A 56,631-nucleotide genomic window follows, 5' to 3' on the forward strand; every position below is an offset into this window, starting at 1 on the left:
CAGGCAGGGCTGTTCGTGGCCGACGCCCAGGACTTCCTCAAGGATGACGCCCTGCAGGCGGAAGTGTTTGGCTCCACCTCCCTGGTGGTGCAGTGTGCCGACCTCGATGAGGTCAAGGCCCTGGCCGAGGGTCTGGAAGGCCAGCTGACCGCCACCCTGCAGATGGACGATGGCGACGTCGACGCCGCCCGTGGTCTGCTGCCGATCCTCGAGCGTCGTGCTGGCCGAGTGATGGCCAACGGCTGGCCGACCGGTGTCGAGGTATGCCACGCCATGGTTCACGGTGGCCCTTACCCGGCGACCTCGGACTCGCGTACCACCTCCGTGGGCAGCGCTGCCATTCACCGCTTCCTGCGTCCGGTGTGCTACCAGAACCTGCCCGACAGCCTGCTGCCTGATGCGCTGAAAGACGGCAACCCGCTCAAGCTCAGTCGTCTGGTGGATGGCAAGCGCGAGTCCTGATGCGGATCTAGCTGGCACTATCCCTATCCCTCAAGAGGTAACCAAGGCCCGGTGATACTATCACCGGGCTTTTTCATGGCCTTGGCATAGGAGCCATCTTGTGAAGCGCCAGAAGTGTCTTATTCAGTGAGGTTGCCTGGGATGTCGTGCGCCAGATTGCGGCTCTTCTGGTGCCCCTTCTTATGGCAAGTGTGGCGTCAATTCATCGCGAGTGACCAATAGCGTGCCACTGGCATGTGCTGAGCGTCTAGATCAAGCGCCAAACACTCAGCAGCAGCAACCCCAGGCTGATGGTGACGATGCTCAATAGGGTGCTGAGCATGATGATATTGGCAGCGAGGCGTTCATTGGCACCCGCGCCGCGAGCCATCACATAGGCAACGGCGGCGGTAGGACTGCCCAGGAACAGGAACAGCATGCCAAGTTCGGTATCTCGATAGCCTGCTGCCAAGGCCAGGCCAACGCCGATGGCTGGCATCAGTACAAGTTTCCACAGGCTTGCGGACAGGGCCAGGGCTCCGCTTTCCCTGGCGGCCTTGATGCTCAGGCTTCCGCCAATGCAGATCAAGGCCAGCGGCAGCGACAGAGAAGCCAGGTAGTCGCCTGACGTCATCAGCCAGCTAGGCAGATCGACGTGCAGGTAGGTCAGCGGCAGAGCTGCGGCGATACCGATGATCAGCGGATTGGTGGCGACGTCCTTGAGGATATCGAGCGGACGTGAGCTGACGACGGGGCTGTAGACGGACAGCACGATAGCTGACATGACCAGGTTTACGATAATGATGCCGCCGGCCATGATGCTGCCCAGTGATAGCCCGGTGCTGCCGTACATGTTGGCCGACAGGGCAAGACCGACGATACCGCAGTTTCCGCGAAAGGCGCCTTGTACATAGACCCCGCGGTCCTCCCTGGGGCAGCGCCACAGGGCCCAGGCCCAGATGATAAAGAAGATGACCGCAGAGATGCCCAGATAAAACGCTACCAGCCCGAGCTTGAGGTCATCCCCCGGGGTGGCCCGCAACAGACTCAGGAACAGCAGTGTCGGCATGGTGACCCGAAATACCAGGCTTGACGCTGTGTTCACGAAGGACTGGTCGATCCAACCCAGGCGCCTGAGGACTGCGCCGATGAATACCATGGTAAAGACCGGCAGACTGACGCCGAGGGTGGTGGACAGTAGTGGCAGATCGATGACAGAACTCCTCGTCGACAAAGTGCTTTTAAATACTATGTATGATTAATTGTCTCGGGAAAAGAGGATATCGTCCGGAGTCTTCTGGAGGCCTTGCAGGGCAGGGGGGTCGTTAGGGCGTGTCGTTAGAGCGGGCTGATTGTTTGGGCGTCCCATGAGAGCGGGTCGCCAGGGCGAGCGTCAAGCCACTGGCAGGAGCCCGCCGAGGCATCCAGATAAGGTGCCTGGCAGGCCGGATCAATGCGCTTCAAGCGTCCTGGGTGTCAGTCGCTTTTTCGTCACTTTTTTCGCTGAGGTCATCATCCCGGGTGGTGACGGTGGTTACCGTCGCCACCGGGGTGGCTGCTGGCGGAGCCTGGGTGGTTCGCACGTCGACCCAGTGGAGCAGGGCAAGTTGTGCAAACAGCGCCGTGAAGCAGATCAGAAGGGGCTTGAACATGGGGCGTCAGTCCTGAGAAACCATATAAGGTAAATTTAACACGACTTTGGCCGCCATCGCTGCTGCTATCTCTAGCTCTCCTGGTCTCTCGGCTCTCTTAAACCTCTTCAGCCCTTGGGTGCCTTGGTCTTACGGGGCCGTTGGCCAGCCCCTGTTCGGCATGGTCAGCCCAGGCGCCTGCTGTAGCTGATCAGGCAAAGGCATTCAGGCACCAGGTGATGGCCGGAATGGCCACGATATCGATCAGTACCGCTCCGCATAAGGGAACGATGATGAAGGCCTTATGGGAAATGACGCGATAGTGATCGCAGACGGCGCTCATGTTGGCGACCGCGTTTGGGGTGGCCCCGAGGCCATGACCGATGAAGCCCGCTGTCAGCACGGCCGCGTCATAGTTGCGTCCAAGCAGGCGGAACAGGACAAAGATCGCCAGCATGACAATGGCCAGCGTCTGGACCAGAAGTATCAGCAGCAACGGGCCGCCCATCTCCTGCAGCTGCCAAATCTTCAGGTTCATCATCGCCATGGTCAGGAAAATGCCCAGTGCGACGTCCCCTACGCTGGATAGGGCATTGTCCGGGAGGCTGATCCATTGAAAGCGATCGTTGAGGTTACGCAGCAGGATCGCCACGAACATGGCGCCGACGTAGCTTGGCAAGATGATACCGAGCTGACTGGACAGCAGACCCTTGAACCAGACTCCCAGCACCATGACCGGTACGACCACGGCCAGCACGTTCAACAGGACACGGCCGTCAAGCTGTCCCTGGGTCGGGCGCTCAGCTTCGGCAAGACGCTCCAGGTCATGGACGTCTTCGCTGACCAGCGGCAGTTGGCGACGGTCAATGATCCAGCGGGCGATAGGGGCGCCGATCACGCCACCGACGATCATCCCGAAGGTCGCCGACACAATCGCCGCAGTGGCAGCGCCCTGTGCACCCAGGGCTTCGGCTTCGGGACCGAAGGCAGCGGCAGCACCGAACCCGCCCTCAAGCGAAGTGGCGCCGGCCATAAGCCCGATCAGAGGGTCCAGGCCGAGCAGGCTGGCCATGCCAATACCCACCCCATTTTGCATCAGCGCCAGTAGCCAGCAAGCCACCAGATAGACACCTAGCGCCTTGCCCCCCTTTTTCAGTAGCGCAAGGCTGCCGCCTAGTCCTACGGTGGTGAAAAAGGCAATCATCAGTGGGCTCTGCATGGCGGTATCGAGCTCGAAGGTGACGATCCCCATGTCACGCAGCAGCCACGCGAGAAGGGCGAAGCCAAAGCCACCGATGACCGGCGTGGGAACGCAAAAATGCTCTAGCCAGTTCAGACGACGCTTCAGCCCAGCGCCTGTGGCAAGTAACAGCAAGGCCAATGCTGTGGTGGCCACAGCATCGAGAGTAATGTGCATGAGTGTGCTCCAGCGGTTTTTGTGCTGCTTCGAGGCAGCGGAGTGAAGGCCGGTGGCGTTCCCTTGTCAGCGTCTGCCGGGGCGGCTGGCAGGACGTCCACCATGGCAGGGTGTTGTCTTGTCGTTTGTCGTTTCGGTATGGCGTCGTTGCGCCTTGCAGGATCGGCGCTGAGATCAGCGGGCCAGTCGCTCGATCAATCGCGCGGCGACTCGAGCGGTGCGGGAGTCGTTATCCAGGCTCGGGTTCATTTCGGCGACATCCACGACCGGCAGCTCAGTGCGGGACGACAGGTGATCGATGACGTCCTCGATGAAGGACAGTTCGATACCTCTGGCGGATGGCGCGCTGACGCCAGGAGCGACCCAGGCGGGAAGAGCGTCCAGACAAATGGTCAGATAGACCATGTCTACCTGGGACAGCAGTCGATCCAGTGCGTCCATGACGCTAGGGCTACTGATAGAACGGCAGTCCTCATCCAGGACCCAATCGACGCCCAGCGCCTCTGCACGATCAAACAGCGCCTGAGTGTTGCTCGCACGGCTCACTCCCAGGCAGGTATAGCGGAACTCGACGCCCTGCTCGGCACATAGCTCTGCGCACTGTCGAAACGGCGTACCGGAGCTGGCGACGCTGGACTGGCGCAAGTCGAGGTGTGCGTCCAGGTTGACGATGCCGATCCACGGGGGGGACTGACGCTGTTGGGCATGCTGCAGGAGTCCGGAAAAGCTGGCAAAGGCGATTTCGTGTCCTCCGCCGAGGCCAATGACCCGATGCCCTTGGTCCAGCAACTCCGTCACTTGATCAGCGAAGGCCCGCTGGGCATGTTCCAGTTCATCACCGTGGCAGCGGATGTCGCCCGCATCGTACACCGGAGTGTGGAGATGAAAGGCCAGGTTGGACAGCTGACGCCGGATGGCCAGGGGGCCCTCACTTGCTCCAGTGCGACCCTTGTTGCGGGCAACTCCCGCATCCGAGCAGAAGCCCACCAGCACTCGGCCAGGTGCTGAGGCCTCGGCGACGGGACGCACGACTTGATGCCAGCGTAGTGACTGGCCAATCTCTTCGCTGTCGATTCGCCCATGCCAGGACCATGGGGTCTGTGAACACTTGCTGCTACTCGTCACTCCAGTAGTTCTCCTAGTCGAAGCGCACTATTGCGGGCCTGGTCTGCCAACCAGGCGGTCTTATGGCGAACTCGAGCCTCTGGTGCCATCAGACTGACGACAGCCTTGAGCTTGCCGCGAGCGGAGAAGACTGGGGCGCTGGCACCCCAGATGCCTCCGTCGATCTCACCTAGGCTGGTGGCGACCCCCTGGGCACGTATCTGCTCGAGTCCTGTGAGTGCGTCGCTCTGTTCCTCTGGCGTTCGTAACGCCAGCGCCATGGCTCTTTCCTCGTCACTCATGAACGCAAGCAGTGCACGGGCACTGGCGCCTTTCAGCAGGGGCTGAACTTGGCCGCGGTGGTAGCAGCAGCGTAATGGCTGTGAGCTGTCGATCATGTCGACGCACAGCGCATGATCGCGCACGGGCACCAGCAGTGCCGACCCTTCCTCAGTGAGGTCGGTCAGCTCCATTAGCACGGGGCGCGCCCACTTGAGCAAGTCGTTGCTACGCTCAAAGCCTTGCTGCAGCCGCACAGCCTGCGGGCCTGGGGCATAGGTCCCACCTTCCCGCTCACTGACCATTCCCCAGGCCAGCAACTGACGCAGGTGACGATAAGCGGTGGACGTGGGTTGCTGAGTTTGAGCGGCTAGCGCCTTCACCGTCATGGCACCGCCTTGATTGGCGAGGCAGCAAAGCAGTGCCAGCATGCGGTCGGAAGGAGTCATGGCGTACCTCGTATTTTGATAAATGGTATATGGCAAAAGGATTACTTAAGAAACACTGTTATCAATTTATGAGAATGCCAAGCCCTAGACTTTAGTTTGACTTAGGGCGTGCAGCAGCGAGGCGAAACGCCTTCAAGGAGCAGCGACGCAGCGCAAGGAAGAGGAGCGCGAGGTGTCGCCACCGGTATTGGCAGATCTGGTGCAATGCCAGCGCTGCAGTGCACCACAGGTGCACATTTCACCTGCTTTGTCTGACATTTGCTGTGCCCTGATGCTAATTATTGCTTTGATTGGAAAAGGAAAATTTCCGGGTGGCACCGTAAATGCCTAATAAGAAATACATAATTCAAGACTCTGACCTTGCTCAGGAGGTAGTAGATGAACGCCCCAGCTGTGCGTGCTTTTTCTACGGAAGACCTTGAGTCGACCCCGCCAAGTCGAGAAAGTGTGATTTCCCTTCAAGGTGTGAGGAAGACATTTCACAGCTCTGACGGTGGCGCTGTCGAAGTGATCCGAGATATTACTCTGGATATAAAAAAGGAGGAGTTTGTCAGCATCGTGGGCCCGAGTGGGTGTGGGAAAAGCACGATGTTCAATATTATATCCAGCCTGCTTGAGCCCACGGATGGTGTCATTGAACTCAGTGGGCGAGACCCTCATTGTGGCGCACGAATCGGCTACATGCTGCAACGTGATCTTCTGTTTCCATGGCGAACTATCATCGATAACGTATGTCTTGGACTGGAAGTTCGCGGAGTGTCAAAGTCGCGTCGCTATGAAATGGCCAAGGATCACTTGTCTCGTTATGGTCTGGCGGACTTTGCTGATCAATATCCGGGTACGCTTTCTGGGGGGATGCGTCAGAGGGTGGCGTTGATCCGCACGCTCATTACCGAGCCTGACCTCATTCTTCTGGATGAACCCTTTTCGGCACTCGACTACCAGACGCGGCTTGTTCTGGAGGAAGAGATCGTATCGATTCTAAAGGAACACAAGAAAACCGTGGTCCTGATTACCCATGATATTGGCGAAGCTATCGCCATGTCGGACCGCGTCGCAGTGATGACCAAGCGCCCAACATCCGTAAAAAAGGTGTATGACGTTGGGTTGTCCCGTGAGCTTGGCTCGTGCCTCAAGGCTCGCAGTGATGTTCGATACCAGACCCTTTTCGATCAGATCTGGGAGGATTTGGACATCCAGGTCGCGGGAGGTGCCGCATGAGCGATGCTCAGACCTTTACCCATAGGATTCAGGCAGGTAGCAACAAAGACATCAGTGAAGCACCGAAGAGATCGGTGCTGCTGACGGACAATCTATGGCGTGGTGCAGGGATAGCTCTGCTCGTGGCGCTGTGGCAAGTGGGAGTCAGCGTTGGCTGGATCAATCCCTTCTTGATGGGGTCGCCATCCGGGATTGCCGAAGAAGCGCTTCGTCTGCTTCAGTCAGGTCAGCTACTGGACGATACCCTGGCGACCGTGTCTGCCACGATTGCGGGGTTCTTGCTGGGTAGCATGCTTGGCTCGATCTGTGGCTTGTTGCTCTGGTTCTCGCGTACCACTGCCCGAATCATTGACCCGTTTATGGTTGCGCTGAATGGGCTGCCTAAAATCGCCTTGGCCCCGATGATCATCATCTGGTTTGGCTCCGGCATGTTTTCAAAGATCATGCTGGCATTCGTAGCCACCTTTGTCGTGGCTCTGCTGTCCGCTTATCAGGGAACCCACCAGATTGATGGAAATATGATTAATCTGATGAGATCGCTAGGAGGTTCCCGGCGGGAAGTGTTCACGAAAGTCGTGGCTCCGGCAACGTTGCCGTGGATCATCTCTGCCTTCCGCTTGAATATTGGTTTTGCCCTAATCGCCGAGATTGGTGGTGAGTTTATCTCATCGGACCGTGGATTGGGTCGAATGATTTTTGTAGCGGGAAATCTCTTTAACCTCAACGTGGTCTGGGTAGGCGTTATCGTACTCATGATGGTCGCCATTGCTCTTTATGTGGTGGTGTCCAAAGTGGAAAAGCGGTTGCTTCCCTGGGACCACGCGAGGTGAGGTGTGATAACGACGCAGGTCGTTGATGCTGCAGTGATACTGTTGAAAAAATAACGACAAGGAATGAAATCAGTATGAATGCTTTCTTCTGCTCCAAGAAAATGATGGTGGGTCTCGGTCTTGTTGCTGGTATGTCCTCTTTCCAGGCACACGCTCAGGAGATGGACACAATCCTCATCAACGAAGCCTTCCACTCCCTACTCTACTTGCCGGTATATGTGGCCAAGCACGAAGGACTTTTCAATGAGTACAACATTGACGTGCCTGTCGTGCGCTCAGCCGGATCGGGGCCAGCGGCATTGGCATCGGTACTGGCGGGGGAGTCTCAGTTTTCTGTTCACGGTCCAGAGCATGTTGGCTTTGCCCAGGAACAGGGAGGGAGCGGCAAAGCCATCAGTGCGGTAGCCAACAGTGCACCGGTGTGGGTACTGGCAAGTCCCGACCTCGACTATAGCTCGCCCGCAGACTTGGCCGGCAAGGAGGTCGTGGTCGGGTTGGCGCCAGGTACGTCGAATACGCTCATCAAGCGTCTGATCGAAGATGCCGGGGTGGACGGCGAGGTCCAGATAACAGAAGTACAGAATGGCTCTGAGCTTGGGCCTGTGCTTTCCGGTCGTGGTGATATCGCTGTCGCATATCAACCGCAGGTGGAGCAGGGCATTTCCCAGGGACTGGAGATTATCCATGCCTTCACTGATGACTATCCCGAGTATGCGTTCTCGACCATCAATACCTCCCAGGAAATGATTGATGATAATCCAGATCTGGTCTTGCGCTTCGTCAATGCCATCAATGATTCGCTGGCCTTGATTCATACCGACGCTGACGTGGCCAAGGCCGTGGCCCGAGAGGAGTTCGGTGACCTTTCTGGCGAGGTGGTCGATGCTGCGGTACAGAGGATGATCGACAACAACGTCTATCCGGAAAGCGTGACGATTACCGAGGACGCGTTCAACAACGCTATCGAGATGCAGCAGTTTGTCGGCAACATCGAAGGGGAGATGTACTACGAAGACATCGTGGATGACTCTTTCGCGATCAAGGCCGTGAACTAGGACCAGCGTGTCGCAGCGCGGATCGCAAAAGCCCGCGCTGCGACCCGCGCTGAGTCAGAGGAGGGTGACATCATGCTGGCGGCCTTGTTGTTCTTCTGTGCAGTGGGTGGGGTTGCTGGGCTTGCCGCGGGACTCTTTGGCATCGGTGGAGGCGTCATCATCGTGCCTGCACTTGCCTCGGCCCTGGCGTTCAAGGGCGTTGATGAGGCTCTCATCATGCATCTCGCGATTGGCACATCGCTGGCCATCATCGTGGTGACTGGTGCCTCTTCAGCGTTTGGACACTGGAAAAAAGGAGCTGTATCGCGGGAGCTACTGGTGCTGATGCTACCTGGGCTGATGTGCGGTGCGGTACTTGGCGGTTTGGTCGCCGATCACTTGGATGGTCGTCAGCTGGAGCGCTTTTTCGGTGTGTTCATGCTCCTGCTTGCAGCGCACATGCTGCTTTCCAAGAGGGTAAGCGAGAAAGCCCACGTCTCGGGGAGGCCGGCAATGTTTGCTGCCGGCACCACCATCGGTACCTTCTCCGCACTGTTTGGCGTGGGTGGCGGTGTCCTGAGTGTGCCTTGGCTTGCCCGCAATGGCGCAGGGCTGACCCATGCGATTGGTACCTCGGCCGCCTGCGGGCTGCCCATTGCCCTCGTCGGCGCCTTGACCTTCATGATGACGGGTCTTGGCCATGCGGGCCTACCCGAAGGAAGTCTCGGCTATCTCTATTGGCCTGCCTTTGCAGGCGTTGCCATGTTCAGCGTGCCGGCCGCCAGGTGCGGCGCCAAGCTGGCGCATTACCTGTCGCCTGAGCGACTGCGAACGCTATTTGCCCTGGTCATGGTGGTGGTGGGGATCACCCTGGTGCTCTGACCATGCCTCAACGAGTGACTTACACTAAGGAATATCGGATGCCGACTGCACCGAAGAGCATTACCGCGTTTCACCAGAACCACCGGGGAGCTGCGGCGAGCGGACTGGACTGGTGGCATCAGTGCGTAGCGCAGATTGAGCGTGTCGAGCCCGAGGTAAGGGCCTGGGAGGCGCTGGCCACAGAACCTCCCCCACTCGACCCTACGCTGTCTGGCCGGCCTTTGTTCGGTGTCCCGGTAGGCATCAAGGACATCATTGATACGAGGGACCACCCTACGGCATGGGGCACGGGGGGGTATCTTCGTTCGTCTGAATCGCTGGTTGACGCGTCTCTGGTGTCGCTGCTCAAGCAGCAGGGTGCGCTGATCATGGGCAAGACAGTGTCTACCGAATTCGCGTATTTCACCCCGGGCAAGACACGCAATCCCCATGACACCTCGCGCACGCCAGGAGGGTCTTCCAGTGGCTCGGCAGCGGCGGTGGCCGCCGGTATGGTGCCCGTCGCGTTTGGTACACAGACAGCTGGCAGCATGATTCGACCTGCGAGTTATTGCGGTGTCTACGGCTTCAAGCCCACCTTCAACACGCTCAGCACCGCCGGTGTCCGCGGCTTCGCGCCATCTTTGGACACCATCGGCTGGTTCGCGCGTAGCGTCGAGGATGTCAGCACCGTGTTCTCGAGTTTGACGGGAGCGGACAGCATCCGCCCGGCGAGCAGCCTGAAGGGGCTGCGCCTCGGGGTGTTCAGTTTGCCCTCGGCCACGACCATGAGCACGGATGTTCAGCGGGTACTCGCTGAGGCAGAAGCCATGGCGAGGCACGCAGGGGCAGAGATCGTTCCTCTGGCGCTGGGCAGCGATATCGAATGCTTGGTGGAGGAGCAGAAGGTGGTGATGGCTTACGAGTCAGCCAGGACGCTGGCAAGTGAGTATGCCGCCTTTGCGGACCAGATGGGGCCCAAGCTGGTCGAATTGATCGAGGAAGGCCGAGCTATCGGCTGGTCGCGCTACCGTGATGCCATGCGCCGCGCGGCTGCGGCTCGCCAGTCATTGTCGCGGGTGTTGACGACTCAGGTCGACGGCATTTTGGCAGCCAGTGCTACAGGCGAAGCGCCGTTGGGCATCGACGCGACAGGGGACCCCCTTTACTGCCGCGCCTGGACGCTATTGGGCGTCCCTTGCCTGAACCTGCCCATCGGACAGGGTAGCCAGGGCATGCCGATCGGGGTGCAGTTGATCACGGACCGCTGGGCGGATGAGAAGCTGCTGGCCATGGCTGGTGCGTTGGTAGCGCAAGCCAGTGAGGGTCAGCCCCATGCGCTTGAGGGCATCGCGCCAGTCTGACGGTGGCTGACGAGGTCAACGGCTTTACCACAGCGGCCGTCTCTCTGGCGATCTCTCTGGCGGACATTGTCAGCGGGTACATGTCTGCCAGGCCGTTATCGCAACGGGAGAAAAACGCTTGCCCCGCGATGCGCCGAACGGATGATGCCTTGGGTCAGGTGCTGCAGATCCACAGGATGCGGGCGGGGGCGGGGCTTGTCGAGATGACGGCGTGTCCCATCTGGCTATCAAAGGACATGCTGTCTCCTGGTTTGAGGCGTGTCGGGGCGTAGTGTTCGGTCCACACCTCGACCTCGCCTTCCTGGACCACGATCTGTTCATGCCCGGCGTGGCGTTGAAGCTCACCAAACTCATCAATGCTGGTGTTCAACACCGTGGTCGAGAACACCAGAAAGTCCTTCGACACCATGTCGCTGCAAAGCAATTCAAAACGATAGTTGGGAGTCTCGACAATGTCTCCCTGGCCTGAGCGAGTCAGCGTACGCCAGCCACTGAGCGCACGGCGCTCGCGGTAGTAGAAGAGTTCGCCGACATCCACATTTAGTGCATTGGCCAGCTTGACGATGACTTCGTAGGTGGGCGAAAGCCTGCCGTTCTCGATCCGCGAGATGCTGGCGGCGGATGTGCCTGATACCTGGGCCATCTGAGCGATGGTCAGCTGGCGTTCGCCGCGCAGGGCTTTCAGGTTGTCACCGATGGATCCGGCCTTGCGCGCTTTCTCATGGGGCCGGGGTGGCGTGGAGGTCTCGCTCATGCAGGTCTCCGGCGGCTCCTGCCGTCCTTGATGATGGGGGAGGAGCGTTGATTGTTGGTCTTTTTCATTTATTTTGACTGAAAATTGCGTATATGCAATGCTCAATCACGATAGTGATGCTTAATACGCAGTGTCTGCCGATCGATAACAACGCCGGCTGGGCATTGCCTTGCGCTCCTGTACGCCTATAAGAAATCCAACGAGGATAACAATGTATAAGTTGAACCGACTGGCTGGCAGCGTGACTGTTGCCGCCGCCCTCGCGAGTGTCTCCCTGTCTGCGACTGCCGAACCGATGGAGTGGAAAATGGCCACCCCATGGGGTGGCGGGCCGTGGTTGGAGCGGGACGCCCAGACCTTCGCCGACTATGTCAATCAGCTGACGGCGGGTGATGTTTCCATCGAGGTGTTTCCTGGTGGCACCCTGGGTGGCGCGCTGCGGGTGACCAATACCGTCAAGGCCGGGGTCGCCGAGGTCAGCCATAATTACGTCAACTATGACTACGGCACAGATCCGACGGCGGCGTTGTTGGCCGGTCACTCCAGCGGCCTCACGCCGGAAGAATTCATGATGTGGATGTACGAGGGCGGCGGCGTGGAACTCTATGAAGAGTTTCGCCGTGATGTCTTCGATGTGGTGGCCTTCCCGTGCTCCATTCTTGGCACCGAGATCTTCCTTCACTCCAACAAGAAGGTCGAAACGCTGGAGGATTTTCAGGGCCTGCGCCTGCGCACGTCAGGGGCCTGGGCTGAGATCGCCTCACGCCTGGGTGCCTCGACGGTGGTCATGGCCGGCAGTGAGATCTACAACGCCCTGGATCGCGGCGTGATTGATGCTGCCGAGTGGGGCAGTCCGGAAATGAACAAGCCAACGGGCTTCCAGGATGTGGCTCAGTACGTGGTGCTGCCGGGCGTTCACCAGTCTGGTGGCTTCCTGGAATGTCAGGTGAACCAGGAGGCGTGGGACGCGCTGAGCGCCGAACAGCAGGAGCTGCTGCGTCTTGCCGGCAAGCTCAGTGTGTTTGACTCCTGGCTCGCGAGCTCCTATGCAGACCTGGAGGCCTACCAGGAACTGGTGGACGGTCCGAACGAGATCGTGCAGCTGGATCAAGACTTTATCGACGCCATCTACGCGGAGACCCGCAAGTGGGAAGATGAGTACGCCGAGAGCAACGAATGGTTTGCTCGAGTGCTTGAATCTCAGCGTGAGTTCAAGGCCAGCATGACCAACTGGCAGCAGTACCGTCTGCCGATCGGAGCCATGGCTCGGGACTGACATCGTTGCTGGCGGCCCGGAGGAGGGGATGGTCCCTTCCTCCGGGCCGTTTCCTGTTCTGACTTCCTACTTTTGGGCAATTCAAGATGACGCTTATTCACGCGATCGAGCGGCTGACGCGCTGGGCAGGAGGGCTAGGTGCTCTGCTGACCTTTCCGCTCATAGCGGCGTTGGTCTACGAGGTCTTCAGCCGCTATGTGTTGGGACAACCTACCCTGTGGGCCTTCGAGGTCAGCTACATGGTCATGGGGGCCATCTTCATGCTGGGCATGGCTGATACGCTGCGACAGGGGCAGCACGTCAGCGTTGATCTGATGACGCTGCGTTGGTCGAGGCGCACCAATGCCCTGGTGCAACTGATCGGCTATGCCGTGTTCTTGCCGGTTCTGGCCTGGCTGGTGTGGGAGCTTGGCCAATACGCTCACGAAGCGCTTTTATCCAATGAACGCTCAGGCAGGTCGGCCTGGAACCCGGTGATCTGGCCGGTGTTCCTGACCTGGTGGCTCGGCTTTCTGCTGCTGGCGCTGCAGGTCGTGGCCGAAGTGTTCAAGGCGATTGCTGCATGGAAAGGTCAGGCAACCGAGAGTGAGGGCGCCCAATGAGTGATTATCTTGCCCTGGTGATGTTTCCGGCGCTGATTGGCTTCATCATTGCCGGCTTCCCGATTGCCTTCTCGATGATTGTGGTAGCGACGCTGTTCGGGGTAATGCAGTTTGGCGATGCTGCTGCCTACCAGCTGTTGACCAAGATCGAGGACACGGCGTCCAACTCGATTCTCGCAGCGGTCCCGCTGTTTATCTTCATGGGTGCGATGCTCGAGCGTTCAGGCATCGCGGAGCGGCTGTTCACCGCCATTCATTTCTGGACCCGGCGCCTGCCTGGCGGACTCGGCGTGGGCGCGGTCATCATGGGCACGCTGTTTGCAGCAGCGAGTGGGGTAGTGGGCGCGACCGAGGCGGTGATCGGCCTGCTGGCCATCCCGGTGATGCTCAAGCATCAGTACAGCAAATCGCTGATGTCGGGCACCATCTGCGCCAGTGGCTCCCTGGGCACCGCGATCCCTCCCTCCATCACTGTGGTGGTACTGGGGCCTGTGGCCAGCGTGTCGGTGGGATCACTGTTCAGTGGGCTGATGTTTCCCGGATTCCTGATGGCGTTGCTGTTCCTGCTGTACATCGTGCTGGTGGCGTACCTCAAGCCAGAAATGGCGCCTCGCATGTCGGCAACAGAGGGTGAGAGCGCGACCCTGGGGGAGAAGCTCAAGGTCACCTTTGGCGCGCTGCTGCCGACGATGGCACTGATCGTGACTGTGCTTGGCACGATCCTGCTGGGTATCGCGACCCCCACCGAAGCGGCAGCCTGTGGCGCGCTGGGTTCGGTGGTGCTGGCGCTGGCCTATCGCAACCTGACCCTGGACGTGCTGTGGAACTCGGCCAAGCGGACCTTGAATATTTCGGCGATGATTCTACTGATCGTGCTGGGGGGCAATATGTTCGCCGGTGTGTTCTTCGCCGCCGGTGGCATGGCCACGGTGCAGTCGCTGCTGATGGATACCGGGCTGAGCCCCTGGATGATCCTCGGCATGATTCTGCTGATCGCCTTCCTGGCAGGGTTCGTGCTGGACATGATCTCAGTGGTACTGATCGTGATACCGGTGGCCATGCCGATCGTGCGGGCACTTGGGTTCGATGAGATATGGTTCTGTGTTGCCTTCCTGGTGGTCATGCAGACAAGTTACCTGACGCCGCCTCTGGCTCCTTCCATCTTTTATCTCAGGGCGATCACGCCACCCGAGGTTACGCTCAAGCATATGTACACCGGGGTCATTCCTTTTATCGTTGTACAGTTGATCGTGTTGGCGCTGGTTCTGGCCTTCCCTTCCTTGGCGCTGTGGTTGCCTGATCAGCTGAGTGGGCCGTCATGGAAGTAGGCCGATCATGTTCCAAGGAGAGTCGCTGATGCAGGACACTAACGCCGCCAGTTCAGAGGGGGCCTATCTGACGCGGGAGGCCATGATGTCGCTATGTCGCAGCGTGTTGGCCCAGCATGGCTTCAGCGCCGCCCAGGCCGAGGCCTTGGGGGCCACCCTGGTCGCGGCGCAATGGGACGCTTGCCAGTCCCATGGGCTTTACCGCTTGCTCGGCATCGCCGCGACGGTACGTGAAGGCGCGGCTGTCGCGGATGCACAGCCGCGTGTCGAGGACCTGGCCCCGGCGGTAGTCAGGGTGGATGCTGACGGTGGATTTTCGCCGGCAGCCTTCAACCTGGGTCTGCCGCCTCTGATCGACAAGGCCAGGCAGGGTGGCATCGCGGTAATGGCCATTCAGCGTTGCGTCCATGCCACCGCCCTGTGGGTAGAGCTCGAGCAACTGACCGAGGCAGGGCTGGTGGCCATTGCCTGCAACCCGACCCAGGCGTACATGGCTCCCCATGGAGGCAAGCGTCCCCTGTTCGGCACCAACCCGCTGGCGTTTGGCTGGCCGCGGCAGGGGCAGCCACCGCTGATCTTCGACTTTGCCACCAGTGCCATTGCCCGGGGTGACATTGAGCTTCACCGTCGCTCCGGCGATGCGATTCCGGAAGGCTGGGGCGTAGACCGACATGGCCAGCCATGTACCGATCCGGCGGAAGTGCTGGATCATGGTGCGATGCTGCCCTTCGGTGGCCACAAGGGGTCGGCGCTGGCACTGATGGTCGAGCTGATCGCCGGGCCGATGATTGGTGACTTGATGAGCCTTGAGTCAACGGATCACGACGATGGGCGTGGTGGGTTGCCCTTCCACGGGGAGTTGATCATCGCCATTGATCCGGCCCGAACAGGAGCGGGAGCCGCTGACATGGGCAGGGCAGAGCAACTGTTCGAGCAGATGTTAGGACAGGGGGCTCGGTTGCCCGCCCAGCGCCGCTATCAGGAGCGTGCACGCAGCGCCCAACGCGGTGCCTGGGTGTCCCAGGCACTGCTCGACGATATCCATGCCTTGATGAACTCTTGATGAACTAGGGCTTGTACGAAAAGTGCCTGCGCTTGGTGATACGGCGTTAAAAATCGGCTCAAAGTGCTCATTTACACCTAGTAAACTGCGCTTTCTCACCGATTTTTGCCTTGTCTAACCTTCGCTCGTCGACTTTTCGGACAAAGCCTAAGCCACCAGGCATGCGGTAGCCCGCATGCCTGCCCACCTTCCGACTGACACCTATGAATCTACTGGACAAGCGAGCGCTGTATCTGCACGAGGTCTGCAGTTGCGGGGGGATTCGCGCAGCGGCTGAGCATCTGCATGTCAATCCTTCTGTGATCAGCCGCCAGGTGCGAAGCCTCGAGCAGGAGTTAGGCATGGCCCTGCTGGAAAAGCAGGGCCGTCACGTGGTGCCGACAGAGGCCGGCAAGCTTGTGGAAGAGAGCTACCTGGCCCAGCGTCGGCTGCATTCGGAACTCGGTGATACGCTGTCCCGGCTGCGCAACCTTCAGCGTGGCAAGGTGGTGGTGTCGGTGGGAGATGGCTTCGTCGATAGCTTCATTCGCCATGTCATGCAGCGGGTGGCGGCGCAGTTTCCCGATGTGTTGATCGATATTCGCACGGGCATCTACTACCCCCGAGAACCACATGAAATGGTCGCCAATGATGAAGTCGACATTGCGGTCACCTATGGGCCGGTATCCGACCCCAGGCTTGTGGTGCACTCTTTCGAGCGAGGGGCGTTGTGCGCCCTGGTGGCTCCACAGCATGCGCTGGCGCAGTACGATGCTGTCAGCGTCACACAGCTGCTTCAGCACAAGTTGATCTTCCTGCCGGACGAGTCCGGGTCCCAGCGTTTTGTCGATGCGATTTTTCGTGCGTCAGGATTGCTGGCCACGCCCTCATACCGCTGCAATCTGCATTCGATCTCTCGACGCCTGGCCTGTGCCGGGATTGGTGTCGCATTCATGACCGCTGCGGCAGCAGGCCGAGAAGTGCGAGCGGGAGAGCTGGTCGCCATTCCCATCGACCACCCCATGGCCAGGGCGAGTCAGGGGAATCTGGTGCGCAGAGCCGGCAGGCGGCTGTCGCCGGCTGCCAGCTATCTGTGGAAGGTGATGTTGGCGATGCAGTGATCAGCTTGCCATCATGTAGACCCCGGGTCCGATCGGCCAGCCCATGGTCAGCCAGAACATCAGGAAGGCGCTCCAGGTCAGCAGGAAGGTGATCGCCATGGGCAACATCGTGGCAATCAGGGTTCCCAGCCCCATATCCGGTTTGTAGCGCTGCATGTAGACCAGGGCGACCGAAAAGTAGGGACTCATCGGCGAGATGATGTTGGTGCTTGAGTCGCCAATCCGGAACATCGCCAGCACGAAGGCCGGGTCAAAGTCGATCATCATCAGCATCGGCACGAACACCGGTGCCATCAGTGCCCACTGGGCCGAGCCGCTGGTCATGAAGACGTTGAGCACGGCACTCATCAGGATGAAGGCGCCAACCAGAGGCAGGCCGGTGAAGCCTGTGCTCTGCAGGATGTTGGAGCCTTCAATGGCAATGAACTGTCCCAACTCTGACCACTTGAAGTAGGCAATGAACTGCGAGATGGCGAAGAACAGCACCAGCGTGGGAGCCAGCTCGCTGGCCGCCTCGGCCATGCGCTGCGGGACGTCACGGCTGGTCTTGATCTTGCCCACCGCGATGCCGTAGACCAGACCGATGGCGACGAAGTAGCCGAACATCAGCGGTACCAGCGACTTCAAGAACGGTGACGGGATCAGTCCGCCCTCATCGTTGCGCAGAGGCGATGCCTCTGGCAGCACGGCCAGCAGTACCAAGGCCAGATAGACCAGCGTCGTCAGTCCCACACGCTTGAGACCGCGCTTCTCGTCGGCGCTCAGTTCGTGGGTCTCCACCTCAGCGGTAAAGTCCTTGCCAAGCGGCAGGGTCCGCTGCAGCCGCGGTTCGATCACCTTGTCGATCACCAAGGTGCCTACCGTGGCAAGCACGAACACGGAGCAGGCTACGAAGTAGTAGTTGTCCACTGGAGAGATGTACGCCTCTGGATCCACCAGTCTCGCCGCATCGGTGGTAATACCGGCGAACAGCGCATCCCCGACCGTGATGAAGAGGCTGGCGTCGAAGCCCGCCCCAGCCGCTGCATAGGCGGCGGCCGCACCGGCAATCGGATGCCGACCGACGGAGTAGTAGACCATGGCGGCCAGGGGAATCAGGATCAGGTAGTTGGCATCCGAGGCGATGCTGCCGCAGATGCCCGCCAGAAACACGCAGAAGGTGAGCAGCGACGGCGGCGCCTTGGCCACGCTGACCTGCATCAGGGTCGACATCAAGCCCACCTTGTCGGCGAGACCGATACCGAACATCACCACCAGGATCAGGCCCAGGGGCGGGAAGTTGACAAAGTTGCTGACGACGCTGGTCAGCATGAATTCCAGTCCATCTGCAGAGATCAGGCTTCGCACGTGGACCACGGCATCCGTCTGCGGGTTGACCGCCGACACGCCCAAGGTGGCGAGAATGGCAGAGACCACCACCACCACGGCAGCCAGGATGGTGAACAGAATGAAGGGATGAGGCAGTTTGTTGCCTACACGCTCAATGGAGCTGAGGACGGCTTGCATGGCTCTTGACCTTGTTATGAGGTTGTCTGAAACGTTCACTCGCGGACACAGCAACAGAATGTTGTCGATGGTGTCTGTTCTGCTACCGCCGGCACCGGTAGGGGCCGCTGTTAGTTCGCTTGCATCAGGTGTTGCGCCAATGCCACGAAGGTGCCGCCTGCGACCGGCAGGATCTGGTCGTTGAAGTCGTAGTGCTCGTTGTGCAGGTAGGCACTGTCACCGTTACCGACAAAGAAGAAGCAGCCAGGGACCTGCTGGAGATAGAACGCAAAGTCCTCTGCCCCCATGGTAGGCATGTAGTCCAGTTGCTGAATGTCGTCACTGACCTGCGCTTCCTTTGCCGCAGTAAGAACCTTCTCAGCCCATTCCGGGTCATTGACCAACGGCGGAATCTGGTGCTCGTGGAACATCTCGAAGCTGGCGCCGTGGGCGCTGCAGACTCCGTCGACCACCCGTTCGAGCTGTCCGGCCAAGGCCTCGCGGGATGAGGCGCGATCGCTGCGGATATTGACGACCAGTTCGGCTTCGCCGGGAATCACATTGGCGGCCTCTCCAGCATGAAAGGCCGCGACGGTGATGACCCCGGCCTCGAGCGGAGACTTGTGACGTCCCACCAGTCCCTGCAGCTGCTGGACAATACTGGCGCCGACGTAGATCGGGTCCACCGCGAGGTGCGGCATGGCGGCATGCCCGAAACGTCCCTTGATGGTCACGCGGAAGGTGTCATTGCCCCCCATCGCCGGTCCTGGCTTGACGAAGACTTGGCCAGCGGGGAAGCCGGGGCGATTGTGATAGCCGAAGATGGCGGACACGCGGGGATTGTCGAGGACTCCTTCCTCGATCATGCGCGCGGCACCATTGCCACCTTCCTCGGCCGGCTGAAAGATCAGCTTGAGGTGGCCGCACAGAGCGTCTCGACGCTGGATGATGGCTTCGGCCGCCAGCAGCAGGGCGGCGGTGTGGCCGTCATGGCCGCAGGCATGCATGAGGCCCGGATGGCGTGAACCGTGGTCAAAGGTGTTGGCCTCCTGGATGGGCAGTGCATCCATGTCGGCCCGAAAGGCGATCACTGGCCCGATGCGCCCGGTATCCAGTTCCGCCAGGACGCCCGTCCCGGCGATGTTCTCGGTGACCTTGTAGCCGAGCTCCTTGAGTCGTGATGCCACGATCGCGGCGGTGCGGTGCTCCTCGAACTTGAGCTCGGGATGGCGATGCAGATCCTGTCGCAGTGCCACACTCTCGTTGACCTGTTGCGCGGTGAACATGCTGGGTCCTTGTTGTTGACGATGATCCATGGACGCTTGACGTCGCTGAGCAGTGCCAAGGTAGGGGAATCAGCGTCACGGATGCAGCGGTCAACAGGCATGCAATTGTTGCTTGGTGGTCAACAGTTGTGGCGTGTCAGAAACGATCAATCACCGTAGCGCCCACCCCCTTGAACTGATCCATGCTGGTGAGCCGGGCGGGAGTGTCATCCAGCGTGATGCGATCACCCACCAGCAGCGATGGATTCAGCTGCCCCTGCTGGATCATCCCCAGCATGGCGTCATAGCGGTGAGCCTGCATGCCGTGGCTGCCGACAAGTTCAAGCTCCTCGGCGATCACCTTGTGCATGGGGATCGCCGGTGCCCGGTGCTCCCCAGCCAGCAGCCCAACCTGTACGTGTCGGCCTCGGGTACGTAGTCCCATGATCGAGTTGCTGCAGGTGACCTGAGTGCCCAAGGCATCAAAGGAAAGGTGAGCGCCGCCGGCACTGATGTCTTGAATGGCTTCCACCACATCCGATCTTTGCGAGGCATTGATCGTGGCAACGGCGCCTAGTTTCTTGGCCATCGCCAGTGCGCCGTCCGTGATGTCGATGGCGATGACCCGGGCGCCAAGCGCCGAGGCGATCATGATCGCAGACAGGCCGACGCCACCACAGCCATGCACGCTGACCCACGCACCGGCAGACACGCGCCCCTGATCCACCACTGCGCGGAAGGCTGTGGCAAAACGGCAGCCGAGACTGGCGGCGGTGGAAAATGACATGTCCTCTGGCAGCGCAACGAGGTTGAGGTCGGCGTGATGCAGACTGGTGTATTCGGCAAAGGCCCCCCAGTGAGTGAAGCCCGGTTGAAACTGCGAGTGGCAGACTTGCTGATGGCCTGCACGACACTCGTGGCAGCGCCCGCAGCCGCTGACGAAGGGCACTGTGACACGGTCGCCCTCTTTCCATTGCGTGACGTCCTTGCCGGCGGCGACCACGACACCCGCCATCTCGTGGCCGGGGACATGGGGGAGGGTGATATCCGCATCGTGGCCCATCCAGCCATGCCAGTCACTGCGACACAGCCCAGCCGCTTCGACCTTGACGACCACGCCATGGGGCTCTGGTGCAGGATCCTTCACCACCCGAACACTGGGTAACTGCTGGAACTTTTCAATGACAACGGCACGCATGATCGACTCTCGCAAAGGCTGAATGTGTCGTTCCATGCTAGAGCGTTGGCCAGGAATTGCTTTGCTATATTTTCTTGAGAGCCCGCAATGTGGAAAGTATCTTTTATTTCTACAAGGTTTATTGGGAGAACATTGCGTGAGTGGGCTGGACAGGAAAAATCTACAGCTGCTTGATCTGTTGCAGCAGGACGGTCGAATCACCAATGCGCGTCTTGCCGAGGCGCTGTCATTGAGCGAGACACCATGCTGGCGACGGTTGAAGCGTCTTGAGCAAGACGGCGTTATCTCAGGCTATCAGGCAACGCTTGATCGCAAGCGTCTCGGGCTAGGGGTGATGGCGTTCGTTCAACTCAATTGCATGGCCCATGACGCCACCACGGTGGCGGCGTTCGAGAAGGTGGTGATCGACAGCCCGAATATTCTGTCATGCCACAATACGACCGGAGATGATGACTTCCTGCTGATGGTCGTCGCTCGAGACCTGGAGGACTACAGTGACTTCATCGAGCGCGTGTTGCGGCGCTTGCCGGGCGTCACCAACATTCGCTCCAGTCTGTCCCTGCGGGAAATCAAGTCCACCAACCGGCTGCCGCTGGGCTAGACACGGCGGAGTGCACTGGCGACCTGGCGCGTCATGCGCGCCGGACGCTGCTCCGGAGCATCGGCGTCACCGGCAGGGTCAGCTGCTGCGGAGGGGTGTCCGGGTGATCGATCTGGGCCATCAGGAGTTCGGTGGCGCGCATGATCATGGTCTGTACCGGTTGCTGCAGAGTGGTCAGGGAGTGACTGGGCCAGGCGGCCATGGGCACATCATCGAAGCCGATGATCGATACGTCCTGTGGGATGCGCAGCTGAAATTCGCTCTGCAGCACCTCCATGGCCGCGATGGCCATCAGGTCGTTGGCGGCGAACAGGGCGTCGGGCGGAGTGGGGTGGGTAAACAGGCGGCGAGTCGCCTGACAGGCGTCTGCGTACTGATAGTTGCCCACGTCGCAGGCATGCAGTGTCTGGCCTGCCGCTGCCAGACCCTCTTCCAGTCCCGCCTGCCGTTGGCAGCTGGTAGACGTGGCGGGAAGACCCGCCAGGTACGCCACGCGACGGTGGCCTTGTGAAGCGAGGTGTCGGCCCGCCCAGTAGCCCCCTTGATAGTTGTCGCAGGCCACCTGACTGATGCCGGCATAGTCCACGGTACGGTTGATGATGACCACGGGGATTTCGTAGTCGGACACCACGGCGGCTTGCTCCTCCGTCATGGTGATGGCGAGCATGAGAATGCCTTCCACCTGACTGCGCAGAATGTCTTCCAGCACGGCATCGAAGCCATCGCTGGCGGGGGCAGAAAACAGCAGCAGGTGATAGCCCTGCTGCCGAAAGAACCGTGATGCCTGTTCGAGCATGAAGCTGTAGAACGGATTCTCCAGGCTATACACCACGACGGCGATGGTCCTGCTGGAGCGAGTGATCAGGGAGCGCGCGATGGTATTGGGGCGATAGCCGAGCTCTCGAGCGGCTTCCATGACCTTCCGGCGCGTCTTTTCCGATACCTTCGCCTCGGGAGAGAAGGTGCGACTGACGGCAGACTGCGAGACACCGGCCAGGCGGGCGACATCGCGGGAGGTGACGGATTTCTTTTTCATCGAGGCATATCTTGTCGGGTGACTGTATTGCCGGCGCTCACGCCGGCTCAATACGCTCCAGAGAAGCATAGGTGGCGATCTTGTCGATATAGACCTGAGCGTTGGTCTTCACCGACTCGACCTCTTCCTCGGTCAGCTCACGCACGCGTTTGGCGGGACTGCCGAGGATGAGCGATCGTGGGGGAAAATGTTTGCCGGAGGTAATCAGGGCTCCGGCGCCAACGATACTCTGCTCCCCGATCACCGCTGCGTTGAGGATGGTAGCATTCATGCCGACCAGCACCTCGTCGCCAATTCGGCAGCCGTGCAACATGGCCAGGTGACCAATGGTGACACGCTGGCCAATGGTCACCGGCTCACCGGGGTCTGTGTGGACCACGCAGCCATCCTGCAGGTTGCTGCCGGCGCCTACCAGGATGGGGGCATTGTCGCCACGCAGGACGGCACCTGGCCAGACACTCACGTCTGCTCCCAGCTGCACGTCACCGATCAGGGTCGCCTCGTCCATCACCATGGCGTCGGCGGCGATATCGGGGGACGCGCCCCCGAGTCGATAAAGCGTCACAACCCATCTCCTTATGCGGGTGCTGATATTGGCATGCTCAACGGTGGGCCAAGCCTAGAACCCGACCTGATCCCCGCCCTTGAGTCCAAGCATCTGGCGCGCCTCGTGGGGTGTGGCCACCTCGAGAGACAGGCCTTCCAGAATCTCGCGGACCTTGGTCACCTGGCTTGCATTGGTCTCGGCCAGCTTGCCCGGCCCAAGCCACAGCGAGTCCTCGAGACCGACGCGCACGTGTCCACCCATGGCAGCGGCTTGCGCTGCAATGCGCATCTGGCTGCTGCCGGCCCCCAGCACAGACCATTCATAGTCATCGCCGAACAGGCGGTCTGCGGTGCGGCGCATGTGCATGACGTCTTCAGGATGCGGCCCGATGCCACCCAGGATACCGAACACGCTCTGGACGAAGACGCGGCCCTTGGCGACACCACGGTCGAGCAGATTGCGCAGCGAATACAGGTGACCGATGTCGTAGCACTCGCATTCGAAGCGGGTGCCATTGGCATCGCCAAGCGTCATGGCTTTTTCGATATCAGCGAAGGTGTTCTTGAACACCAGGTCACGGCTATTGGCCAGGTGATCGCGCTCCCACTGATGGGTCAGCTCGTTGTAGCGATCGAGCATCGGGAACAGGCCGAAGTTGATCGATCCCATGTTCATGGACGCCAGCTCAGGCTTGAACTCCATGGCGGGGCGCATACGTTCTTCCACCGTCATATGGGGGCTGCCGCCGGTGGTCAGATTGATCACCGCGTCGCAGGAGCTCTTGATCCGTGGCAGGAAGCGCTCGAACATCGCCGGATCCTGGGTCGGCCTGCCATCCTTGGGGTCCCGGGCATGCAAATGCAGCACCGACGCGCCAGCCTCGGCGGCGGCGATACCTGCCTCGGCAATCTCCTCGGGGGTGACGGGAAGGTAGCGAGACATGGACGGGGTGTGAATGGCGCCGGTGACGGCGCAGGTGATGATGACCTTGCGTTTTGTAGCCATTTCCGTGAAGTCCTCTAGCAAAGTGAGCACAGCGGCGTGAACGTTGCCGCATGACGTGTGCGGTTTAGCGTGGTGTCGTAGCCTGCTGATGGGCGAGCAGTGCCATCAAGCGGCGATCACGCCAGGCCTGGCGTTCACCCAGTTCGTGTGTGGGGAGCAAGGCGCGGCGCTGCTCGTCCAGTGCCTCCAGGGTGGCGTCGAGCCAGGGGTCTTCCTGTCCGCGCTCGCGATCGATATCGCGATACAGCGGGCCGTAGCGCTTGCCGTAGTCGGCAATGCCCGCAGGCGCATTGAGGTCGATGGTCTCGAAGGGGCCCATGAAGGACCAGCGCAGGCCAAGCCCGTGTTTCATGGTCTTGTCGAGGTCCTCGGCGGACACCACGCCATCACGGAACAGCCGCAGGGCTTCGTTGAGCAGCGCCCCTTGCAGGCGGTTGAGGACAAAGCCTGCCACCTCCTGGTGGACCAGAATCGGGACCTGGCGCGCTTGTTCCATCAGGGCCATGGCCCGCTGAACACTCTGTTCACTGGTGGCTGGCGTCGGTACCACCTCTACCAGAGGAATCAGGTAGGGCGGGTTGACCGGATGTGCCACGAGGCAGCGCTGAGGGTGCTCCAGGTGATCGGTAAAGCGCGAGGCGGCGATCCCCGAGGTGGAGCTGGCCAGCAAGCAGTCACTGCTGACCACCGCCTCCAGATCGCGGTAGATCTGACGTTTCGCGGTCACGTCTTCCGGCCCGCACTCCTGGATGTAGATGGCATCCTGCATGGCCGAGACGAGGTGGCTGTCAAAACGAATTCTGGCCATGATCGCCACTGGATCATCGATCAGCCCTGCGTCAGCCAGGTCCGTCAGCGACTGCTGGATCGCTGCAGATGCCCTGTCCAGGGCCTCTGCATCTACATCAAACAAGGTGACGGGCAGCTCTGCTCGAGCGAAGACGATGGCCCAGGCGCGACCAATGAGTCCTGCGCCGACCACACCGATGGAAGTCGTCATGAGAGCGTCCTGAGGTCAGAGGGATTCGACGTTGGCACAGACACTGAGCGCCTGCCCCGAGATGTTGGATCCGCCTGGTGCAGCGAGGAACAGCGCCATGGCGGCGATATCCGTCGGGTCTACCATGCGGCGCATCGATATCTTTGAGAGGTTCTCGGTCTCCATCTCCTCGTAGCTGATCCCACGCTTGGCCGCTCGATCCTCAATGACCTTGGTGATCCGTGGGCCGCGCACGATGCCCGGAAGAATGGCATTCACACGCACGCCTTCCGGACCAAGCTCGCAGGCCAGGCTCTTGGTCAGGCCGACCACGGCCCATTTGCTGGCGGCATAGGGGGTGCGATAGGCGAACCCCAGGCGGCCAGCCACGGAGGCCAGATTGACCAGCAGTCCCTGACTATCACGCAGCAAGGGCGCTGCACGATGTGCGACCCGGTACTGTCCGTTGAGGTTGATATCGATGGTCTGGGTCCAGCTGGCGTGGTCGATGTCCTCGATGCCTGCCGTCGGGCCAGCAATACCGGCGTTATTGACGACCACGTCCAGGCCCCCCAGGGCCGATGCATCGTCGAACAGGCGAGCGACATCCTCGTCGTTGCTGACATCGCAATGGGTGCGTGTGATGTGCGGCGGCAGGGCATCCAGCGCCTTGTCATCGATGTCGCAGACGTGAACCCGAGCACCGGCTTCGGCAAAGGCGCTGGCAATGGCAAGGCCAATGCCCGACGCGCCGGCGGTCACCAGTACGCGCAGTCCCTGGCGGGGGCGAAGGCTTTCTACAACACTCATGGGGTCTCTCCTTGTAGGGTTACAGCGACGGCAGCCAGGTCGACAGGGCCGGCAGCAGACTGATGATGAGCAGGTTGATCAGCACGATGGCGACGAAGGGCATGACGGCCCAGGTCAGCCGCGCAATGCCGATATTGGTGATCTGAGAGGCCACGAACAGGTTGAGCCCGACCGGTGGGGTAAACATGCCCATGGCCAGGTTGACCACCATGATGATGCCGAAGTGAATCGGGTCGAAGCCGTAGCTCACGGCAATGGGCAGCAGGATGGGCACGAAGATCAGGATGGCGGCCGCCGCCTCGATGAACATGCCAGCGAGCAGCAGCAGCAGGTTGGCCAGCAGGATAAACAGCAGCGGACTGTCGATGGCCGAGATCACGAAGTCGGAGATCATGTCCGGCACTCTGAGGCTCTGAAGAATGCGTCCATACAGTCCGGCGGCAGCGATGATGCTGAGAACCACCGCTGTGGTTACTGCGGATTGACGCAGAATGCCCACCAGACTGTCGAGCTTGATCTCTCGATAGATCACCGTGCCGATGACAAAGGAATAGGCCACCGCGATCACCGCTGCCTCGGTCGGTGTAAACACCCCACCGTAGATGCCGCCAAGGATGATGACCGGCATGAGGATGGCGAGGATGGCTTTCTTGCCGGCGCGCCAGACGTCGCTCAGTGAGCTTTTCTCGCCACCGCCAAGACCGTTGGCGCGGGCAAAGAAGTAGGCAAAGACCAGGAGGGTCAGGGTAACCAGAATGCCAGGCAGGATGCCGGCAATGAACATGTCGCCAACGGACACGTTGGCCGCGATGGCATAGAGGATCAAGGGAATACTGGGAGGGATAATGACCCCCAGAGCGCCCGATGCCGCCTGATTGGCCGCCGCATAGCCACCGGGATAGCCCTTGGCCAGCATCGCGGGAATCAGGATAGAGCCGATGGCTGCCGTGGTGGCTGCCCCGGATCCAGAAATCGCAGCAAAGAACAGCGACGTGACGATGGCGACCATGGCCAGCCCGCCCGTCATGCTGCCGACCAGGGTATTGGAGAAATCGACCAGGCGCTTCGAGATGCCGCCGCCCTGCATCAGGTAGCCCGCGAGGATGAAGAACGGAATCGCCATCAGCGGGAAGGAGTTGACCGAGGCAATCAGCTGTTGTGCCACGATCAGCATCGGCATCAGGTCGCCTTGCCACACCGTCAGGGCAGACGCCAGTCCCAGCGAGAAGGCAATGGGAACACCCACCACGAAAAGAGAGATAAGGGTCAAGAACAGCATGAGGGCCATGATCAGCTGACCTCCTGCAGTCGCTGGACGGGTTGTCCGAGGGCTTCATCAATCAACAGCCCCAGGCTATTGATCAGAATCACGACGCCGCCGGCAGGAATGGCCAGGTATGGCCACATCATGGAAATGCGCGTGCTTGGCGCCGTCTGGCTGGCCACTCGGCCGACCAGCTCGAGGCCATACTTGATCATGACGAACGCAAATAGTGCCGAGCACAGCACGATCACGATCCGCAAAAGCCGAGCCAGGCGCTCTCCTGCATATTCGAGCACGATGTCGACGGAGATCAGGGCGCCATGACGATAGGCGTAGCCGGCACCGATAAAGGTTAGCCAGAGCATCGAAAAGCGAGCGATTTCATCGGAGAAGAACAGCGGGCTGCCCACCACGAAGCGAGCGAACACCTGCCAAAAGATCAGTACGGTCATGATCAGCAAAAGCAGGGCGAGCCCCCAGCCGATCAACCGATTGAAGTGCCAGATCGCCGTGTTGGCGACACGCAGAAAGGAGTGCATGAAGGGCCTCGCAGAATGCAGTGCCCCCTGACCAGCTGGCTGGCCAGGGGGCCGGGTACTCAGTGCTCGAAGTTGATGGCCGCGTCGACCAGGTCTTCGCCGACGGTCGGGCCCCACTTGGCGATAACAGGACGCACGGCCTCGCGGAAGGGCGCCAGGTCAGGTTCGGTGACCGTCATGCCCAGGTCAGCCAACTCGCCCTTGTAGCGTTGTTCCAGCTCCTGGCTGGCCTGCCGCTGAACCGGCAGTGCGATTTGAGCGGCCTCCAGAATCAGGGCCTGGTCGTCTTCGCTGAAGGAGTTGAACAGGTCCAGGCTCATCATCAGCGGCGCCGGTGAATAGACGTGCTGGGTGATGTTCAGGTAATCCTGAACCTCGTAGAAATTGACGTCGTAGATGGTGGCCAGAGGGTTTTCCTGGCTGTCCATGACGCCCTGTTGCAGCGCTGTGTAGACCTCGGTCCACGCCATTGGCGTGGCGTTGGCGCCCAGCGCTTCCCAGGTATCAACCTGCACGCGGCTTTCCTGCGTGCGGTGGTTGATCCCTTCCAGGTCGCTGGGCTGCTCCAGCGCGCGCACGGAATTGGTGTTGTGACGGAAGCCATTCTCCATCCACGCCAGGAACTTGACGTTCATCTGGTCTTCGGCGAGTTGGGCCAGCTGGTCACCGTATTCGCTGTCGAGGAAGGCATAAGCATGCCCGTGATCCTCAAAGATGTAGGGCAGGTCGAACAGCAGGAATTCATCGACAAAGCCGCCCATGGGGCCGGTCGACGCGATGCCTGCATCGATGATGCCAAGCCCCATCCCCTCGATGACTTCACGCTCGGCCCCCAGCGCATTGTCATAGTGGGGCTCGATGGTCAGCCGGCCTTCCGACAGACGCTCCAGCTCCTCTCCGAACTTGAGCACTCCGATGCCCTGCTGGGAGTCGGGTCCCAGCGGCAGGCTGACATCGATGGTCCGCTCCTGCTGGGCGAAGGCTGCGCTGGACAGCCCGATGGCGGCGGTCAGGACGGTGAGGCGGAAAGGAAGGGAGTTGAATTGGCGCATGATGCTCTCCTGTTATCGTTGTGATGCCCTGGGGTGGGGCGGCCGCTGCCGGGAGGCGTGCCTGTGTGACGGGCAGCAAGGGGAATCACTTTTAAAGGCTTGGGAATACGTATTCAACATCAAAGTTTTTGTGTCTTTGGTTTTTGTTTTTAAGACCATGAAAATAAAGTAAATATACTTTAGTAGTGCTGAGTGAATACGTAGTCTTTAATTTTTCGGAATCATGATGCGAATGTCGCGGATGAAGGCATTGGGTGTGGGCTATGGAAGGGGCCGATGACGGTCGAACAGGGCGGTCGCCCAGGATGGTCAGTCAGAGCAGTCACTCCGGGCGGTCAGTCCGGGGGATAGTCAGGCGCTGGCAAGGGGCGGTTCGGGGGGAAGAGGAAAAAAGCGAAGACATCGTCAAGCTGTCATAGGGTGCTGATTGACTACACTGAGGACGGCCCTGGCGGGGGTCACTTTTCGGTGCGAAAAGCCGTGGCATGAGCTGGCAAATGTGGTTAGCATGCGCCGTCCGGTAGTAGGGTAGGGGCATGTCTCGAGGACGTGCCCTGTGGGCGAGGCGCCAAGCACCTCAACCGGGCCCATTAAGCGAGTCCACGTCACGGGTCGGGCCCGCTGGCTTGCTCGGAGGAGCGAGTCAGGGAGTCTGTCGAGAAGGGCTGCTCAACAGGTCTATCCATCCTCTCTATTGTCTGTGGATGGATCGTTGTATTCAGGCGGGAGCGTATCAACATGTCGAAAGTGATCATCATTGGTGCCGGCGGTGTCGGCAGTGTCGTCGCCCACAAGTGTGCCCAGCTGGACTCGGTGTTTACCGATATCCTGTTGGCCAGTCGCACCGAGTCCAAGTGCAAGGCTATCGCCGAGCAGCTGCCGCGCCCCATCCGCACGGCCCAGGTCGATGCCGACAACGTGGCTGAACTGACGGCGTTGCTCGAGGCAGAAAAGCCCGAGCTGGTCATCAATGTCGCCCTGCCTTATCAGGACCTGAGCATCATGGATGCCTGCCTGGCAGCGGGTGTTCACTACCTCGACACGGCCAATTACGAACCCCTTGATACCGCCAAGTTCGAGTACAAGTGGCAGTGGGCCTACCAGGAGCGCTTCCAGCAGGCGGGGCTGACGGCTCTGCTGGGCAGCGGCTTCGATCCGGGCGCCACCAACATGTTCACCGCCTATCTCGCTAAGCACTATTTCGACGAGATCGAAGAGCTGGACATCATCGATGTCAATGGCGGCGATCATGGTTATCCCTTCGCCACCAACTTCAACCCGGAGATCAACATCCGGGAGGTCAGTGCCGAGTGTCGTCACTATGAGAATGGCGAGTTCGTCACTACCCCGCCGATGTCCAAGATGGCGCGTTTCAGCTGCCCTGAAGAGGTCGGTGACTACAACATCTACCGTCTCTATCACGAGGAGCTTGAGTCGCTCTCGAAGCACTTCCCGAGCCTCAAGCGGGCTCAGTTCTGGATGAGCTTTGGTGACAGCTATCTCAAGCACCTTGAAGTGCTGAAGAACGTCGGTATGACGGGGATCGAGCCGGTCGACTATAACGGCCAGGAAATTGTGCCTATCCAGTTCCTTGCCAAGCTGCTGCCCGACCCTTCCACCCTGGGACCGCGCACCAAAGGCAAGACCTGCATCGGCACCGTCGTCCGCGGCAAGAAGGACGGCCAGGAAAAGGTCATGTACCTGTATAACATCTGTGACCACGAGGCATGCTATGCCGAAGTCCAGTCCCAGGCCATTTCCTACACCACCGGCGTGCCCGCGATGATTGGCGCCAAGATGATCCTCGAGGGTCACTGGAAGCGTCCCGGTGTGTGGAACATGGAACAGTGCGATCCCGATCCGTTCATGGCCGACATGAATGCCTACGGCCTGCCGTGGAAAGTGGTCGAGCTGGATCCCTCCTTCCGTCTTGACGTACAGAAGGGCGAGGACCTGTAAGGCGTGGAGATCCTTCAGTTCACGGATATCTCGCGGCTCGATACCCGCGCGCTGCCATCTCCCTGCTATGTGGTGGATGAGGTGGCGGTGGAGCGCAACCTGCGGATTCTCGCCGAGGTGGCCGACGCCAGCGGGGCCAAGGTGCTGTCAGCGCTCAAGGCCTTCAGCATGTGGCATTTCGCGCCGCTGGTGTCGCGCTACCTGAGCGGCACCTGTGCCAGTGGTCTGCATGAAGCCCTGCTGGGCCATGAGCACTACGAAGGCGAAGTGCATGTCTTTGGTGCTGCCTACAGCGAGGCCGATCTGATCGAGATCCTGAAGATCGCTGATCATGTGGTGTTCAACAGCTGCGCGCAGTGGCAGCGCGCGCAGCCGCTGGTGCAGGCAGCGCTGGAGCAGCGGCCTGGGATCAAGTTCGGCTTGCGCATCAACCCGGAGCACTCCGAGGGCGATGTGCCGATCTATGATCCCTGTGCTCCCGGCTCACGTCTGGGTATTGTGCTGTCGGAGCTGGATGAAGCGACCCTGGATGGTATCACCGGTCTGCATTTTCACACCCTGTGCGAGCAGGATTTCCCGCCGCTCGAGCGAACGCTGGCGGCGGTGGAAGAGCGCTTCGGCCACCTGCTTGGTCGCATGGAGTGGGTGAACTTCGGTGGTGGCCACCACATCACCCGGCCCGACTACCAGCGCGACGACCTGGTGCGCTGCATTCGCGCTTTCGCAGAGCGTCACCAGGTTCAGGTTTACCTTGAGCCAGGCGAAGCGGTGGCGATTGGGTCCGGCGTGCTGGTCACCACGGTACTGGATACCACCTTCAATACTCTCGATCAGGCGATTCTCGATACCTCTGCCACCTGTCACATGCCGGACGTGCTGGAAATGCCCTATCGGCCTGGTCTGCTGGGGGCAGGGGAACCTGGTGAGCGGGCTCACACCTATCGTTTGGGAGGCTTGACCTGCCTGGCCGGTGATGTGATCGGTGACTACAGCTTCGATGCCCCTCTCGAGATAGGGCAGAAGCTGGTGTTCAAGGACATGGCGCACTACACCATGGTCAAGACCACCACCTTCAATGGCACGCGTCTGCCGGCCATCGCAGTGTGGAACTCGGACACCGGAGCCCTGCAGGTCATCCGCGAGTTTGGCTACCAGGACTTCCGCGAACGCCTGTCCTGAGGTTCAAACAGGAAAGGCTGAGCTGGCGATGCTGAGTTGACGGCTTAAGCTGCGCAGGCTCGATCGCAACGTCGTCGCCCCACATGACGCCCGCCCCGTTCGGCAAGACCGAGCGGGGCGGGCGTTTTCTGTTGGCGCCTTGATGGCCAGCTAGGCCAGGGGGGCTATCAAGAGGGACCGCCTAGAAACCTTCGAGCACGACCTTGCCCTTGGCCCGGCCGCTCTCGATCAGGGCATGGGCACGTTTGAGGTTGGCGGCGTTGATGGTGCCAAAGGACTCAGTAGCGGTGGAGCGAAGGTGCCCGGTATCGATCAGGTGCGCCACCTTGGCGAGAATCTCTCCCTGGCGGGCGATGTCGGCGGTGGAAAACAGCGGGCGGGTGAACATCAGCTCCCAGTGGATGGACACCGCCTTGGGCTTGAACGGCACCACGTCGAGGGAGGCCGGGTCGTCGATCAAGCCAAAGCGACCCTGGGGCGCAATCAGTTCTGCTATCTGGGGCGCGTAGCCCTCTGAGGCATTGGTCGAGAACACAAAAGCGGGAGCGCCGAGGCCAAGGGCATCGATCTGTGCCGGCAGAGGTTGATGGTGATCGATGACATGGTGGGCCCCCAGCTCCTTCACCCATTCCTGGGTTTCTGGCCGTGACGCCGTGGCAATGACGGTGTAGTCGGTCAGTGCGCGCAGCAGCTGGATAGTGATCGAGCCGACGCCGCCGGCCCCGCCGATGACCAGCATTGCGCGAGCGGCGCCGGGGACCGGGTCGTTGATCTTGAGCCGATCAAACAGCATCTCAAAGGCGGTCAGAGCGGTGAGGGGCAGGGCAGCGGCGGCCGCGTTGTCGATGGAACCGGGTGCCTTGCTGACGATGCGTGCGTCCACCAGGTGGTACTCACTGTTCGTGCCCGGGCGAGAAATATCCCCGGCGTACCACACTCGGTCGCCCACTTGGACAGAGGTTGCCTTGTCGCCGACAGCCACCACCTCTCCGACTGCATCCCAGCCGATCACCGCGGCCAGGCCTTGCTCGGGCGCTCGTGACTGGCGGATTTTGACGTCGACGGGATTGACCGAAACGGCCTCGACCTTGACCAGCACGTCGTGCCCGCTGGCTTGAGGCACCTCTTGCGCGAGATCCACCAGGGCGTCGTCGCGATCGATAGGGCCTGGGGCGTAGTAACCGATAGCTTTCATGGGATCTCCATAACAGTGGGGATTGGGATATGAGCAACACCTTAGCCTGCTATGGATATTCCGAACACCGTCAAATGCTAAACACTCTTTTCGGGATGTAAGGACAATCGACGCAACGACAGTCTGGCGGTGCCCCCTGCTTCACGACGTGATAAGCAGGGGGCATCTTGGCATTGCGGCGGCCCCGGTCGGCACGGTGGCCGGGAGATGCGGTCAGTCGATCAACCCCTGGTCGGCGAGAAACTGCTCGGCGACGGTTTCCACGACGTCGCGGTTGACGTCCACCTGCTCGTTGAGTCGCGTCATGACGTCATCGTCTAGCGTGGCGGCAAGTGCATTCAGCTGGGCCGCCAGCTCTGGGTGGGTGTCCAGCGCTTCCTGGCGCACCACGGGAGTCATGGCATAGGGGGGGAAGAAGCCCTTGTCATCGTCAAGAATACGCAGGTCGAAGGCCGACACTCGTCCATCGGTAGTCGTGACCATGGCGATGTCGACCTGGTCGTCTCTGAGGGCGGTATAGGTCAGGCCCGTATCCATGCGCTTGATATCGGAGCGGTCGAACTGAAAGCCGTAGATGTCCTGCATCGGACGCAGTCCATCGGGGCGCGCATAGAATTCGGCATTGGAGGCAAACAGCAGCTCTTCGCCTGCGTTGATCGCCGACGCCATGTCCGAAATGCTGGTGATGTCCATGGCCTCGGCATCGGCCTCACGCATGGCGATGGCATAGGTGTTGTTGACGCCGGAAGGCTCAAGCCAGGCCAGCCCCTTGTCGGCGTCCAGGGCCTTGACGCGATCATAGGTCGCCTGGGCGTCCAGCTTTTCGTCAACGCCATTGAAGACGATCAGCGAGGTGCCGGTGTACTCCCAGTAGACGTCCACCTGGCCGTTTTCCTGTGCCTGCCGCAGCACCGCGGATCCCATGCCGGCGCGTTTGTCCACGTCGTAACCCAGATGCTCCAGGTACTGGGCGGTCATGCTCGAGATGATCTGCTGTTCGGTGAAGTTCTTGCCGCCGACCACGATCTCATCGTCGGCCTGGGCGGTGGCGGTCAGGAGGGCGAACAGGCCCGTGGTAATTGTTGTTTTAGCGAAGTGTTGTAACGGCATTCTGACGTCCGGCTGGAAATTGAGCCTTGATTCTAGCCCAAGTCGACAGGCTGCCAAGGGACTGGGTACGAGTCTTCGCAATGGGGGCGATTGCCGATGTAAATGCCTGGCGCGCCGAGACATCGCTACCATGATGTGGCACATCTGCCTACGGAAGGCCTTATGGAAATTGAAGCGTTCATCAACCGCTATCGGCAGGGACTCTGCGGACTCCAAGGGATGCCCCCCGTTGACGCCCGGCGTGGCTACGAGCGTCTGTGCCAGAGCTTTCAGCTGAACAGTGCCACCATCGCCGACGAGGCCACCACCATTGCCGGGGTGCCGGTGACCAGGCTATGGCCACGGGACGGCCCGCGCCAGGGCGGTGGCGTCGTAGTGTACGCCCATGGTGGCGGCTGGACGCTGGGGTCCAGCCGCAGCCACCGTGGCGTCGCTGAAGCCCTGGTGCAGGCCCTGAGCCGGGAAGTGGTCAGCGTTGACTACCGCCTGTTGCCCGAGTCGTCCTACAGTGACGCTCTATCGGACGTGCTCGGCGTGTGGCAGGCCTGTGATCCTGTCGCCGCGGTGGGGGACAGCGCTGGAGGTCGGCTGGTTCTGGATGCGGCGGCGACACTGGCTCGGGAGGGCGCCGGCGTGCCGCCGCTGGGGTTGATCTATCCGGTGGTCGGCACGCCACAGGCGTCTCTCTTGGGGGCAGACGCGCCGCTGCTGAGCCGCGATGACGTCCTGGCGTTGTGGACGATGGTCGCGGCAACGGTTCCCGCCCATGATGGGTACCTGCCGCCATCGCAGCATATGCATGTGCTGGCGGCCGAGCATGATCCGCTGACGGCAATGATAGAAGGCGCCGTAGCGCAATGGTCCCGCACCTCGGCGCAGGTATCACTGGAAATCGCTAACGGCATGGTGCACAGCGCGTTGCATGGCCTTCCCTGGCTGCCGTCCCTGCAGCTGGCCTGGGGGCGTTTCTGCTCCAGGCTCGGTGAATCCATCGAGGCCGACGGGGACGGCCGGTAAGGAGCGCGCGCGGGAGCGCCACAACTCCTGCGGAAGCCTCGTCCGGGCGGGTATCCGCCGCAGGGTTTGAATGGGGGTAGGATGGAAGAGACATAGGGCGAAATGGGTGTAGGGTTGAACGGGTGCCTATGAGAAGCGCTCGAGCGCAAGGCAAGGCGCGCAACATCGCTTCGACTGACCCTCTCTGCCATTCGAACCGTCGCTTTGGTGATATCGAGGTAAGTGCCACGTGAACAGCATGAGACGATGGAGGGTCGCTGGCCTGGTCGGACTGGGCGTGCTGGCGGTAGTGGGCCCGAGGGCGGTCGATACCGTTCGTCCGATGACCTTTGTCCAGTCCAAGGTCACTCCCAATCTCTACCTGGTCAGACATCCGGTCAGCGACCGGCAGGCGCTCTATCAAAGTGTGCGCCACAAGGCCATGGAAAGGATGTCGGTAGAGTTTGTCGGTAACGAGCACGCTTACCGCAGTAGCCCCTATTCCCTGCTCTTCTACGAGTACACGGACAATGGCGTGTTGTCGCTGTTTGGCGGTGCTGGAACCGCCTATTTTCTAGAGAATCATGACGATTCCGGAGGCTTTGGCTCGGAACAGCTCAGGCTATATGCCGAGCAGCACATCGCCGATTTTGATATCCGTTTTTGCGATGGTACGACGGGGTATCAGGGCGTCATGACATACTCCTGGCAGGGGGTGTGGGCCGGAATCGACGTTATCGTCGATACCTGTCCGCCATTGACGAGCTCAGAGCCGGCCGATGCCGAAGTGGCCACCGAGCGCGGAGCGATGCTGTAACGGAATTCTCGGTGCCGTGGCGGGCTTTATCGAGTGAGGTGTCGTTTACCTGCTTCCCTGGGGTAAGGGCCGTGGCTACACTTGGGCCCTTATGCCAGTAAAAGGATCCCTCATGGTCAGCAAGCGGCCTGGTTACGCCAGAATCAAGGAGCATTTGCTATCTCATATCGAAGAAGGGACCTTTTCTGCTGGCGATCGCATTCCCGCCGAAAATGCGCTCGCTCGGGAGTTCGGTGTCAGCCGGATGACCGCCAACAAGGCCATCAGGGACCTGGTGCAGAGCGGTCTGCTGGTCAGGCGCGTCGGCTCTGGCACCTATGTCAGCCAGCGCAAGTCCGAGTCGTCCCTGTTCGATATTCGCAATATTGCTGACGAAATTCGCTCGCGAGGTGGCGAGCACTCCAGTGACATCATCGCGCTCGAGGAGGTGGAGGCGTCTGAGGAGGTGGCGGTCTTCCTTGGCGTGAAGACCGGGACCATGGTGTTCTACTCCGAGATTCTGCATCGGGAAGATGGCGTGGCCATTCAGCTCGAGCGACGCCACGTCAATCCTCGACTGGCACCGGACTACCTCAAGCACGATTTCACGCGGCAGACCCCAAACGCCATCCTGGTCGCGCGCTACCCCGTCACCGACGTGGAAAACAGCGTCGAAGCGATCAATCCGACGGCTGAAGAAACGCGTCTACTCGAGATCCCGCCTCATCAGGCCTGCCTGCTGGTCGTGCGTCGTACCTGGTCAGGAGAGCTTCTTATCAGCTATACCCAGCTTCTCCATCCTGGACATCGCTACAAGCTGAACACCTCCCGCCACGGTTGATGGCACGGCCAAACCTTTGATGCTGCTCTGCGCTGCGTCCTCATCCGCCGTGCCGATTGTCCCGCCATGCGGTCGCTTCACGCTCGCCCTTCACGGGTAGCGTCCAGGTGATGGCGTCTCGGTACAGAATGGGTCGGTGCATCAAGATGTATATACCAATTTGTGCCTGCCAAGCCATCTTCGCCTGTTCTTCCTTTGACTTTAGTCTACTTTTAGCCCCTGCCTGAATATTGGGTTTGATAGTAAAAACAAAGATTTCTTTACTTTTTTGCGAGTTGGCAAAATATTGTCGCTGTGCCTCAGGCTTTTATGACGACCAAGATATGTATATACATATTGTGTGGCTCGTCGAGATCGTCGTGCCACGTCTCAATAACAAGACGCTGGAGGACTGGCACGATGAAGCCATTGGAAGGGGTCACCATTCTTGATCTGTCGAGGGTGCTGGCGGGGCCCTATTGCACCGCGATGCTGGCGGACCTGGGGGCGGACGTCATCAAGGTCGAGTCGGGCCATGGTGATGACAGTCGTCACATTGCGCCCTATGTCCAGGGGGAAAGCCTGTACTTCTCGATGCTCAATCGCGGCAAGAAGAGTGTATGTCTGGACCTCAAGGATGCCACCGATCGCGAGCGTTTCTTCACTTTATGCGAAGGGGCGGACGTACTGGTGGAAAACTTCCGTCCGGGCGTGACCGAGCGCCTGGGTATTGACGAGAAGAGTCTGGGTGAGCGCTTTCCGTCGCTGATCTACTGCTCGATCTCGGGCTTTGGTCAGACGGGCAGCATGCGGTCAAAGCCCGCCTACGACATCATTGCGCAAGCACTGTCGGGACTGATGGCTGCCACCGGTCCCGAGGGAGGACACCCCACGCGGATTGGCGAATCGCTGGGAGATGTCTGTGCTGGCATGTTTGCGAGCTGGTCAATCTGTGCCGCCCTGTTTGCACGGGAGCGGGATGGAGAACGCCTTGGCTGTCACCTTGACGTGTCGATGCTCGATTGTCTGTTTGCCATGCAGGTCACCAATCTGGCGCAGTTCATCGCTGGTGGCCCCACGCCTGCGCCTATCGGCAACCGTCATCCGCTGTCCGCTCCGTTCGATAGCTTCGAGGCCAGCGATGGCCAGGTGATTATCGCCGTCATCAATAACCCGCTGTTTGCCCGCCTTGCCGAGTGCATGGAAGCCCCTGAGCTGTTGACCGATCCGCGCTTTGCCAATGACGAGCAGCGTTGCATCCATCAGGCCGCACTCAAGGCCGAGATCGAACGCTGGACCCGTCACTACTCGGTGAAAGACGTCTGTTCGCGTCTAGATGAAGCAGGGGTTCCCGCTTCCCCCATCTGGGACATTGCCCAGCTTGCCGAATCACAGCATGCCGAGGATCGCCAGCTGTTACTCGACATGGGGCAGTGGAAGTCCCCCGCCCAGCCGGTTTTCTTCAATGGTCAGCGGGTCGTCTGCCATCGCCCCGCGCCGACGCTCGGTCAGCACACCGTGGACCTCGATCAGGAGATTGACGCATGAACTTTACCTTCAATGAAGACGATATCGCGTTTCAGGATGCCGCCCATCGCGTCTGCGCCGATGTGCTGAAGACCCATGCAGCCCGTTACGACGAGACCCGGGAATTCTGCCAGGAGAGCCTGCGTGCCCTGGGCGAGCTGGGCTTCTGGAGCATGAACCTGCCTTCCGAGTACGGTGGTGTCGATATCTCCAGTATTGGCATGTCCCTGGCAGTGGAGGAAATTGCCTACCACTGTGCGGCGACCTGCTCGTCGCTGACGGCGCACTTTCTCGCCACCGACTCGGTACTGATCGGTGCCACCGAGGCACAGCGGCAGGCGCTGCTGCCGCTGTGCGCAAGCGGTGAGAAACTCGGCGCTTTCGCGCTGACCGAACCTGGTGCCGGTTCCAATCCTGCCGAGATGCGAACCCGCGCGGTGCGCACCGCTGACGGCTGGCATCTGACTGGCACCAAGCACTACATCACCAATGGCGCCTTCGCCGACTTCCTGGTGGTCTACGCCAAGACTGACCCTGACCAGGGACATCGCGGTATCTCGGCCTTCCTGGTAGATCGTCATACGCCCGGGATCAGCTTCTCCAGCCCAGAAAAGACCCTTGGTCTGCGCGGCAGCCACATCTACGAGATCGGCTTTGACTGTGTGCTTCCCGATGACGCCCTGATGGGGGAGGAGGGCGCGGGATTCGCGACCGCCATGGAAGTGCTGGACCGAGGACGTGTCGAAGTGGCGGCGATGAGCGTGGGGATTGCCCGAGCTGCCTATGACGCCTCCATCGCCTGGTCGAAGGAACGCATCATCGCAGGCAAGCCGCTGGGCCGCCACCAGGGCATTCAGTGGATGTTGGCCGAGATGCATGCCCAGTTGGAGGCGGCACGGCTGGTCACCTACAAGGCGGCGGATGCACGTGATTCCGGGCAGCGCTTCAGCCTAGAGTCCGCGGTAGCCAAACTGGTGGCGTCCGAGGCTGCGGCCAAGGTGACCGATGCCGCGGTGCAGGTACATGGCGGGTATGGCTACATCAGCGATCTGCCGATCGAGCGCTATTACCGCGATGCGCGCATTACGCGGATCTTCGAGGGCACCTCGGAAATCCAGAAGATCATCATCGGTCGAGCCATCACGGCGTAACACCCGAACAAGGAGGTATCACCATGAAAATCCTCGTCGCGGTGAAACGCGTCATCGATTACAACGTCAAGATCCGGGTCAAACCGGACCACTCCGATGTTGACCTCAGCAACGTCAAGATGGCCTTGAATCCCTTCTGTGAAATTGCGGTGGAAGAGGCCGTTCGTCTCAAGGAAGCGGGAGTCGCCAGTGAGGTCGTGGTGGCAAGCATTGGCCCCCAGGCCGTCCAGGAGCAGTTACGTACCGCACTGGCGCTGGGAGCCGACAGAGCCATCCACGTCGATGCCCCGGCGGCGCTTGATGCGTTGGTCATCGCCAAGCTGCTGCAGGCGGTGGTCGCAGCGGAAAAACCTGGTCTGGTGCTGCTGGGCAAGCAAGCGATCGACTCGGACAACAATCAGACCGGGCAGATGCTGGCTGCGCTGATGGGCGTACCCCAGGGCACCTTTGCCTCCCAGCTGAGCGTTGAGGGTGATGCGCTGCGGGTCACCCGCGAGATCGATGGTGGGCTTGAGACACTGGAGCTGACGCTGCCGGCGGTCATCACTGCGGATCTGCGCCTGAATGAGCCACGCTACGCCAAGCTTCCGGACATCATGAAGGCCAAGAAGAAGCCGCTGGATCGCTGGACGCCGGAGGAGCTGGAGGTCGTCGTGACGGCTCACCAGCGGCTGCTCAAGGTAGAGCCCCCCGCCGAGCGACAGGGAGGCATCAAGGTGAGCTCGGTCAGCGAGCTCGTGGAGCGACTCAGAAACGACGCCAAGGTGATCTCATGAAGCTACTCGTACTGGCCGAACATCATCAGGAACAACTCGCTGCGGCCACTGCCAAGGTGGTGGCTGCCGCCAGGCAGATCGCGGACTGCCAGCAGGACGCCAACGTCGAGATCGACGTTCTGGTAGCAGGCCTTCAGGTCACTGAAGTGGCGCAAGGCGCTGCCGGCATCGAGGGCGTGAGTCGGGTTCTGTTGGCAGATTCATCCGTCCTTGACCATCAACTCGCCGAGCCTATGGGCGAGCTACTTGTCACCCTTGCCGACGGCTACACCCACGTGCTGGCAGCGGCCTCGACCACGGGCAAGAACGTGTTGCCGCGTTTGGCGGCGCTCAAGGACGTGGCACAGCTTTCAGAGATCGTGGCGGTGATAGACGAGGACACGTTCAAGCGGCCGATCTATGCAGGCAATGCCATTGCCACTGTCCAGAGCCTGGACCCCATCAAGGTCATCACCGTCAGGGTCACCGCCTTTGAGGCAGCGGCCAATCGCGACCAGACCGCTCCAGTGTCGGTGCTGCCTGTCACGGCTCATAACGAGCACTCGCTCTTCGTCAGTGAGTCCCAGGCCGCCAGTGACCGGCCGGAGCTGGGCTCGGCCAGGGTCGTCATTTCCGGCGGTCGTGGAATGGGAAGTGGCGACAACTTCGCTCTGCTCGACGGTATCGCCGATGCCCTTGGCGGGGCCATTGGTGCTTCGCGGGCCGCGGTCGACGCCGGCTATGTGGCCAACGACCTGCAGGTGGGGCAGACCGGCAAGATCGTCGCGCCCGAGCTCTATATCGCCGTCGGCATCAGTGGGGCGATCCAGCACCTGGCGGGAATGAAGGATTCCAAGGTCATCGTGGCCATCAACAAGGACGAGGAGGCGCCGATCTTCCAGGTAGCCGACTACGGCCTGGTGGCCGATCTGTTCCAGGCCTTGCCGGAGTTGGAAAGCGCTTTGCAACGCCGCTAGACAGCCTGCGCAGACGACGCAGACACCAAGCGACGGGCCGGAGCATGGTCGTCCGGCCCTGTCACGGGCGCATACCGTGACACCTTTCGATTGCCAGCCCCCACTGGAGACACAACATGAATAATCCCAAGGTGGCATCCACATCATCTAGCGCTGGACTGATCTCGCTGGCAGGCAGCTTGATCGGTCTGGGTATCTTCTTTCTACCGCTCCCTCACGGTGACGGACAGATGACCATCCCCCTGGTCATCATGATCAACCTGCTGAAGCAGACCCTGGGGGGAGCGCTGAATTTCATCACGCTTGGACTGATCGTACTGCTGTGTGTGACGTGGCTGATGTCACGTATTTCCGGGCATGAAGGACTCCGGCGTTATCATCGTCAGGACGGCACCATGACCGGAATCACCTTCCTGCTGGCGGCGGTGTTCGCTGGGCTGCTGGCGTTTGGGGTCGGCCCACAGTGGCTGTTGCACGAGGATGTCGGCGGGCTTGCCTTGTACCTTGGCGGCAGCGTCTTCCTGACTGTGACCATCGCCGGCTTCTTTGTCATCTTCCTGACTGAGTTCGGTTTTCTGGAGTTCGTCGGCACGCTGATGGAACCCTTGATGCGCCCCCTCTATCGCTTGCCTGGAAAGTCTGCTGTGGATGCGGTGGCGTCTTTCGTGGCGGCACCCGCGGTGGGCATCTTCATCACCAACAAGCTGTACATGGAAGGCCACTATACCGAGCGTGAATCTGCGGCCATTGCCACCAACTTCAGCATCTGCAGCCTGGGCTTCTTTGCCTTGCTGGCCTCCATTGGCGGCATCATGGCGTATCTGCCCCACATGATCCTGATGTCCTTTGTCATCAACTTCACCGTGGCGGCGTTGATGGTCAGGATTCCGCCGCTGTCGCGCAAGCGCGATGTCTACTTCGCGGGTAACCCGCAGACGGCTGAAGATCTTCAGAGCACCAGTGACACCCCTATTATCGCTCGTGCCTGTGCCGCGGCAGCCGAGCGCGCCGCACAGACCCGTCTGGATGTGTTCTACAAGGGGTTTTGGGAAGCCATTACCTTCGCCCAGAAAATCGTCGCCTACATTCTGGCCATCGCCACACTGGCGCTGCTGCTGGCCACCTATACGCCTGTCTTCGACATGCTTGGCAGCGTGGTTGAGCCGCTGATTTCAGCGCTGCAACTGCCTGATGCCAGCGCCATTGCGCCTACCGTGCTGGTGGCGATCGCCGAGATTGCTCTGCCGGCCATCATCATCTCTGGTGCAGAGGTCGACCCGATGGCGGTGTTCTTTGTCTGCACGCTGTCGACGGTGCAGATCATCTTCTTCACCGAAAGTGCCAATGCCATGCTCGAGTCCAAGATTCCGCTGACCGTGCTGGATCTGGTCGTCGTGTTTCTGTTGCGTACCCTGGTGGCCTTGCCGATGGTGGCGCTGGCCACTCACCTGTTGTTCTAAGCCTGGTCTTCTAGGTCCTGCGTCTCGCTGGACCTTGGTCTCTCTTCATAGGCTGTGCCCATTGGCATCACGGGTGATCACCGTGGTGCCTTTTTTCCGTTGCGCCTGCCTGGCACAACACGCCAGCGCCCCGCTCGACAAGAGCGGGGCGCTGGCTGATGCGCGTCGTTGTCAGGTTCAAGCCAACACTTGCGTTATGTAGGGGCAAGAACCTTGGCGAGATGGCTTACTGAGCCGTGATGACGGCCATCACCAGGTTGCCATCCACCTTGACCGGGCCATCTTCGCTGGCGCCAAGGGTGTACTCGAAGACGCCGGTCTGGTTGCCGCCATCTTCGCCGTGGAGCATCAGCATCAGCATGTCACCATTGGCCACTTCCTCTGTCAGGATCGCGGCAATGTCAGTGTTCTCGCCAGCCTTGAGCGGAGCGTAGCCGACTACCGGACCCGGCTTGTGGCTGTCATCGGTGCGGTGAACGACCATCCAGCCGTTGTTTTCGGCAACGATGCGTTCTGCCGTCACGGTGCCCTCGGCAACGGACTGGTCGTCTGCCCACACGCCAAGATCATGGGATCCTTCCATGTCCGCATGATGGTCGGCATGGGCGCCAGCGGTGAGGAAAACTGCTGAGCTGACGAGGATGCTTGCTGTCAGTTGTTTGAACATCATTCTCTCCTGGTGCAGTTGACTGGCTTTGGCTCTCGGGCCCGTGGTGTGGCGCCGAGTCACTGTCAGGTACGTAGCCTCTGGGCACAAAGTTTCAGCGGCGAGGTTTTTTTTGATCGCTGTGCCTTTGATCGTTGTGCCTTTGATAAAAAAGGCCGCCGGGAGGGCGGCCAAGCAGGGAAGTGGTGAGGCGAACAGGTGGCAGGCATGCAACGCTCACCCTCGCGGAAGACGCCCTCGCGCCGCTATGGTCGCGCCACTATGATCGCGCCCTATGGCGTGGGGCACTGCAGCGGGGGCACGCTGGTATGCCGTTGGCTGCTCGCTCGCCAGCAACAGATACGTGTCATGAAAGGCAAAGGTTTCATGAACGACAAAGGTTTCAGTCAGAAACGGGGAAAACCGCGCACTGTTGAAGTTCGCTTAAGGCGCTGCTGTCCCGGCGATTGACGTTGGGAGAACGCTGAAGGAGGCACTTCGCAGGACCCCTTGGGAATAGATCAGAGGAATCCACGGGGCCTGAGCTGGTGCTGACAAAGCCGATGCGGCAGAGAGGAAGCGTTCCTCTCTGCGGCCATGGCTAGAGACGCTGGTTGCCGGGGGCCTGGGTGGGATACAGATACCCGTGAATGGCGGGGCCCGTGGGCTGGCCGGTGGGTGAGCCTCCCGAGGGCTCGACACTGATGCCAAAGGTGGCCCGTTTCAGCAGCTCGGGCGAGTACTGCTGCAGAGCGCTCTGGTCGATGCTTAGGTCGTCGTCCAGGACCCCCACCGACTGTGGCGTCGGCCCCAGGGAGGCTTCCTTGATCCATAGCTGGTAAGAGCGGTCTTCCATCGGCTTGGCGGTAACGGGCATGACGTGCAGGCGGCGCTGTTCAAGGTTGACGCTCAACATGAAGGCGGGTTGCTGGTCGTCCTGCTGGAACACCGCGACAAACTGGGACTGGTCGGGAGATGACGTCGGTGCACCCACCAGTAAGGCTGCCAGTATCAACGCTGCGGCAGAAGAGACCCCAGCCATCCCTCGCCAGAGGGTTAAACGACGGCGCAGCCGGGTAACCCGATCATCGCTATGCTGCAACGCGGCCCGAGCTTCGACAGCGTCGATACGTCGCTCGATACGCGCCAGCAGGTGGGGGCCAGGAGCAATGGACTTGACCTCATCGCCCAGGGGCGCGAGCCGTGCCTCCCAGGCCTGGATCAGCTGCTCAAGCTCGCCATCTTGCTGGCGTTGCCGGTGGACCTGCTGGCGCTCGGAATCGTCGAGTGTGCCGAGTACAAACTCGGCGGCAAGGAGGTCCTTGTCAGTAAGATCGCTCATGTCGACAAGCATCCTTTCAATTGCTTGAGAGCGCGATGCAACCAAGTCTTGACGGTGTTGACGGGTTGCCCGAAATGGGTGGCCAGGTCGGCCCTCGACCAGCCGTCCAGGTAGGCCAGCCGGACCATCTGGCTGCGTGTCTCCTCCAGTTCCTCCAGGCACTGCGACAGGCGGTCGGAGGACTCATCCTGGTCTCGCTGCTCGAAGGCCGAGGCCTGGGTAGCTGCGGCGTGCTCCAGGTGACTGTCGTCCTCACTCTGGTGGCGGGGTGCTCTGCGCAGGTCATCGATGGCCGCATTGCGGGCGATGGTCGCCATCCAGCCGATGACGGAGCCGCGCTGTCGATCGAAGCGATCTGCCTTTTGCCAAATGGTCACGTAAACGTCCTGAATGACATCGTCTGCCCACGTTGTGTCCTTGAGGATACGCAGCACGGTGCCGAAAAGTTTCGCCGAGGTTGCCTGGTACAGTTCGGCAAATGCCTCTCGGTCGCCCTTTTCCACTCGAGCCAACAGCATCACCAGCCTGTCTTGAGGAGACTGCGCATCACTCGGCGCGGACGTGTCAGTTTCCAGGCGTTGGACATGCGTCATTCATGGGATCTCTGTGACGGGGGCGTGTTGGGCAGCGTGACGCGGCCGGCCGGTTCGGGTCAAGTGGCGCAGGACAGGGCGATTCAGGCCGGTAGCTGGTCTGGCGGGATGCCGTGAGCGCGTAGCGGCTGATCGACCAGCACCTGCGTGGCACGTTCCTCCAGAAGGCGCCTTAATTCGGCTGCAGGGACGGGCTTGCTGAACAGGTATCCCTGGTACTCATGCCCTTGAAGCTTGCTGATAAACGCCAGCTGCTCCGAGTTCTCGATCCCCTCGGCGATGATATGCAGCCCAAGGCTTCGGGCCAGTGAGATGACGGCCCGGACGATCGCCGCGTCCTGGCTGTTGTTGGCGACGTCTTCCATGAAGCTGCGATCGATCTTCAGGCGGTCGACGGGCAGGTTCTTCAACTGGGTAAGGTTCGAGTATCCGGTACCGAAATCGTCAATGGACATCAGTACCCCGAGCTCCCGCAGGGTGCCCAGGACTTCCATGGCGCGATCCGGGTTCTGCACCAGGCAGGTCTCGGTCAACTCGAGTTCCAGCAGGTTGGGCGGAAGGCCGGTATCGGTGAGCACGGTCTTGATGGTGTCGACGAAACCTCGGTGGTTCAGCTGAATTGCCGAGATATTGACGGCGACTGGCAGGGCTTGGCCGGTTTCCTCCATCCACTGACAGGAGAAGCGACAGGCCGTGCGCAGGACCCATTCACCCAGTGGCAGTATCAGCCCGCAGTCTTCCGCCAGAGGAATCGCTTCATCGGGGGCAATCTGGCCAAGTTCCTCATCGTGCCAGCGCAAGAGGGCTTCTACTCCCGCCACCTGGCCGCTGTGCACATTGATCTTGGGTTGGTAGGCCAGGGTCAGACCGTCGTTGTCGAGGGCATGGCGTAGGCGCTGTTCGAGGATGCTGCGGCGGTCCGCCGCGTGAGTCATGTCGGGTGCAAAGAACTGGTAGGTGTTGCGGCCGTTCTGCTTGGCGCTGTACATGGCGGCGTCAGCATGCACCATCAAGTCGTGGCGGGACCTGCCGTTTTCCGGATGCAGGCTGATCCCCAGGCTGGTGGAAACCTTCACCATGCTCTTGTGAATCTGGAAGGGCTTGTCCAGCGCGCTGAGAATTCGGCGCGCCATGGCCTCTGCATCGCCATGTGTGATGTTGGGGCCCGCCACGATCATGAACTCGTCGCCACCGACCCGGGCGACCAGGTCGCCATCGCGCACCGCTGATTTCAACCGGGCGGCTGCGCCCTTGATCAGTTCGTCACCAGCATGGTGTCCCAGCGAATCGTTGACCTGCTTGAAGCGATCCAGATCGACGAAAAACACCGCGAAGCTCGCAGACTCGGTGGCAATCATCGCGTCCAGGTGCTCTTCGAGCTTGAGCCGGTTGGGAAGCTGCGTCAGCGCGTCCTGGTGGACCAGATCCTTCAACTCTTGATTGGCGCGTTGCAGCGAGTCGGCCAGCAGCGCATTGCGTGACGACAGGTGGGCGTCGTAGATGGAGATGAGCAGCGCCGTCACCATGATGAAGATCGAGGCCAGTGCCACAAGGAAGGCGAGCTGACCGTTACCCAGGCCGCCGGCATCGACGGCCATGGGCACGCGCTGATAGCTGGTAGCAGCCATGCCGGTGTAGTGCATGCCAGCGATGCCGACGGCCATGATCAGCGCAGCAAGACCCCGCTGCCATAGCGGAGATCGTATGCCTTCACGATTCAGTCGAAAGGCCAGGGTGAGGGCGAGGGCGGAGGCGACAACGGCAACGGCGACCGAGGCCAGAAACAGATCGATGCGATAGCGCAGCTCGGTGATCGACAGCATGGCTTCCATGCCGATGTAGTGCATCAGGCACACGCCAGTGCCCATGATGATGGCACCGGATGTCAGCCTGGGCCAGGTGAGCCGGCCTCCCTGCACGGTCGCCAGGGCCAGTGCCGAGGCGAGCAAGGCGGCCAGCAGTGAGACAAGGGTCAGCGGGATGTTGTAGGCGGAACGGGAAGCCGTATCCATGGCCAGCATGCCGACAAAGTGCATCGACCAGATGCCGGTGCCCATAGCAAAGGCGCCCCCGGCCAGCCAAAGCTGCCGAGCCAGTCCGCGACTGGACTTGACCCGGCCTGCCAGGTCCAGCGCGGTCAATGAGGCAATGGCGGCGATAGCGAGACTCAGCACGACGAGCGCGGGATGATAGGACGCAACGGTATGGTCCATGCAGGAGAGATCCTCAAGGAGTGATAGCGGTGTTGGCCGTAAAGGCACCTACCATACCTTTAGAAGAAACTCCGCGCTGGTTTAACTTAACGTTACGTCATATGTTTCTTATTTTTCTTAGGTATGTCAGTGGTATAGCGGCAATGCTCTAACTGCCTTTCGTACACGTCGAATGCCCTGGCGACCGACGTATCGGGGCGCAAGCATCAGTGAGCGATGTTAGGGTAGGCCTGATCCAAGGCCTGCCGGATCGTCCGGGAGGCCATCGACAGGAGGTCCCATGAACACTCGCAGTGAGGGCATCGTGATTGTTGGTGGTGGAGCCGGCGGCCTGGAACTGGCCATTCGTTTGGCCAAGGCCGGGCACAAGGACGTGTTGCTGATGGATCGCGATGCGACCCATGTGTGGAAGCCTCGTCTGCACGAGCTGGCGGCGGGCTTCACCCGGGCCAGCGTTGATGAGCTGGATTACGCTGGTTTGGCGCAGCAGTGGGGATTTCGTTTCGAGCAGGGCGAATTGGCTGACGTAGACGCTGGCCACAAGCGTTTTACCCTGGCGCCATGGAAGGACGACAACGGGCGTGTACTGGTCGCCGAGCGACAGCTGTCGTATGACGCACTGGTGCTGGCACTGGGGGGCGTGACCCCGGACATGGGGGTCGACGGCGTTCTCGACAATGCCTTCCTGCTCGATAGCGAGCGAGACGCAGAACGACTGTATCGCCATTTCTCGGCCGGTCTGCTGGCGCGCCGCTCCCAAGGGTGCAGCGATCCCTATCATGTCGCCATCGTGGGAACAGGGGCGACCGGCGTCGAACTGGCTGGCCTGCTGGCTACCGAGGCCAGGGCATCCAGCATGGCGCCCAAGGAGATCCAGCCCGAGGTCAAGGTCACCTTGCTGGAGGCAACCGACACCTTTATGCCTGGTATGGACGACGAAGTACGGCACGTCGTGCAGGCGCGTCTGCAGGAGGCCGGGGTCGACATTCATACCGCGCAGCAGGTCAACGCGGTCAGCGCCCAGCGTGTCACCACCGAGGGTGGTCAGTCCTTCCCCGCCGACATGACCATCTGGGCGGCCGGACGGGTTGGCCCACCGCTGGCGAGTCGAATGAAGGGGCTTGCGGTCAATGACAAGCGCCAGTGGATCGTTAGGCCGAGCCTCCAGGCCATGGACAATGACGCGGTGTTTGCACTTGGGGATTGCTCCTGGATCGAGGAAAGCCCGGCGCCTCCTACCGCTCAGGCCGCCAGCGAGCAGGCCGAACACCTGGCCCGAGAATTGCCGCGTTTTCTGGCAGGAGATGACCCGGCCCCCTTCCGCTACGAGGACAAGGGGACCCTGCTGTCCTTGGGCGAGGCGGGCAGCGTGGGTACCCTGCGCGGCGTCTTTGCTGATGACATCACGCTGCGCGGGCGCCTGGCCCGAGCCGCGTATCAGGGCCTGCAGCGACAGCATCAGTTCCTCTTGCTGGGCCCCTGGAAGGGTGCTGCCGAAGCGGTGAGCGATGCCTTCGGTCGCTCAGTGGGCCCCCGTCTCAAGGTCCACTGAGCCCGCGCCGGCTCAGGCCGGATCAATCGTCAGCAGCAGGCGTCGACCGCCCGACGCCATGGCGGGGCTGCGATGGACCAGGCCCCGCCCTTCATTGCCGGCCCAGCCATCTCCCTTCAACAGCGCCAGGTCCCCTGGTGCCAGCGCCCGAATCGCGCTGGGCTCGCGCAGCACGTCGGGCTTGTCCGGGGTCGGAGCGCCCAGTCCCTGACGATTGACGGCAAACTCCGGCAGCCATTCGCTGCCTGCGCCGACATAGGTCGTGACCATGCGCACCGGCAGCTTGTCACAATGGAAGCGCGGGCACATCGCGGCATTCATCAGGCGCAGTCTGACCCCCAGGCTGTCAGTGTCGAACAGCATCCCCATGGCCTCTGTCAGCAGCATGACGTCGTCGATCAGTGCTGTCGCTTGCTCAGCCGCAGGCAAGCTGCGCAGCAGGGCCTGCTTCATGTCCGTATTGGCGGGACCCAGCCATTGAAAGCTCCACAGTCGCTCGCTGTGGCATTGGGCTTGAGCGCTGCCTTCCAGAACGGCAGGCAGGGCCCGTTGGAGCACGGAGATGGTGATAGTGTCTTCATAGATTCGAGGCAACACGCTGGCCTCGGTACCCATCGCCCAGTGTGGCACGTTGCTGTGAGCCTGCAGGGGCGCTGCGGCGGCCTGGGGGGAGTCGACCAGCGCGCTGCTTGAGCCAATAGAGAGGGAGGGCGCGACGGGGCGCGGCTGAGAAAGCGACATGGAAGGAAGGCTCCTGGGAGGTTTTTATATGTTATATCGTAACAATATGCCCGATGAAAGCCCCCCCTTACCTCCTTGCATTGGCATGCATTGGCGCAGCCGACAGGAACTCGTCTCTGATATAAGCACCAAGCGGTGACGTGGTCCCTGAGTGAGGAATCCTGAGTGAGTATTGGGGGAGAGACGACGGTGTCAGGTGGCTCTGATCAGCCCTTCAAACGGGGCGATGGTCCTGCTGTCCGGGAAGACGGTGGTATCCAGTGCGGCACGCTGCAGCCCCAGATGATCTCGCAGCACTCCCTTCAGCACGCTGCGAATATCCTGAGCGGCGACAAGGTCTCTATTGTCGCGAAGGCGAGCGAGACCCGGCCAGTCGCCGTGGACCTTGCCCCCTCGGATGGCGCCGCCAGCCAGCAGCACGCAGCTGGCGGTGCCGTGGTCGGTGCCACCGCTGCCGTTGACGCGAACGGTGCGACCGAACTCGGTCATTACCACCACGGCCGTATGCCGCCAGCTAGCGCCGAGCTGCCGATGCAGCGCTGACAGGCCGTGATCCAGGTCGGCAAGTTTGCGCGCCAGTACGGCGTTCTGGCGCGCATGCGTATCCCAGCCCTGGTCATCGATCAGCGCCACACTGGCTCCCTCGGCAGGTGCCAGAAAGCGTCCCGCCGCCGGCATGATGTCCTCCAGGCGGGTACCGCCCACCACCTCATCTGAAACGATGCGCTGCATCTCCAGGGCTCTGGCGAAGGCCGGACCCAGCCGCTCGTCGTGTCGATAGAGCCCGCTCATTCTGGCGGCCAGCACGCGGGTAGCGTCCGAGGTGGGGGAGGGGACCCAGCTGGTGATGGGGGCGGGCCCTCGAATCATCAAAGGGCGGTCATCCGTGAGGCTGATGCCTTGGGTGTGAGCCTGTTCGCCAATGGCTCGATTGAGCCAGCCGGTGCGACTGCCACCCGGATGGTCGGTGCCGTTCTCCAGGCAGTCCTGGGCACTGAAGTGTGAGCGTCCCCGATAGGCCTGGCCGCAGGCGTGTATGGCGGCCATGTCCCCAACCAGGAAGCGTTGATGACAGAATGACAGCGCAGGATGCAGCGCAAAGGTGTCATTCAGCATAGGGGCTGTCGGGTGCAGTGCCGCCGCAAGGTCGCCGCGCAAGCTGGCGTATGCCGGATCACCGGGGCAAGGAAGTGCCGTTAGACCATCGAGGGCACCACGCAGCAATACCACCACCAGACGAGGACGCGCCTGGTGTGTCTCGGCCCTGGCGAGGGGCGGCCATAGCCACATGCTGCACCCCAGCGCCAGGCGTCCGAGAAAATCACGTCGATTCAGCATGGCAGCCTCCGTAGCGAATCCCCAGGGTTCAGGATCGAGAGTGTCGGGAATGAGAAGGTCGAAAAGGAGGAAGTCGGGCGACTAGCGCCACTGGAACTCCGGGCTTGCCAGCACCATGGCTCGGCCCATCCCAGGGGGCTGCTGGCTGATCGCGACGGCGGTCTCCTCGCGTAACCTGGGTCCCAGGCAGTGCTCCGCCAGAGCCAGCGGTTCCACCGTACTATCGCGTCCATGGCGGCGTGCCAGTGCAACACGTCGATACAGCGCATCCGCGCCGATCCAGTCACGGCTGTCGTCACTCCACCCGGCGGGAGAGCCAGGCCAGAAGGGGCGCTGGCCGAGTAGACGCAGCTCCTGTTCCCACTGATTTCCCGTCGAAGGTGGGGTCTTGTCCAAGGCGCGATAAAGGGCCACCAGGAACTCCTCAGGTCGGCGAAACTTGGGTGCCCCGGGCTGCCAGGCAAGAGGATGACGGAATAGGGTACGGTAGAGTTCGGCAAGGTCGCCGTCTTGATCGCGAAAGCTCCTGGCCAAGGCGCTGACCAGCTCTGCCGGAGGATGGTCTGCCACGAAATGGCCGGCAAGCTTGCGCGCGATGAAGGTAGCTGTCGATTCATGCTGTGCCAGCAGGCGCAGCATGGCTTGACCCTGACCGGCGCCATCTGCAGCGAAACGCTGTCCCAGCAGGATCCGTGGACCTGGCTCATGGGCCGCTTCGTGAAAGACACTGCCATGGGAGCCCAGATCAGGTGGGTTCGTGGCCGGCGGCATCTCCAGCGGGGTGCGCCAGCCGGTAAGCGCCTGGGCCAGGGCGACGACATCTGCTTGGTCGTATGGCCCGTCGACGCCCAGGGTGTGCAGCTCGAGGATTTCCCGGGCCAGATTTTCATTGAGCCCCAGAGATCGCGGTGAGGCCCGTCGGCGAGCGGCGCGAGCAACGGCCGAGGAAGGGCCGACAGAGTCTGCGTTTTCCAGGTACAGCAGCATGGTCGGGTGCTGTTCCACTGCCAGCAGCAGGTCGCTGAAGCGGGAGGTGATGTTGGGGCGGATGGCCTCGCGCTCGTAGGCGCCGGGCAGCATCACGACCTTGCCGCGATCGGCGGAAACACAGAAGTGGTTGCTCCAGAACATCACCCAGCGTTCCAGCACCGGGGCGCCCGTAAGGCACTGCTGTCGTGCCCGAGCTTGTCGTTCCGCCTGCATATCGCGACCAAAGCGCTGGGACAGGCGCGGTAGCGAGGTCCCGCCCGCTGCCGTCTGGCGGGCCATGCGTCGCCGTGCCTCGGCATGGTCGCGCTGAAACTGGGCGAAGCGCTCCAGATAGTCGAGCGTGGAGGGCAGTGGCGTCCCTCCGGGGCCTAGCAGGGCCTCTTGGGGCGCTTCCAGCTGGGCCAGCACCCAGCCTTGGGGATCGTGAGCAATCTGCTCGAGCTCTCCTGGCCGGGGACCCAGGCCGAACCGGCTGGCAGCGATTTCCGCCAATACCAGGGCATCAGACACCACAGCGACTCCTGAAGACGAAAGCCATGCTGGCTTTGGCCGGGGAGGAGGCGCCAGGTTCCCTTATCCCTTGAGTGGCGGCTGATTCGGCAAGGTATCGAGGTTTTCGCGTGCGATGGGGTGGAGAGAAGGGCGAGAGAAGGGCGAGAGAAGGGCGAGAGAAGGGCGAGAGAAGGGCGAGAGAAGGGCGAGAGAAGGGCGAGAGAGCCGGCGAGAAACGTTGATGAACGCTTCACTGATAGTCGCTTGCTACGGGGTATGCAGGGCCAGGCTCAGCAGCACCCGTTGGCCTTTCTCGATCCGCGACACGCTGTGCTGGTAAAGGTCAGGCCGGAACAGGATGACCCGGTCGAACAGATTGAAGATCACTCGCTCCGTCTCGAACACGCCTCCTGCCTTGGGCGCCTTGAGAATCATGTTCAGCTTGAAGTATCGGCCGCCGCCCATGGGATCATTATGGCGATAGACGCTATGTCCCTCCGGGTAGGTGACCAGATTGGCGGTCAGTCGCCCCCAGTCCAGCAGGGTGCGGTTGATGACGCGTGCCATGGTGATGCTCCTCATTGGCTGTCTAGCCGGTATTTAGGAGGCTATTCAAACTCATCTTGAGCAATCACTCAAATTCTTTTTGCAGCTGCCATGACCTCAGTTGACGGCAGGGTGGAGGCACAGAGCCGCAGAGCCGAGCAGCGCTACTCTGCACGCGGCCGAGCGTTACCATGGAATCGTGCTGACGCAGCAGTATCGGCACATGCGCCTCATGACGAGGCGCGTGCTTTCAGGCCTTGGATGACTGCGCCCAAAGATTGATGCCACCATCCACCGCGTAGCGGTCGATCTCTGCGAGCTCTGCGTCGCTGAATTCTGGGTTGTCCAGTGCTCTGACGCAGTCGACGACCTGTTCCGTCCGGCTGGCGCCAATCAATGCGGTGGTAACGCGGCCCTGGCGCAGGACCCAGGCAATCGCCATTTGGGCCAAGGTCTGGCCCCGTTGCGCGGCGATATCGTTGAGCGCCCTTACCCGCCTCAGGTTGTCGTCCGACAGGTGGTCCTCGCGGATGGCGCCGCCCTTGGCCAGACGGCTGTCCTGGGGCACACCATCGAGATACTTGTTGGTCAACAGTCCCTGGGCGAGGGGCGAGAAGACGATTGAGCCGATGCCTTCCTCGTCGAGAACGTCGAGCAAGCCGTCATCTTCGATCCAGCGATTGATCATCGAGTAGCTGGGCTGATGAATGAGGCATGGCGTGCCCATGTCGCGCAGCAGTCTGGCGGCCTCGCGAGTGCGTTCTGGGCTGTAGGACGAAATGCCGGCATAGAGCGCCTTGCCGGAGCGCACGGCGTGGTCGAGCGCTCCCATGGTCTCTTCAAGCGGCGTCTCTGGGTCGAAGCGATGGGAATAAAAGATGTCGACGTAGTCGATGCCCATTCGCGCAAGGCTCTGGTCGAGGCTCGACAGCAGGTACTTGCGGCTACCCCATTCACCGTAGGGCCCAGGCCACATGTGGTAGCCCGCCTTGGTGGATATCACCAGCTCATCGCGATGGCCGGCAAAGTCCGAGTGCAGAATACGCCCAAACATCTGTTCGGCACTGCCGGGGGGCGGACCATAGTTGTTGGCCAGGTCGAAGTGGGTGATGCCGTGATCGAACGCCGTGCGGCAGATGTCGCGTGCATTGTGCTCGTCGGCGTTGTGACCGAAGTTGTGCCACAGGCCGAGCGACAGCGCAGGAAGTTTCAGACCACTTCGACCACAGCGCCGGTAGCGCATGCGTTCATAGCGGTCTGCTGCAGGATGGTAGGTCATGCTGATTTCCTCCGTGACAAGGGCGGACATGAGGGGCCGAGGGGATAGTGCCAGGACCTGGAGCATGCCCAGGGTTCCAGGGTGATGACGCCTGCCGGGAAGCTACACTCTGGCTGCCCGCACCCTGGCCGACCTCACTCTGGCTGCCCACACTCTAGCTAGGGCTAGCGTTCGCTAGAAGTCAGTAGCGAGAAAACATTGTTCGTTCAGGTGAACAGTAAGGCCTGTCACCGGTCATTCAGCAAGGGTAAAGTTTTACTGCAAGCACGGCGTCATTCGTGGTGCGGACCGTCCTTTATTGGCAGGAATCTGATGATGGCAAGTCCTGATCACAAGACATTGGAGCGGATGGCACTGTTCGCCGATGTCGCCCGCACGCTGAGTTTTACCCGTGCTGCCGAACAATCCGGCGTGTCGAAAAGCTATTTGTCCGAGCAGGTCCGGCGTCTGGAGCGTGACCTCAACGTCAGTCTCTTGATTCGTTCGACCAGGAGCGTGCGGCTCACTGAAGATGGTGAGCGCGTGCTGCGGCGCATGGACCAGGTGCAGGATAGCCTGATAGAGCTGGGAAGAGAGCTCGAGCACGCTGGCGGGCGCCTGTCAGGAGAGCTGCGCATTACGGCGCCGGTGCTGTTTGCCGAGCACTACCTGATGGACATCTGTAACGACTTTCAGCGCACTCATCCCGAACTACGCTTGCACCTGGACGTCAGCTATCGCAATCATGACCTGACACGAGAGCGCTTTGATCTGGCATTTCGTTCGACCCTGGTTCCACCGGAGCGCATGATCGCGCGTCCGCTGATGCGCTACCGCGCGGTTTGCTGCGCGGCACCTTCGTATCTGGCGCGCCATGGTCAGCCCCAATCCACGGCAGAATTGCGCGAGCATCGTTGCCTGACCTTCACCCAGCAACAGCTGTGGTCGTTCGATTCGGAGGACGTCACCCTGGAGGGATGCTTGAGCATCAATGATCATCGACTGCTGCGTCGGCAGGCGTTGGCAGGTCGGGGCATCGTGCGAGTGGCAGACTACCTGGTGGCCGACGATCTGGCCAGGGGGGAGCTGGTGGAGGTGTTGCCGACGTATGCTGAGCGCACGCGTACGATTCAGATGATCTACCCGCCCAGACTTCGCCAGTCGGCCAAGCTGCGTGCCTTTATCGAGGCCCTGAGTGAGCGTCTAGAGAGCTAGCCAGCGACGCGCTCTCGCGACACTGGCGGGGATGGAGAGATAGAGGGGGAGAGATAGGGGGGAGAGATGGCAGGGTCGGCCAGGGCCTGGGCCCCGGCCGGCCAGGACATTAGCTGTCTGCCTCCATGGCAGCGGGCATGGCGGCCAGGGTGGCTTCGTCAGACAGCAGGTCATGCAGGGTCTGGGAGGCCAGCTGCGAGTTGCCGTCCATCACTCCATCCAGCCATACCAGCGCTTGTTCCCGGTTGGCGTTTTCCAGGCCGTTGGCGGCAAGGTAGGCCTTGGCCAGGGCCAGCCGCGCGGTCTCGTGCCCTTGGCGAGCGGCTTGCAGCAGATAGTCGGCTCCCTGCCGAGTATCACGCTCTAGGTTGTCTCCGCGCAGATATTCGCGGCCAAGGTTGGCCTGGGCGCCGGCATGCCCCTGGTCGGCTGCGCTGGTCAAGAGCTGCTCTCCTCGCTGTACGTCCTGGGCCAGTTGCTGGTCGCCACGAATCAGCGCCGTACCCAGGGCGGAGCGAGCCGACAGGTTGCCGGCCTCGCTGGCCTGGCTGAGCCAGCGTTCGGCCTGCTCTCCATCGGCGGTGACACCCTGGCCCTCCAGATAGGCCTCACCCAGAGTCTGGGCTGCGTACTGGTTGCCTGCTTCTGCAGCCTGTTGCAGCAGCTGACGGCCTCGCTCAGGGTCAGCGTCGACCCCATTACCGCTCAGCAGCAGCTCGCCAAGGTCTGCTCGCGCGCCGGCGTGGCCTCCCGCCACCGCCATCTTGAGCAATTCGGCGCCCTTGGCGGGATCCCTGCTGACCCCATCACCGTCCAGGTACATCCGGCCCAGGGCGGCGGCGGCGCCAGGGTGACCCTGACGAGCGGCCTGTTCCAGCCAGCGACTGGCCTCGGCGTTGTTCTGGCCAATGTCCTGACCGTCACGATAGGCGCGACCGAGATCCGCCATGGAGTTGACGTTTCCCTGACGCGCAGAAGCGATCAGGGCCTGGATATCGCCGGCCTTGCCGCGATCCCGTTGGGTGCGCAGCAGGGCTTCAGCCGCGGAGGGGTGGCCCGCTTGCTCGGCCCGTTCAAGCCAGTCTGTCGCCGCGGTCAGGTCGCGCTCGACACCGGTACCATCGCGATAGGCTCGGCCCAGCACCACCATGGCATAGGCGTCGCCCTGCTCCGCAGCTTCTGTCAGCAGACGACGACCCGCCTCGACTCTGGGGCTGACCTCCGGCTGCGCCGATGGGGTGGTAA

General features: G+C 61.1%; 52 protein-coding genes and 1 pseudogene (1 of these 53 only partly in view). 24 read left to right on the forward strand and 29 right to left on the reverse strand.

Annotated elements, in window-relative coordinates:
• Window positions 1-462 (forward strand): annotated as a pseudogene (locus KUV86_RS08860) (aldehyde dehydrogenase (NADP(+))); the annotation flags it as partial.
• A 247-nt stretch (window positions 463-709) separates the two neighbouring features.
• Here the strand turns inward: KUV86_RS08860 and KUV86_RS08865 are convergent.
• The 5 genes from KUV86_RS08865 to KUV86_RS08885 form a co-directional block, all read right to left on the reverse strand.
• Window positions 710-1,675 (reverse strand): AEC family transporter, encoded by a 966-nt coding sequence (locus KUV86_RS08865; protein ID WP_261397592.1) that lies wholly within the window; start codon window positions 1,673-1,675, stop codon window positions 710-712.
• Between the two features lie 226 nt (window positions 1,676-1,901).
• A complete protein-coding gene (locus KUV86_RS08870) occupies window positions 1,902-2,093 on the reverse strand; it encodes a hypothetical protein (protein WP_222484512.1) in 192 nt (63 codons plus the stop codon).
• Window positions 2,094-2,283: 190 nt separating this feature from the next.
• A complete protein-coding gene (gltS, locus tag KUV86_RS08875) occupies window positions 2,284-3,489 on the reverse strand; it encodes a sodium/glutamate symporter (RefSeq protein ID WP_206944822.1) in 1,206 nt (401 codons plus the stop codon).
• 174 nt (window positions 3,490-3,663) lie between these two features.
• Window positions 3,664-4,614 carry a formimidoylglutamase gene (gene hutG, locus KUV86_RS08880; RefSeq protein ID WP_222239458.1) on the reverse strand — a complete coding sequence of 317 codons (951 nt, stop codon included), beginning with the start codon at window positions 4,612-4,614 and terminating at the stop codon, window positions 3,664-3,666.
• Window positions 4,611-5,321 carry an IclR family transcriptional regulator gene (locus KUV86_RS08885; protein ID WP_222164321.1) on the reverse strand — a complete coding sequence of 237 codons (711 nt, stop codon included), beginning with the start codon at window positions 5,319-5,321 and terminating at the stop codon, window positions 4,611-4,613. The genes hutG and KUV86_RS08885 overlap by 4 nt, the downstream gene beginning before the upstream one ends.
• Before the next feature lie 378 nt (window positions 5,322-5,699).
• Here KUV86_RS08885 and KUV86_RS08890 point away from each other — a divergent pair, with 378 nt between their 5' ends.
• The 5 genes from KUV86_RS08890 to KUV86_RS08910 all read left to right on the forward strand — a co-directional run bounded on the left by KUV86_RS08890 (window position 5,700) and on the right by KUV86_RS08910 (window position 10,631).
• Window positions 5,700-6,542: an ABC transporter ATP-binding protein gene (locus KUV86_RS08890; RefSeq protein ID WP_206944819.1), complete on the forward strand. Its 843-nt coding sequence runs from the start codon at window positions 5,700-5,702 to the stop codon at window positions 6,540-6,542.
• Window positions 6,539-7,372, forward strand: a complete 834-nt coding sequence (locus tag KUV86_RS08895) for an ABC transporter permease (protein ID WP_222484514.1) — start codon at window positions 6,539-6,541, stop codon at window positions 7,370-7,372. Before KUV86_RS08890 ends, KUV86_RS08895 begins: the two co-directional genes overlap by 4 nt.
• A 161-nt stretch (window positions 7,373-7,533) precedes the next feature.
• On the forward strand, window positions 7,534-8,427 hold the full coding sequence (locus tag KUV86_RS08900) for an ABC transporter substrate-binding protein (RefSeq protein ID WP_224908344.1): 894 nt from the start codon (window positions 7,534-7,536) through the stop codon (window positions 8,425-8,427).
• Window positions 8,428-8,499: 72 nt separating this feature from the next.
• The gene (locus tag KUV86_RS08905) at window positions 8,500-9,288 is read left to right on the forward strand and encodes a sulfite exporter TauE/SafE family protein (RefSeq protein ID WP_222484516.1); all 789 of its coding nucleotides are present in this window, start codon (window positions 8,500-8,502) and stop codon (window positions 9,286-9,288) included.
• A 38-nt stretch (window positions 9,289-9,326) separates the two neighbouring features.
• A complete protein-coding gene (locus KUV86_RS08910) occupies window positions 9,327-10,631 on the forward strand; it encodes an amidase (RefSeq protein ID WP_222484518.1) in 1,305 nt (434 codons plus the stop codon).
• A 154-nt stretch (window positions 10,632-10,785) separates the two neighbouring features.
• Here the strand turns inward: KUV86_RS08910 and KUV86_RS20080 are convergent, their stop codons facing one another.
• A complete protein-coding gene (locus tag KUV86_RS20080) occupies window positions 10,786-11,385 on the reverse strand; it encodes a helix-turn-helix domain-containing protein (RefSeq protein WP_206944815.1) in 600 nt (199 codons plus the stop codon).
• 307 nt (window positions 11,386-11,692) lie between these two features.
• Between KUV86_RS20080 and KUV86_RS08920 the strand changes: the two genes are divergently transcribed.
• The 5 genes from KUV86_RS08920 (at window position 11,693) to KUV86_RS08940 (ending at window position 16,754) form a co-directional block, all read left to right on the forward strand.
• Window positions 11,693-12,661 (forward strand): C4-dicarboxylate ABC transporter substrate-binding protein, encoded by a 969-nt coding sequence (locus tag KUV86_RS08920; RefSeq protein WP_242520972.1) that lies wholly within the window; start codon window positions 11,693-11,695, stop codon window positions 12,659-12,661.
• A gap of 86 nt (window positions 12,662-12,747) precedes the next feature.
• Window positions 12,748-13,263 carry a TRAP transporter small permease subunit gene (locus KUV86_RS08925; protein ID WP_222239453.1) on the forward strand — a complete coding sequence of 172 codons (516 nt, stop codon included), beginning with the start codon at window positions 12,748-12,750 and terminating at the stop codon, window positions 13,261-13,263.
• Window positions 13,260-14,591, forward strand: a complete 1,332-nt coding sequence (locus KUV86_RS08930; protein WP_222164318.1) for a TRAP transporter large permease subunit — start codon at window positions 13,260-13,262, stop codon at window positions 14,589-14,591. Before KUV86_RS08925 ends, KUV86_RS08930 begins: the two co-directional genes overlap by 4 nt.
• A 28-nt stretch (window positions 14,592-14,619) precedes the next feature.
• Window positions 14,620-15,654: an Ldh family oxidoreductase gene (locus tag KUV86_RS08935; RefSeq protein ID WP_315900974.1), complete on the forward strand. Its 1,035-nt coding sequence runs from the start codon at window positions 14,620-14,622 to the stop codon at window positions 15,652-15,654.
• 203 nt (window positions 15,655-15,857) lie between these two features.
• Window positions 15,858-16,754, forward strand: a complete 897-nt coding sequence (locus KUV86_RS08940; RefSeq protein WP_222164317.1) for a LysR family transcriptional regulator — start codon at window positions 15,858-15,860, stop codon at window positions 16,752-16,754.
• On the opposite strand, the gene KUV86_RS08945 is transcribed toward KUV86_RS08940, so the two are convergent.
• From KUV86_RS08945 to KUV86_RS08955, 3 genes are all read right to left on the reverse strand, one after another.
• Window positions 16,755-18,260 (reverse strand): AbgT family transporter, encoded by a 1,506-nt coding sequence (locus tag KUV86_RS08945; RefSeq protein WP_206944810.1) that lies wholly within the window; start codon window positions 18,258-18,260, stop codon window positions 16,755-16,757.
• A 110-nt stretch (window positions 18,261-18,370) separates the two neighbouring features.
• Entirely contained in the window at window positions 18,371-19,525 is a 1,155-nt protein-coding gene (locus KUV86_RS08950; RefSeq protein ID WP_222484520.1) for a M20 family metallopeptidase, read from the reverse strand.
• Window positions 19,526-19,661: 136 nt separating this feature from the next.
• Window positions 19,662-20,702, reverse strand: a complete 1,041-nt coding sequence (locus tag KUV86_RS08955) for a zinc-dependent alcohol dehydrogenase family protein (RefSeq protein ID WP_222484522.1) — start codon at window positions 20,700-20,702, stop codon at window positions 19,662-19,664.
• Between the two features lie 136 nt (window positions 20,703-20,838).
• Here KUV86_RS08955 and KUV86_RS08960 point away from each other — a divergent pair, with 136 nt between their 5' ends.
• Window positions 20,839-21,303, forward strand: a complete 465-nt coding sequence (locus KUV86_RS08960; RefSeq protein WP_206944808.1) for an Lrp/AsnC family transcriptional regulator — start codon at window positions 20,839-20,841, stop codon at window positions 21,301-21,303.
• Window positions 21,304-21,334: 31 nt separating this feature from the next.
• Here KUV86_RS08960 and KUV86_RS08965 read toward each other — a convergent pair whose 3' ends face one another.
• The 8 genes from KUV86_RS08965 to KUV86_RS09000 form a co-directional block, all read right to left on the reverse strand.
• A complete protein-coding gene (locus KUV86_RS08965; RefSeq protein ID WP_222164315.1) occupies window positions 21,335-22,339 on the reverse strand; it encodes a LacI family DNA-binding transcriptional regulator in 1,005 nt (334 codons plus the stop codon).
• 37 nt (window positions 22,340-22,376) lie between these two features.
• Window positions 22,377-22,904 carry a gamma carbonic anhydrase family protein gene (locus KUV86_RS08970; protein ID WP_222484524.1) on the reverse strand — a complete coding sequence of 176 codons (528 nt, stop codon included), beginning with the start codon at window positions 22,902-22,904 and terminating at the stop codon, window positions 22,377-22,379.
• A 54-nt stretch (window positions 22,905-22,958) separates the two neighbouring features.
• Window positions 22,959-23,891 carry a 3-keto-5-aminohexanoate cleavage protein gene (locus KUV86_RS08975; protein ID WP_222484526.1) on the reverse strand — a complete coding sequence of 311 codons (933 nt, stop codon included), beginning with the start codon at window positions 23,889-23,891 and terminating at the stop codon, window positions 22,959-22,961.
• A 64-nt stretch (window positions 23,892-23,955) separates the two neighbouring features.
• Window positions 23,956-24,891, reverse strand: a complete 936-nt coding sequence (locus KUV86_RS08980) for a 3-hydroxyacyl-CoA dehydrogenase (RefSeq protein WP_222484529.1) — start codon at window positions 24,889-24,891, stop codon at window positions 23,956-23,958.
• A 15-nt stretch (window positions 24,892-24,906) separates the two neighbouring features.
• A complete protein-coding gene (locus KUV86_RS08985; RefSeq protein WP_206944803.1) occupies window positions 24,907-25,680 on the reverse strand; it encodes an SDR family oxidoreductase in 774 nt (257 codons plus the stop codon).
• Window positions 25,681-25,699: 19 nt separating this feature from the next.
• Window positions 25,700-26,968 (reverse strand): TRAP transporter large permease, encoded by a 1,269-nt coding sequence (locus tag KUV86_RS08990; protein WP_222164312.1) that lies wholly within the window; start codon window positions 26,966-26,968, stop codon window positions 25,700-25,702.
• Window positions 26,969-26,970: 2 nt separating this feature from the next.
• A complete protein-coding gene (locus KUV86_RS08995) occupies window positions 26,971-27,483 on the reverse strand; it encodes a TRAP transporter small permease (RefSeq protein ID WP_222164311.1) in 513 nt (170 codons plus the stop codon).
• A gap of 59 nt (window positions 27,484-27,542) precedes the next feature.
• Window positions 27,543-28,535, reverse strand: coding sequence for a TRAP transporter substrate-binding protein (locus tag KUV86_RS09000; RefSeq protein WP_222484530.1), 993 nt, complete (start codon window positions 28,533-28,535; stop codon window positions 27,543-27,545).
• A 738-nt stretch (window positions 28,536-29,273) separates the two neighbouring features.
• On the opposite strand from KUV86_RS09000, the gene KUV86_RS09005 reads away from it, so the two are divergent.
• Both KUV86_RS09005 and nspC read left to right on the forward strand, forming a co-directional pair.
• Window positions 29,274-30,494, forward strand: coding sequence for a saccharopine dehydrogenase family protein (locus tag KUV86_RS09005; protein ID WP_222164309.1), 1,221 nt, complete (start codon window positions 29,274-29,276; stop codon window positions 30,492-30,494).
• 3 nt (window positions 30,495-30,497) lie between these two features.
• A complete protein-coding gene (gene nspC / locus KUV86_RS09010) occupies window positions 30,498-31,673 on the forward strand; it encodes a carboxynorspermidine decarboxylase (protein ID WP_224852000.1) in 1,176 nt (391 codons plus the stop codon).
• A gap of 181 nt (window positions 31,674-31,854) precedes the next feature.
• Here the strand turns inward: nspC and KUV86_RS09015 are convergent, their stop codons facing one another.
• Window positions 31,855-32,868, reverse strand: coding sequence for a zinc-binding alcohol dehydrogenase family protein (locus tag KUV86_RS09015; RefSeq protein ID WP_222484531.1), 1,014 nt, complete (start codon window positions 32,866-32,868; stop codon window positions 31,855-31,857).
• Window positions 32,869-33,081: 213 nt separating this feature from the next.
• Window positions 33,082-33,978, reverse strand: coding sequence for a glycine betaine ABC transporter substrate-binding protein (locus tag KUV86_RS09020; protein WP_206944797.1), 897 nt, complete (start codon window positions 33,976-33,978; stop codon window positions 33,082-33,084).
• A 162-nt stretch (window positions 33,979-34,140) separates the two neighbouring features.
• Here KUV86_RS09020 and KUV86_RS09025 point away from each other — a divergent pair, with 162 nt between their 5' ends.
• The 8 genes from KUV86_RS09025 to KUV86_RS09060 all read left to right on the forward strand — a co-directional run bounded on the left by KUV86_RS09025 (window position 34,141) and on the right by KUV86_RS09060 (window position 42,460).
• Complete coding sequence (locus KUV86_RS09025; protein WP_222484532.1) at window positions 34,141-34,995, forward strand: alpha/beta hydrolase fold domain-containing protein; 855 nt, start codon at window positions 34,141-34,143, stop codon at window positions 34,993-34,995.
• Window positions 34,996-35,233: 238 nt separating this feature from the next.
• Complete coding sequence (locus KUV86_RS09030; protein WP_222484533.1) at window positions 35,234-35,791, forward strand: hypothetical protein; 558 nt, start codon at window positions 35,234-35,236, stop codon at window positions 35,789-35,791.
• A gap of 112 nt (window positions 35,792-35,903) precedes the next feature.
• Window positions 35,904-36,611, forward strand: coding sequence for a histidine utilization repressor (gene hutC / locus KUV86_RS09035; protein ID WP_222239443.1), 708 nt, complete (start codon window positions 35,904-35,906; stop codon window positions 36,609-36,611).
• Between the two features lie 399 nt (window positions 36,612-37,010).
• Complete coding sequence (locus KUV86_RS09040; RefSeq protein WP_222164304.1) at window positions 37,011-38,138, forward strand: CaiB/BaiF CoA transferase family protein; 1,128 nt, start codon at window positions 37,011-37,013, stop codon at window positions 38,136-38,138.
• Window positions 38,135-39,268, forward strand: a complete 1,134-nt coding sequence (locus KUV86_RS09045) for an acyl-CoA dehydrogenase family protein (RefSeq protein WP_222164303.1) — start codon at window positions 38,135-38,137, stop codon at window positions 39,266-39,268. The genes KUV86_RS09040 and KUV86_RS09045 overlap by 4 nt, the downstream gene beginning before the upstream one ends.
• Before the next feature lie 23 nt (window positions 39,269-39,291).
• A complete protein-coding gene (locus tag KUV86_RS09050) occupies window positions 39,292-40,044 on the forward strand; it encodes an electron transfer flavoprotein subunit beta/FixA family protein (protein WP_222164302.1) in 753 nt (250 codons plus the stop codon).
• The gene (locus KUV86_RS09055) at window positions 40,041-41,000 is read left to right on the forward strand and encodes an electron transfer flavoprotein subunit alpha/FixB family protein (protein ID WP_222484534.1); all 960 of its coding nucleotides are present in this window, start codon (window positions 40,041-40,043) and stop codon (window positions 40,998-41,000) included. Before KUV86_RS09050 ends, KUV86_RS09055 begins: the two co-directional genes overlap by 4 nt.
• Before the next feature lie 116 nt (window positions 41,001-41,116).
• Entirely contained in the window at window positions 41,117-42,460 is a 1,344-nt protein-coding gene (locus KUV86_RS09060; RefSeq protein ID WP_222484535.1) for a YjiH family protein, read from the forward strand.
• 226 nt (window positions 42,461-42,686) lie between these two features.
• On the opposite strand, the gene KUV86_RS09065 is transcribed toward KUV86_RS09060, so the two are convergent.
• The 4 genes from KUV86_RS09065 to KUV86_RS09080 all read right to left on the reverse strand — a co-directional run bounded on the left by KUV86_RS09065 (window position 42,687) and on the right by KUV86_RS09080 (window position 47,254).
• A complete protein-coding gene (locus KUV86_RS09065; protein WP_206944788.1) occupies window positions 42,687-43,127 on the reverse strand; it encodes a hypothetical protein in 441 nt (146 codons plus the stop codon).
• Between the two features lie 580 nt (window positions 43,128-43,707).
• Entirely contained in the window at window positions 43,708-44,448 is a 741-nt protein-coding gene (locus tag KUV86_RS09070; RefSeq protein WP_206944787.1) for an anti-sigma factor domain-containing protein, read from the reverse strand.
• Window positions 44,445-45,041 (reverse strand): sigma-70 family RNA polymerase sigma factor, encoded by a 597-nt coding sequence (locus tag KUV86_RS09075; protein WP_222484536.1) that lies wholly within the window; start codon window positions 45,039-45,041, stop codon window positions 44,445-44,447. The genes KUV86_RS09070 and KUV86_RS09075 overlap by 4 nt, the downstream gene beginning before the upstream one ends.
• A gap of 83 nt (window positions 45,042-45,124) precedes the next feature.
• Complete coding sequence (locus KUV86_RS09080; protein ID WP_222484538.1) at window positions 45,125-47,254, reverse strand: putative bifunctional diguanylate cyclase/phosphodiesterase; 2,130 nt, start codon at window positions 47,252-47,254, stop codon at window positions 45,125-45,127.
• A 280-nt stretch (window positions 47,255-47,534) separates the two neighbouring features.
• Here KUV86_RS09080 and KUV86_RS09085 point away from each other — a divergent pair, with 280 nt between their 5' ends.
• Window positions 47,535-48,806: an NAD(P)/FAD-dependent oxidoreductase gene (locus KUV86_RS09085; protein WP_222484540.1), complete on the forward strand. Its 1,272-nt coding sequence runs from the start codon at window positions 47,535-47,537 to the stop codon at window positions 48,804-48,806.
• Between the two features lie 12 nt (window positions 48,807-48,818).
• Here KUV86_RS09085 and KUV86_RS09090 read toward each other — a convergent pair whose 3' ends face one another.
• From KUV86_RS09090 to mgrA, 5 genes are all read right to left on the reverse strand, one after another.
• On the reverse strand, window positions 48,819-49,547 hold the full coding sequence (locus tag KUV86_RS09090; protein ID WP_222484542.1) for a DUF1826 domain-containing protein: 729 nt from the start codon (window positions 49,545-49,547) through the stop codon (window positions 48,819-48,821).
• A 192-nt stretch (window positions 49,548-49,739) separates the two neighbouring features.
• On the reverse strand, window positions 49,740-50,885 hold the full coding sequence (locus tag KUV86_RS09095) for a DUF1501 domain-containing protein (RefSeq protein WP_222484544.1): 1,146 nt from the start codon (window positions 50,883-50,885) through the stop codon (window positions 49,740-49,742).
• Window positions 50,886-50,966: 81 nt separating this feature from the next.
• Window positions 50,967-52,385 carry a DUF1800 family protein gene (locus KUV86_RS09100; RefSeq protein ID WP_222484546.1) on the reverse strand — a complete coding sequence of 473 codons (1,419 nt, stop codon included), beginning with the start codon at window positions 52,383-52,385 and terminating at the stop codon, window positions 50,967-50,969.
• A gap of 249 nt (window positions 52,386-52,634) precedes the next feature.
• Window positions 52,635-52,934, reverse strand: coding sequence for a hypothetical protein (locus KUV86_RS09105; protein WP_222164292.1), 300 nt, complete (start codon window positions 52,932-52,934; stop codon window positions 52,635-52,637).
• A gap of 229 nt (window positions 52,935-53,163) precedes the next feature.
• Entirely contained in the window at window positions 53,164-54,192 is a 1,029-nt protein-coding gene (gene mgrA, locus KUV86_RS09110; protein ID WP_222484548.1) for an L-glyceraldehyde 3-phosphate reductase, read from the reverse strand.
• 315 nt (window positions 54,193-54,507) lie between these two features.
• On the opposite strand from mgrA, the gene KUV86_RS09115 reads away from it, so the two are divergent.
• The gene (locus tag KUV86_RS09115) at window positions 54,508-55,386 is read left to right on the forward strand and encodes a LysR family transcriptional regulator (RefSeq protein ID WP_222484549.1); all 879 of its coding nucleotides are present in this window, start codon (window positions 54,508-54,510) and stop codon (window positions 55,384-55,386) included.
• A 109-nt stretch (window positions 55,387-55,495) separates the two neighbouring features.
• Here the strand turns inward: KUV86_RS09115 and KUV86_RS09120 are convergent, their stop codons facing one another.
• Window positions 55,496-56,631: the final stretch of an SEL1-like repeat protein gene (locus KUV86_RS09120; protein ID WP_224908329.1), read on the reverse strand. 1,663 nt of this gene lie beyond the right edge of the window; only the last 1,136 of its 2,799 coding nucleotides appear in the window; its start codon lies beyond the right edge, outside the window; the stop codon is at window positions 55,496-55,498.

This window comes from Halomonas sp. DP8Y7-3 (genome assembly GCF_019801675.1).
Classification (GTDB): Bacteria; Pseudomonadota; Gammaproteobacteria; order Pseudomonadales; family Halomonadaceae; genus Halomonas; species Halomonas litopenaei_A.

What these genes read in the sequence shown, in the direction of transcription:
- KUV86_RS08870 (WP_222484512.1), bottom strand. Translation starts at nt 2,093, where the DNA reads ATGTTCAAGCCCCTTCTGATCTGCTTCACGGCGCTGTTTGCACAACTT.
- gltS (WP_206944822.1), bottom strand. Translation starts at nt 3,489, where the DNA reads ATGCACATTACTCTCGATGCTGTGGCCACCACAGCATTGGCCTTGCTG.
- KUV86_RS08885 (WP_222164321.1), bottom strand. Translation starts at nt 5,321, where the DNA reads ATGACTCCTTCCGACCGCATGCTGGCACTGCTTTGCTGCCTCGCCAAT.
- KUV86_RS08890 (WP_206944819.1), top strand. Translation starts at nt 5,700, where the DNA reads ATGAACGCCCCAGCTGTGCGTGCTTTTTCTACGGAAGACCTTGAGTCG.
- KUV86_RS08895 (WP_222484514.1), top strand. Translation starts at nt 6,539, where the DNA reads ATGAGCGATGCTCAGACCTTTACCCATAGGATTCAGGCAGGTAGCAAC.
- KUV86_RS08900 (WP_224908344.1), top strand. Translation starts at nt 7,534, where the DNA reads ATGGACACAATCCTCATCAACGAAGCCTTCCACTCCCTACTCTACTTG.
- KUV86_RS08905 (WP_222484516.1), top strand. Translation starts at nt 8,500, where the DNA reads ATGCTGGCGGCCTTGTTGTTCTTCTGTGCAGTGGGTGGGGTTGCTGGG.
- KUV86_RS08910 (WP_222484518.1), top strand. Translation starts at nt 9,327, where the DNA reads ATGCCGACTGCACCGAAGAGCATTACCGCGTTTCACCAGAACCACCGG.
- KUV86_RS20080 (WP_206944815.1), bottom strand. Translation starts at nt 11,385, where the DNA reads ATGAGCGAGACCTCCACGCCACCCCGGCCCCATGAGAAAGCGCGCAAG.
- KUV86_RS08920 (WP_242520972.1), top strand. Translation starts at nt 11,693, where the DNA reads ATGGCCACCCCATGGGGTGGCGGGCCGTGGTTGGAGCGGGACGCCCAG.
- KUV86_RS08925 (WP_222239453.1), top strand. Translation starts at nt 12,748, where the DNA reads ATGACGCTTATTCACGCGATCGAGCGGCTGACGCGCTGGGCAGGAGGG.
- KUV86_RS08930 (WP_222164318.1), top strand. Translation starts at nt 13,260, where the DNA reads ATGAGTGATTATCTTGCCCTGGTGATGTTTCCGGCGCTGATTGGCTTC.
- KUV86_RS08935 (WP_315900974.1), top strand. Translation starts at nt 14,620, where the DNA reads ATGCAGGACACTAACGCCGCCAGTTCAGAGGGGGCCTATCTGACGCGG.
- KUV86_RS08940 (WP_222164317.1), top strand. Translation starts at nt 15,858, where the DNA reads ATGAATCTACTGGACAAGCGAGCGCTGTATCTGCACGAGGTCTGCAGT.
- KUV86_RS08945 (WP_206944810.1), bottom strand. Translation starts at nt 18,260, where the DNA reads ATGCAAGCCGTCCTCAGCTCCATTGAGCGTGTAGGCAACAAACTGCCT.
- KUV86_RS08950 (WP_222484520.1), bottom strand. Translation starts at nt 19,525, where the DNA reads ATGTTCACCGCGCAACAGGTCAACGAGAGTGTGGCACTGCGACAGGAT.
- KUV86_RS08955 (WP_222484522.1), bottom strand. Translation starts at nt 20,702, where the DNA reads ATGCGTGCCGTTGTCATTGAAAAGTTCCAGCAGTTACCCAGTGTTCGG.
- KUV86_RS08965 (WP_222164315.1), bottom strand. Translation starts at nt 22,339, where the DNA reads ATGAAAAAGAAATCCGTCACCTCCCGCGATGTCGCCCGCCTGGCCGGT.
- KUV86_RS08975 (WP_222484526.1), bottom strand. Translation starts at nt 23,891, where the DNA reads ATGGCTACAAAACGCAAGGTCATCATCACCTGCGCCGTCACCGGCGCC.
- KUV86_RS08980 (WP_222484529.1), bottom strand. Translation starts at nt 24,891, where the DNA reads ATGACGACTTCCATCGGTGTGGTCGGCGCAGGACTCATTGGTCGCGCC.
- KUV86_RS08985 (WP_206944803.1), bottom strand. Translation starts at nt 25,680, where the DNA reads ATGAGTGTTGTAGAAAGCCTTCGCCCCCGCCAGGGACTGCGCGTACTG.
- KUV86_RS08990 (WP_222164312.1), bottom strand. Translation starts at nt 26,968, where the DNA reads ATGGCCCTCATGCTGTTCTTGACCCTTATCTCTCTTTTCGTGGTGGGT.
- KUV86_RS08995 (WP_222164311.1), bottom strand. Translation starts at nt 27,483, where the DNA reads ATGCACTCCTTTCTGCGTGTCGCCAACACGGCGATCTGGCACTTCAAT.
- KUV86_RS09000 (WP_222484530.1), bottom strand. Translation starts at nt 28,535, where the DNA reads ATGCGCCAATTCAACTCCCTTCCTTTCCGCCTCACCGTCCTGACCGCC.
- KUV86_RS09005 (WP_222164309.1), top strand. Translation starts at nt 29,274, where the DNA reads ATGTCGAAAGTGATCATCATTGGTGCCGGCGGTGTCGGCAGTGTCGTC.
- KUV86_RS09015 (WP_222484531.1), bottom strand. Translation starts at nt 32,868, where the DNA reads ATGAAAGCTATCGGTTACTACGCCCCAGGCCCTATCGATCGCGACGAC.
- KUV86_RS09020 (WP_206944797.1), bottom strand. Translation starts at nt 33,978, where the DNA reads ATGCCGTTACAACACTTCGCTAAAACAACAATTACCACGGGCCTGTTC.
- KUV86_RS09025 (WP_222484532.1), top strand. Translation starts at nt 34,141, where the DNA reads ATGGAAATTGAAGCGTTCATCAACCGCTATCGGCAGGGACTCTGCGGA.
- KUV86_RS09030 (WP_222484533.1), top strand. Translation starts at nt 35,234, where the DNA reads ATGAGACGATGGAGGGTCGCTGGCCTGGTCGGACTGGGCGTGCTGGCG.
- hutC (WP_222239443.1), top strand. Translation starts at nt 35,904, where the DNA reads ATGGTCAGCAAGCGGCCTGGTTACGCCAGAATCAAGGAGCATTTGCTA.
- KUV86_RS09040 (WP_222164304.1), top strand. Translation starts at nt 37,011, where the DNA reads ATGAAGCCATTGGAAGGGGTCACCATTCTTGATCTGTCGAGGGTGCTG.
- KUV86_RS09045 (WP_222164303.1), top strand. Translation starts at nt 38,135, where the DNA reads ATGAACTTTACCTTCAATGAAGACGATATCGCGTTTCAGGATGCCGCC.
- KUV86_RS09050 (WP_222164302.1), top strand. Translation starts at nt 39,292, where the DNA reads ATGAAAATCCTCGTCGCGGTGAAACGCGTCATCGATTACAACGTCAAG.
- KUV86_RS09055 (WP_222484534.1), top strand. Translation starts at nt 40,041, where the DNA reads ATGAAGCTACTCGTACTGGCCGAACATCATCAGGAACAACTCGCTGCG.
- KUV86_RS09060 (WP_222484535.1), top strand. Translation starts at nt 41,117, where the DNA reads ATGAATAATCCCAAGGTGGCATCCACATCATCTAGCGCTGGACTGATC.
- KUV86_RS09065 (WP_206944788.1), bottom strand. Translation starts at nt 43,127, where the DNA reads ATGTTCAAACAACTGACAGCAAGCATCCTCGTCAGCTCAGCAGTTTTC.
- KUV86_RS09070 (WP_206944787.1), bottom strand. Translation starts at nt 44,448, where the DNA reads ATGAGCGATCTTACTGACAAGGACCTCCTTGCCGCCGAGTTTGTACTC.
- KUV86_RS09075 (WP_222484536.1), bottom strand. Translation starts at nt 45,041, where the DNA reads ATGACGCATGTCCAACGCCTGGAAACTGACACGTCCGCGCCGAGTGAT.
- KUV86_RS09080 (WP_222484538.1), bottom strand. Translation starts at nt 47,254, where the DNA reads ATGGACCATACCGTTGCGTCCTATCATCCCGCGCTCGTCGTGCTGAGT.
- KUV86_RS09085 (WP_222484540.1), top strand. Translation starts at nt 47,535, where the DNA reads ATGAACACTCGCAGTGAGGGCATCGTGATTGTTGGTGGTGGAGCCGGC.
- KUV86_RS09090 (WP_222484542.1), bottom strand. Translation starts at nt 49,547, where the DNA reads ATGTCGCTTTCTCAGCCGCGCCCCGTCGCGCCCTCCCTCTCTATTGGC.
- KUV86_RS09095 (WP_222484544.1), bottom strand. Translation starts at nt 50,885, where the DNA reads ATGCTGAATCGACGTGATTTTCTCGGACGCCTGGCGCTGGGGTGCAGC.
- KUV86_RS09105 (WP_222164292.1), bottom strand. Translation starts at nt 52,934, where the DNA reads ATGGCACGCGTCATCAACCGCACCCTGCTGGACTGGGGGCGACTGACC.
- mgrA (WP_222484548.1), bottom strand. Translation starts at nt 54,192, where the DNA reads ATGACCTACCATCCTGCAGCAGACCGCTATGAACGCATGCGCTACCGG.
- KUV86_RS09115 (WP_222484549.1), top strand. Translation starts at nt 54,508, where the DNA reads ATGGCAAGTCCTGATCACAAGACATTGGAGCGGATGGCACTGTTCGCC.